The 56,214-nt window shown below is 71.0% G+C and carries 51 protein-coding genes, 3 pseudogenes and 1 riboswitch (1 of these 55 only partly in view); of the genes and pseudogenes, 29 read left to right on the top strand and 25 right to left on the bottom strand.

All coding sequences use genetic code 11. The annotated features are described in order from the left end of the window. The 3 genes in view from AC0NH5_RS31930 to AC0NH5_RS31920 are tightly spaced (at most 30 nt apart) and all read left to right on the top strand, a layout consistent with a single transcriptional unit that may run on beyond the window. Positions 1-672, top strand: partial view of a DUF4097 family beta strand repeat-containing protein gene (locus tag AC0NH5_RS31930; RefSeq protein WP_474410552.1) — the 3' portion only. The gene continues 132 nt to the left of window position 1, outside the view; 672 of the gene's 804 nt are visible here — the last part of the coding sequence; the start codon falls outside the window, past its left edge; it ends in the stop codon at positions 670-672. A gap of 30 nt (positions 673-702) precedes the next feature. Further along, on the top strand, positions 703-1,455 hold the full coding sequence (locus AC0NH5_RS31925; RefSeq protein ID WP_474410551.1) for an ABC transporter ATP-binding protein: 753 nt from the start codon (positions 703-705) through the stop codon (positions 1,453-1,455). After that, entirely contained in the window at positions 1,452-3,950 is a 2,499-nt protein-coding gene (locus tag AC0NH5_RS31920) for an FtsX-like permease family protein (protein WP_474410549.1), read from the top strand. The genes AC0NH5_RS31925 and AC0NH5_RS31920 overlap by 4 nt, the downstream gene beginning before the upstream one ends. A 59-nt stretch (positions 3,951-4,009) precedes the next feature. On the opposite strand, the gene AC0NH5_RS31915 is transcribed toward AC0NH5_RS31920, so the two are convergent. Beyond that, positions 4,010-5,623 carry a S8 family serine peptidase gene (locus AC0NH5_RS31915; protein ID WP_474410548.1) on the bottom strand — a complete coding sequence of 538 codons (1,614 nt, stop codon included), beginning with the start codon at positions 5,621-5,623 and terminating at the stop codon, positions 4,010-4,012. A gap of 227 nt (positions 5,624-5,850) precedes the next feature. Here AC0NH5_RS31915 and AC0NH5_RS31910 point away from each other — a divergent pair, with 227 nt between their 5' ends. Continuing rightward, positions 5,851-8,397, top strand: a complete 2,547-nt coding sequence (locus AC0NH5_RS31910; RefSeq protein ID WP_474410547.1) for a putative bifunctional diguanylate cyclase/phosphodiesterase — start codon at positions 5,851-5,853, stop codon at positions 8,395-8,397. A 65-nt stretch (positions 8,398-8,462) separates the two neighbouring features. Here AC0NH5_RS31910 and AC0NH5_RS31905 read toward each other — a convergent pair whose 3' ends face one another. Both AC0NH5_RS31905 and AC0NH5_RS31900 read right to left on the bottom strand, forming a co-directional pair. Further along, a complete protein-coding gene (locus AC0NH5_RS31905) occupies positions 8,463-10,751 on the bottom strand; it encodes an FtsX-like permease family protein (protein WP_474410546.1) in 2,289 nt (762 codons plus the stop codon). A gap of 244 nt (positions 10,752-10,995) precedes the next feature. Continuing rightward, a complete protein-coding gene (locus AC0NH5_RS31900; protein ID WP_474410545.1) occupies positions 10,996-11,418 on the bottom strand; it encodes a GNAT family N-acetyltransferase in 423 nt (140 codons plus the stop codon). Positions 11,419-11,588: 170 nt separating this feature from the next. On the opposite strand from AC0NH5_RS31900, the gene AC0NH5_RS31895 reads away from it, so the two are divergent. The 4 genes from AC0NH5_RS31895 to larC are packed head-to-tail and all read left to right on the top strand — an operon-like array spanning position 11,589 to position 15,595. Next, positions 11,589-12,836 (top strand): lactate racemase domain-containing protein, encoded by a 1,248-nt coding sequence (locus tag AC0NH5_RS31895; RefSeq protein WP_474410543.1) that lies wholly within the window; start codon positions 11,589-11,591, stop codon positions 12,834-12,836. A 29-nt stretch (positions 12,837-12,865) separates the two neighbouring features. Beyond that, complete coding sequence (larE, locus tag AC0NH5_RS31890) at positions 12,866-13,687, top strand: ATP-dependent sacrificial sulfur transferase LarE (protein ID WP_474410541.1); 822 nt, start codon at positions 12,866-12,868, stop codon at positions 13,685-13,687. Beyond that, entirely contained in the window at positions 13,680-14,354 is a 675-nt protein-coding gene (gene larB, locus AC0NH5_RS31885) for a nickel pincer cofactor biosynthesis protein LarB (protein ID WP_474410539.1), read from the top strand. Before larE ends, larB begins: the two co-directional genes overlap by 8 nt. Continuing rightward, entirely contained in the window at positions 14,351-15,595 is a 1,245-nt protein-coding gene (larC, locus tag AC0NH5_RS31880) for a nickel pincer cofactor biosynthesis protein LarC (protein WP_474410537.1), read from the top strand. The genes larB and larC overlap by 4 nt, the downstream gene beginning before the upstream one ends. A gap of 192 nt (positions 15,596-15,787) precedes the next feature. Here larC and AC0NH5_RS31875 read toward each other — a convergent pair whose 3' ends face one another. After that, positions 15,788-16,741 carry a GlxA family transcriptional regulator gene (locus AC0NH5_RS31875; protein WP_474410535.1) on the bottom strand — a complete coding sequence of 318 codons (954 nt, stop codon included), beginning with the start codon at positions 16,739-16,741 and terminating at the stop codon, positions 15,788-15,790. A gap of 70 nt (positions 16,742-16,811) precedes the next feature. Between AC0NH5_RS31875 and AC0NH5_RS31870 the strand changes: the two genes are divergently transcribed. Continuing rightward, entirely contained in the window at positions 16,812-17,795 is a 984-nt protein-coding gene (locus AC0NH5_RS31870) for an NAD-dependent epimerase/dehydratase family protein (RefSeq protein ID WP_474410533.1), read from the top strand. A gap of 29 nt (positions 17,796-17,824) precedes the next feature. Here AC0NH5_RS31870 and AC0NH5_RS31865 read toward each other — a convergent pair. Further along, positions 17,825-18,073: pseudogene (locus AC0NH5_RS31865) on the bottom strand (transposase); the annotation flags it as partial. Between the two features lie 44 nt (positions 18,074-18,117). Here AC0NH5_RS31865 and AC0NH5_RS31860 point away from each other — a divergent pair. Next, positions 18,118-19,137 carry an NADPH:quinone reductase gene (locus AC0NH5_RS31860; RefSeq protein WP_474410532.1) on the top strand — a complete coding sequence of 340 codons (1,020 nt, stop codon included), beginning with the start codon at positions 18,118-18,120 and terminating at the stop codon, positions 19,135-19,137. 30 nt (positions 19,138-19,167) lie between these two features. Here the strand turns inward: AC0NH5_RS31860 and AC0NH5_RS31855 are convergent, their stop codons facing one another. Continuing rightward, a complete protein-coding gene (locus tag AC0NH5_RS31855) occupies positions 19,168-19,659 on the bottom strand; it encodes a DUF4232 domain-containing protein (protein ID WP_474410686.1) in 492 nt (163 codons plus the stop codon). A gap of 178 nt (positions 19,660-19,837) precedes the next feature. Here AC0NH5_RS31855 and AC0NH5_RS31850 point away from each other — a divergent pair, with 178 nt between their 5' ends. Then, positions 19,838-20,182 (top strand): SMI1/KNR4 family protein, encoded by a 345-nt coding sequence (locus AC0NH5_RS31850; protein WP_474410531.1) that lies wholly within the window; start codon positions 19,838-19,840, stop codon positions 20,180-20,182. A gap of 653 nt (positions 20,183-20,835) precedes the next feature. After that, a complete protein-coding gene (locus AC0NH5_RS31845) occupies positions 20,836-21,354 on the top strand; it encodes a GNAT family N-acetyltransferase (protein WP_474410530.1) in 519 nt (172 codons plus the stop codon). A gap of 74 nt (positions 21,355-21,428) precedes the next feature. Here the strand turns inward: AC0NH5_RS31845 and AC0NH5_RS31840 are convergent, their stop codons facing one another. Genes AC0NH5_RS31840 through AC0NH5_RS31830 form a run of 3 tightly spaced genes read right to left on the bottom strand, consistent with a single transcriptional unit; the run spans position 21,429 to position 23,397 of the window. After that, positions 21,429-21,989 carry a GNAT family N-acetyltransferase gene (locus tag AC0NH5_RS31840; RefSeq protein WP_474410529.1) on the bottom strand — a complete coding sequence of 187 codons (561 nt, stop codon included), beginning with the start codon at positions 21,987-21,989 and terminating at the stop codon, positions 21,429-21,431. Continuing rightward, positions 21,932-22,675 carry a hypothetical protein gene (locus AC0NH5_RS31835; protein ID WP_474410528.1) on the bottom strand — a complete coding sequence of 248 codons (744 nt, stop codon included), beginning with the start codon at positions 22,673-22,675 and terminating at the stop codon, positions 21,932-21,934. The genes AC0NH5_RS31840 and AC0NH5_RS31835 overlap by 58 nt, the downstream gene beginning before the upstream one ends. Continuing rightward, positions 22,675-23,397, bottom strand: a complete 723-nt coding sequence (locus tag AC0NH5_RS31830) for an ABC transporter ATP-binding protein (protein ID WP_474410527.1) — start codon at positions 23,395-23,397, stop codon at positions 22,675-22,677. The genes AC0NH5_RS31835 and AC0NH5_RS31830 overlap by 1 nt, the downstream gene beginning before the upstream one ends. A gap of 124 nt (positions 23,398-23,521) precedes the next feature. On the opposite strand from AC0NH5_RS31830, the gene AC0NH5_RS31825 reads away from it, so the two are divergent. Next, the gene (locus AC0NH5_RS31825; RefSeq protein ID WP_474410526.1) at positions 23,522-24,718 is read left to right on the top strand and encodes a sensor histidine kinase; all 1,197 of its coding nucleotides are present in this window, start codon (positions 23,522-23,524) and stop codon (positions 24,716-24,718) included. Further along, positions 24,715-25,371, top strand: coding sequence for a response regulator (locus tag AC0NH5_RS31820; RefSeq protein WP_474410525.1), 657 nt, complete (start codon positions 24,715-24,717; stop codon positions 25,369-25,371). Before AC0NH5_RS31825 ends, AC0NH5_RS31820 begins: the two co-directional genes overlap by 4 nt. On the opposite strand, the gene AC0NH5_RS31815 is transcribed toward AC0NH5_RS31820, so the two are convergent. Beyond that, positions 25,361-26,215, bottom strand: coding sequence for a helix-turn-helix transcriptional regulator (locus AC0NH5_RS31815; RefSeq protein ID WP_474410524.1), 855 nt, complete (start codon positions 26,213-26,215; stop codon positions 25,361-25,363). The genes AC0NH5_RS31820 and AC0NH5_RS31815 overlap by 11 nt on opposite strands. Positions 26,216-26,409: 194 nt before the next feature. Here AC0NH5_RS31815 and AC0NH5_RS31810 point away from each other — a divergent pair, with 194 nt between their 5' ends. From AC0NH5_RS31810 to AC0NH5_RS31785, 6 genes and pseudogenes are all read left to right on the top strand, one after another. Next, on the top strand, positions 26,410-27,354 hold the full coding sequence (locus tag AC0NH5_RS31810) for an SDR family oxidoreductase (protein ID WP_474410523.1): 945 nt from the start codon (positions 26,410-26,412) through the stop codon (positions 27,352-27,354). Between the two features lie 201 nt (positions 27,355-27,555). After that, entirely contained in the window at positions 27,556-28,227 is a 672-nt protein-coding gene (locus AC0NH5_RS31805; RefSeq protein WP_474410522.1) for an enoyl-CoA hydratase-related protein, read from the top strand. A gap of 247 nt (positions 28,228-28,474) precedes the next feature. Next, positions 28,475-28,627, top strand: coding sequence for a hypothetical protein (locus AC0NH5_RS31800; RefSeq protein WP_474410521.1), 153 nt, complete (start codon positions 28,475-28,477; stop codon positions 28,625-28,627). A gap of 127 nt (positions 28,628-28,754) precedes the next feature. Continuing rightward, positions 28,755-29,582 (top strand): phosphotransferase family protein, encoded by an 828-nt coding sequence (locus tag AC0NH5_RS31795; RefSeq protein WP_474410520.1) that lies wholly within the window; start codon positions 28,755-28,757, stop codon positions 29,580-29,582. Positions 29,583-29,680: 98 nt separating this feature from the next. Further along, positions 29,681-29,914: a hypothetical protein gene (locus AC0NH5_RS31790; RefSeq protein ID WP_474410519.1), complete on the top strand. Its 234-nt coding sequence runs from the start codon at positions 29,681-29,683 to the stop codon at positions 29,912-29,914. A 78-nt stretch (positions 29,915-29,992) separates the two neighbouring features. Then, positions 29,993-31,624, top strand: a pseudogene (locus AC0NH5_RS31785) (glycoside hydrolase family 9 protein); the annotation flags it as partial. A 16-nt stretch (positions 31,625-31,640) separates the two neighbouring features. Here AC0NH5_RS31785 and AC0NH5_RS31780 read toward each other — a convergent pair. The 3 genes from AC0NH5_RS31780 to AC0NH5_RS31770 all read right to left on the bottom strand — a co-directional run bounded on the left by AC0NH5_RS31780 (position 31,641) and on the right by AC0NH5_RS31770 (position 35,448). Next, positions 31,641-32,225: a hypothetical protein gene (locus AC0NH5_RS31780; RefSeq protein WP_474410518.1), complete on the bottom strand. Its 585-nt coding sequence runs from the start codon at positions 32,223-32,225 to the stop codon at positions 31,641-31,643. A 57-nt stretch (positions 32,226-32,282) separates the two neighbouring features. Next, complete coding sequence (locus tag AC0NH5_RS31775) at positions 32,283-33,800, bottom strand: GGDEF domain-containing protein (RefSeq protein WP_474410517.1); 1,518 nt, start codon at positions 33,798-33,800, stop codon at positions 32,283-32,285. Between the two features lie 379 nt (positions 33,801-34,179). Further along, positions 34,180-35,448, bottom strand: coding sequence for a serine hydrolase domain-containing protein (locus AC0NH5_RS31770; RefSeq protein ID WP_474410516.1), 1,269 nt, complete (start codon positions 35,446-35,448; stop codon positions 34,180-34,182). Between the two features lie 116 nt (positions 35,449-35,564). Between AC0NH5_RS31770 and AC0NH5_RS31765 the strand changes: the two genes are divergently transcribed. The 3 genes and pseudogenes from AC0NH5_RS31765 to AC0NH5_RS31755 form a co-directional block, all read left to right on the top strand. Then, positions 35,565-36,179 (top strand): dihydrofolate reductase family protein, encoded by a 615-nt coding sequence (locus tag AC0NH5_RS31765; protein ID WP_474410515.1) that lies wholly within the window; start codon positions 35,565-35,567, stop codon positions 36,177-36,179. Between the two features lie 615 nt (positions 36,180-36,794). Beyond that, positions 36,795-38,420 (top strand): methyl-accepting chemotaxis protein, encoded by a 1,626-nt coding sequence (locus AC0NH5_RS31760; RefSeq protein ID WP_474410514.1) that lies wholly within the window; start codon positions 36,795-36,797, stop codon positions 38,418-38,420. Between the two features lie 128 nt (positions 38,421-38,548). Then, positions 38,549-38,828, top strand: a pseudogene (locus tag AC0NH5_RS31755) (transposase); the annotation flags it as partial. 85 nt (positions 38,829-38,913) lie between these two features. Here AC0NH5_RS31755 and AC0NH5_RS31750 read toward each other — a convergent pair. Together AC0NH5_RS31750 and AC0NH5_RS31745 are read right to left on the bottom strand one after the other, a co-directional pair. Next, the gene (locus tag AC0NH5_RS31750; RefSeq protein ID WP_474410513.1) at positions 38,914-40,779 is read right to left on the bottom strand and encodes an AfsR/SARP family transcriptional regulator; all 1,866 of its coding nucleotides are present in this window, start codon (positions 40,777-40,779) and stop codon (positions 38,914-38,916) included. A 73-nt stretch (positions 40,780-40,852) separates the two neighbouring features. Further along, positions 40,853-41,647, bottom strand: a complete 795-nt coding sequence (locus tag AC0NH5_RS31745) for an ArsR/SmtB family transcription factor (RefSeq protein ID WP_474410512.1) — start codon at positions 41,645-41,647, stop codon at positions 40,853-40,855. Positions 41,648-41,747: 100 nt separating this feature from the next. On the opposite strand from AC0NH5_RS31745, the gene AC0NH5_RS31740 reads away from it, so the two are divergent. Beyond that, positions 41,748-42,431, top strand: a complete 684-nt coding sequence (locus AC0NH5_RS31740) for a helix-turn-helix transcriptional regulator (protein WP_474410511.1) — start codon at positions 41,748-41,750, stop codon at positions 42,429-42,431. A gap of 5 nt (positions 42,432-42,436) precedes the next feature. Here the strand turns inward: AC0NH5_RS31740 and AC0NH5_RS31735 are convergent, their stop codons facing one another. From AC0NH5_RS31735 to AC0NH5_RS31725, 3 genes are read right to left on the bottom strand one after another with little or no spacing between them, the layout of a single operon-like run. After that, positions 42,437-44,005 carry a class I SAM-dependent methyltransferase gene (locus AC0NH5_RS31735; protein ID WP_474410510.1) on the bottom strand — a complete coding sequence of 523 codons (1,569 nt, stop codon included), beginning with the start codon at positions 44,003-44,005 and terminating at the stop codon, positions 42,437-42,439. 56 nt (positions 44,006-44,061) lie between these two features. Further along, complete coding sequence (locus AC0NH5_RS31730; protein WP_474410509.1) at positions 44,062-44,724, bottom strand: DNA alkylation repair protein; 663 nt, start codon at positions 44,722-44,724, stop codon at positions 44,062-44,064. After that, positions 44,715-45,902 (bottom strand): glycosyltransferase, encoded by a 1,188-nt coding sequence (locus AC0NH5_RS31725; protein WP_474410508.1) that lies wholly within the window; start codon positions 45,900-45,902, stop codon positions 44,715-44,717. The genes AC0NH5_RS31730 and AC0NH5_RS31725 overlap by 10 nt, the downstream gene beginning before the upstream one ends. Positions 45,903-46,053: 151 nt before the next feature. Here AC0NH5_RS31725 and AC0NH5_RS31720 point away from each other — a divergent pair, with 151 nt between their 5' ends. Then, the gene (locus AC0NH5_RS31720) at positions 46,054-46,755 is read left to right on the top strand and encodes a DUF998 domain-containing protein (RefSeq protein ID WP_474410507.1); all 702 of its coding nucleotides are present in this window, start codon (positions 46,054-46,056) and stop codon (positions 46,753-46,755) included. Positions 46,756-46,759: 4 nt separating this feature from the next. Here the strand turns inward: AC0NH5_RS31720 and AC0NH5_RS31715 are convergent, their stop codons facing one another. Next, positions 46,760-46,891 carry a hypothetical protein gene (locus AC0NH5_RS31715; protein ID WP_474410506.1) on the bottom strand — a complete coding sequence of 44 codons (132 nt, stop codon included), beginning with the start codon at positions 46,889-46,891 and terminating at the stop codon, positions 46,760-46,762. Between the two features lie 441 nt (positions 46,892-47,332). After that, positions 47,333-47,569, bottom strand: coding sequence for an alpha/beta fold hydrolase (locus tag AC0NH5_RS31710; RefSeq protein ID WP_474410505.1), 237 nt, complete (start codon positions 47,567-47,569; stop codon positions 47,333-47,335). A 73-nt stretch (positions 47,570-47,642) separates the two neighbouring features. On the opposite strand from AC0NH5_RS31710, the gene AC0NH5_RS31705 reads away from it, so the two are divergent. Next, the gene (locus AC0NH5_RS31705) at positions 47,643-48,335 is read left to right on the top strand and encodes a winged helix-turn-helix transcriptional regulator (protein ID WP_474410504.1); all 693 of its coding nucleotides are present in this window, start codon (positions 47,643-47,645) and stop codon (positions 48,333-48,335) included. Between the two features lie 108 nt (positions 48,336-48,443). Here AC0NH5_RS31705 and AC0NH5_RS31700 read toward each other — a convergent pair whose 3' ends face one another. The 5 genes from AC0NH5_RS31700 to AC0NH5_RS31680 form a co-directional block, all read right to left on the bottom strand. Continuing rightward, positions 48,444-48,956: a hypothetical protein gene (locus AC0NH5_RS31700; protein WP_474410503.1), complete on the bottom strand. Its 513-nt coding sequence runs from the start codon at positions 48,954-48,956 to the stop codon at positions 48,444-48,446. Between the two features lie 39 nt (positions 48,957-48,995). Next, a complete protein-coding gene (locus tag AC0NH5_RS31695; RefSeq protein ID WP_474410502.1) occupies positions 48,996-49,574 on the bottom strand; it encodes an N-acetyltransferase family protein in 579 nt (192 codons plus the stop codon). Between the two features lie 16 nt (positions 49,575-49,590). Continuing rightward, positions 49,591-49,704: riboswitch (SAM riboswitch) on the bottom strand. Positions 49,705-49,743: 39 nt separating this feature from the next. Beyond that, positions 49,744-50,418 (bottom strand): maleylpyruvate isomerase family mycothiol-dependent enzyme, encoded by a 675-nt coding sequence (locus AC0NH5_RS31690; RefSeq protein WP_474410500.1) that lies wholly within the window; start codon positions 50,416-50,418, stop codon positions 49,744-49,746. A gap of 73 nt (positions 50,419-50,491) precedes the next feature. Then, a complete protein-coding gene (locus AC0NH5_RS31685) occupies positions 50,492-52,072 on the bottom strand; it encodes a lysyl oxidase family protein (RefSeq protein WP_474410499.1) in 1,581 nt (526 codons plus the stop codon). Positions 52,073-52,219: 147 nt separating this feature from the next. Further along, positions 52,220-52,726 (bottom strand): 8-oxoguanine DNA glycosylase OGG fold protein, encoded by a 507-nt coding sequence (locus AC0NH5_RS31680; protein ID WP_474410498.1) that lies wholly within the window; start codon positions 52,724-52,726, stop codon positions 52,220-52,222. A gap of 223 nt (positions 52,727-52,949) precedes the next feature. On the opposite strand from AC0NH5_RS31680, the gene AC0NH5_RS31675 reads away from it, so the two are divergent. The 3 genes from AC0NH5_RS31675 to AC0NH5_RS31665 form a co-directional block, all read left to right on the top strand. Then, a complete protein-coding gene (locus AC0NH5_RS31675) occupies positions 52,950-54,254 on the top strand; it encodes a choice-of-anchor B family protein (protein WP_474410497.1) in 1,305 nt (434 codons plus the stop codon). Between the two features lie 74 nt (positions 54,255-54,328). Then, positions 54,329-55,150, top strand: coding sequence for a hypothetical protein (locus AC0NH5_RS31670; RefSeq protein WP_474410684.1), 822 nt, complete (start codon positions 54,329-54,331; stop codon positions 55,148-55,150). Positions 55,151-56,042: 892 nt separating this feature from the next. Then, the coding region (locus tag AC0NH5_RS31665) for a transposase (protein WP_474410683.1) at positions 56,043-56,214 on the top strand (172 nt) is incomplete at its 3' end.

The following is a 56,214-nucleotide window of genomic DNA, read 5'->3' as shown; positions in this document are numbered from 1 at the left end:
GACCAGCGCTTCCAACATCACGGCGCACCGGCGCGCGTGACCATCCGGACCGGTGACGGCGACGTTGCCGTGCAGGCCGGCGCCGGCGATCGGGTGACGGTGGACAGCCACCTGTCCTGGTCGTCGCTGGAGAGGCCGAGCGCGTCCGCCGTCATGCGGGGCGACACTCTCGAGGTGGTCGGAGACTGCCCGGGCAACGGCCTTCAGTTCGGTCTCGGTAGCGGCTGCACCGTGGACTTCGTGGTGCGGGTTCCGGCCGGAGTGACCGTGGAGATCAACACCGAGGGCGGCGACGTGCAGGCCTCCGGCCTCACCGGCTCGGTCACGCTGAACAGCGCCGCGGGTGACGTCACTGCGGACGACCTCGCCGGCACACTCGCGTTGCGTTCGGACGCCGGCAGCGTGCACGGCTCCGGGCTGCGCTGCTCCAGCCTGCGGGCCCAGCTGCAATCCGGTGATCTCGCCTTGAGCTTCGCCGCTGTGCCGGCGTCGATCACCGCGGCCTCCGCAGCCGGCGACATCGACCTGGCCCTCGCGCGGGGCGCTTACCAGGTGCAGGCGGAGGCCGAGAGCGGCAGCACCGAGGTGACGGTCACCGATGACCCGGCGGCGGCCTCGATCGTCACCGCGCGCACCGATGCAGGCTCGGTGCACGTCCGCTACGCCAGTTGATCCCTCCACACCCTGACACCGGGAGACTCCATGGACGCCGTACGCCTCGAAGCGTTGAGCAAGACCTACGGCGCGGGCGACAACACGGTCACCGCACTGCGCGAGGTGAGCCTGGCGTTCCCGGCCGGGAGCTTCACCGCCGTCATGGGGCCGTCCGGCTCCGGCAAATCCACGCTGCTGCAGTGTGCCGCCGGACTCGACGTGCCGACGTCGGGCCGCGTCCTGATCGACGGCACCGACCTCGGCGGTCTGAACGAGAACGAGTTGACGTTGCTGCGCCGCGATCGGGTCGGATTCGTGTTCCAGGCGTTCAACTTGCTGCCTTCGCTCACCGCCGAGCAGAACGTCGAACTGCCGCTGCGGCTGGCCGGTCGCCGGCCGCAGCCCGATCTGGTGCGACAGGCACTGGCCCAGGTGGGGCTGTCCGGGCGTGCCGGCCACCGGCCGTCCGAGCTGTCCGGCGGCCAGCAGCAGCGGGTCGCCGTCGCACGGGCCCTGATCACCCGGCCCGCGGTGCTGTTCGCGGACGAGCCGACCGGCGCCCTGGACACCGCCACCAGCCACGACCTGCTGGCGATGCTGCGTGAGCTGATGCACCAGGACGGCGCCGGTGAGGGCCTGTCCACGATCGTGATGGTCACCCACGATCCGGTGGTCGCGGCGTACGCACACCGGGTGATCTTCCTGGCTGACGGCTGCCTCGCCGATGAACTGCCCGAACCGACCGCGGCAGCGGTCGCCACCCGAATGACCGCCCTGACCACGGCGCCGGTGCCGGCATGATCCGGGTGGCGGTCCAAACGCTCCGGATCCGGTGGGTGTCGTTTCTCGGCACGCTGACCGCGCTGGTTCTCGGTGTTGCCCAGGTGGCCGCCATGGGCCTGATGTTCGCCGCCGTGCTGGACCTGCCCGAGCGCCCGGCCGAGCGCTTCGCGTACGCACCGGCTGTGATCTACCCGAACGACCCGGCCTGGGACCCGGCCAAACACGATCTCGGCGTCCGCTCATTGCCGAGCGCTGTGGGAGTCACGCCGCAACTGCTGTCCACAGTGACGGCGACCGGCCCGGTGGTGGCCGACCGGACCTTCTACGCCCAGGTGGCTGACGGCCCCGCCGACCAGGTCGGGCACGCCTGGCCGGTGGCCCGTTTCGGTGGCTACCGGCTGACCACCGGACGGGAGCCGCGCGGTGACAAGGAAATCGTGGTCGCCGCCGGCGAACCGGGCCTGCGGGTGGGCGCCGCCGTCACGGTGCTGACCGCGAACGAGGCCGGCGTCTACACGGTGGCCGGGATGGCGACATCGGCCGGCTACGAGAACGCGATCTTCTTCACCGAGACAGAGGCGGCCCGGCTCTCGCCACGCATCAACGCGCTGGTCGCGCTGGGACCGGTGAATGCCGTCGAGACCGCCGTAGCGGGTTTCGACGCTCACGTGCTGACCGGGCAGGCGAAGCGCCTGGCCGACGCCGGCGACGCGCGGGACCGGCAGGCGCTCGACGACACCGTGACGCTGCTGCCGGTGATGGCCAGCGTCGCCGGCTCGACCGCGATCTTCGTCGTCGCCTCCACGTTCGCCTTCGCGGTGGCCCAGCGGCGACGCGAGGTCGCGCTGCTGCGGGCGGTCGGCACCACCCCGCGGCAGGTCCGGCGCATGGTGCTGGCCGAGGCGGCGTTGGTCGGTTCGCTCGGTTCAGCAGCCGGCGTGGTGCTGGGACTCGGTGGGGCTCGGCTGCTCACCCGCTGGCTGATCAGCCTGGACATCGCCCCACCGTGGCTCGCGGTGCCCACGTCGTTGCAGTTCTCCGTGCTGCTTCCCCTGGTGGCCGCGTTCCTCACCGGGATGATCGTGTCGATCGGCGGCGCCACCGCGGCGGCTTGGCGGGCCGGCCGGATCAGCCCGCTCGAGGCGCTGCGGGAATCTGCCGTCGACGACTCGGGCATGACCCGGAGCCGGTGGCTGGTCGGTGCCGCCGGCCTGATCGCCGGCGTGGGCCTGGTCGCCTGGATCGCGGCCGGTTCGCCGGCAACCGTGCTCGTGCCCAACAGCTACGTGCCGACGCTGCTCGCCCCGGTGTTCGCGGTGGCGGTGCTGGCACCTGTCGCCATCGGTCCGCTGACCCGACTGTTGACCTGGCCGTTCACCCGGTCCCACAGCGCGGTGGCCATGCTTGTACGCGCCGGCGCGCTCGGCGCCCGGCGGCGTACCGCCGCCACCGCGGCGCCGGTGTTGCTCACCGTCGGCCTGTCGTTGTCCGTGCTCGCCGCGACCGACTCGGTGAACAACGCCCGCGACCAGGCGCTGCGCAACGCGACCAGCGCTGAGTACGCGATCACCCCCGCCGGCACGCCGGGCCTGAGCCAGGCCGTGATCAGCAAGGCCGCGGCGGTACCCGGGGTGAGCGTCGTGGCACCCATCATGACAACGGTCTACTCCCGGGACGAGGACCGGATCCAGGAGAACGACGGCATGATCGTCGACCCGGCCACGTTCGCCGGCGTCTACTCCCTCCAGATCACCGACGGTTCGCTGGCCGACCTGAACGAGACCACCGTGGTGGTGCCCGACGTGTGGCGCATGCACCTCGGTGACCAGTGGGACATCATGCTGGCGAACGGCACCACAGCCCAGCTCCGGGTAGCGGCGGTCTATCACGCGCTACGTGGGCAGGACATCGCCTACCTGGCGCCGAAGTTCGCCGGCACCGGGCTGTACGCCCGGGACGGGCTGTCCCGGCGCGCGTACCTGACGTTCGTGCCCGGCACGGATCGGGAGGCGGCGGTCGCGGCCGTCCGCAGCGCAGTGGCCGACGTCGGCGCCACCGTGCAGACCAGCGCGCAGCTGGAGGCGACGGAGAGCGCCTTCGCCCGACATCTGACCGCGGTCCGGCAGAAGTCCGTGGCCGGCATCCTCGTGTTGTTCTGCTTCATCGCGATCGTCAACACGCTGCTGATGGCGACTGCGGAGCGCCGCCGCGACCTGGCGATGCTCCGTCTGGGTGGCGCCACCCGCAGGCAGGTGCTGATCGTGTTCGCGGCCGAATCAGTGCTGGTGGTCGGCATCGGTCTGGTCCTCGCCATGGCCGCCTCCGCGCTCAACCTCGGCGGCCTGTGGGTCGCCCTGATCCGTCTCTTCGGGCCGACTCCGATCGTGATGCCGTACCTGACGGTCCTCGCCATCGCGCTGGTCGCCGCCTTCCTCGCGCTGCTCAGCACCGTCGTGCCGGCCGGTGCTGAGCTGCGCCGGAGTGCAACGCGCTGGGCAGGCTCCCGGGAGTGACGCCCGTGTCGGCGTGGGCACTGCCACCGAGGGAGGTGCAGGCGTCCGCCTGCTTCGGCCTACCGCCAGGAGGTGGCGGACCAGTAGTCACCCGCCCAGCTACGCCCGGTCCAGCTGCGGCCCGTCCAACTGCGCCCGGTCCAGGTGGTCGAGTTCGCGGCGGTCAGTGCTGTGGTGTGGGTGGACCAGGGCACCCCTGACCACGCAGCCCCCGGCCATGCGGCGCTTGACCACGTCCTCGCGGCCCATGACGTCCCGGTCCAGCCGGCTCCCGACCATGTTGCGCCGTTCCAGGTACCGCCGGCCCAGGACGTGGCCCCCGAGGCCGTCTTGCGCCACACCGCGGGCACCCAGGCCCGGCCCATGATGTCCTTCTCCCCGGTCAGTTCCGTCCCGCTGATCGGGTCGGCGATGTGGGCGGTGCCGCGGGACTTCTCCAACGAGCCGGTTCCGAGAGAGGCGAGGTGCGTCTGCTGATAGGCCGGTGTCGCCGCCTCGGCGGCCACCTTGACGTTCAGTTGTCCGGCGCCGCGGGCGATCGGATCGGCCTTCGGCATCGGCTGCGCGGTGCTGACCAGCAGTCTCTTGACCTGGTCCGGGGTCAGGCCGGGGCGCTGCTGCATCAGCAGCGCGACAGCGCCAGAGGTGACTGCCGCAGCCTGTGAGGAACCACTGCCGCGGAAGAACCGCTGCTCCCGGTCGGTGGCCAGAAGCCCGCCGGGGTACAGCGTGTCGATGTACGAGCCCGGCGTGCGCAACGATACGACGGATTTGCCGGGTGCGACCAGGTCAGGCTTGCGTGTGGTACTCCCACGGCTGCTGAACGCGCCGACGATGTCGTCCGCCCGGTCGTCCGTGCCGTTGGGGTCGGCGCCGCCGACGGCGATCACATACGGGTTTGCCGCCGGCATCGCCAGCCGGGTTGCAGCGGCCCCGTCGTTGCCGGCGGCCGCCACCACCACGATGCCCTTGCGCCATGCTGCTTCGACAGCGTGCGAGAGCGGGTCCAGAAGCGGGTCCTGCAGGGAGTCGGTGCCGAACGACAGGTTCAACACCTTGATGTTCAGCCCCGGATCGTTACGGTGCGCGACCACCCAGTCGATCCCGGCGATGACCTGCGACACGTCGACCGCTCCGTCAGTGCCGGCGACCTTCACATTGATCAGGTGCGCGCCGGGAGCGACGCCGACGAAGTACTTGGAGTCGTTCTCGTTCCCGGCCTTCACCTCCGGATCCCGGCCCGCGATGATGCCGGCCATGTGGGTGCCGTGACCGTAGGTGTCGAGGTAGCGCAGGTTCGGGGCCTGGGACTCCAGAGACAGGTCGGGGCCGTTGATGACCTTTCCGGCAGCGGCGAGGCCCTTGACCGGAGTGATACCGCTGTCGACCAGGGCCACGCCGACGCCCTGACCGGTGACCTTACGCCCCTGGGCATCCGAACGGCTCCACGTGTCGTGAACCCCCGCCCACTTGGTGAGGCTGTACATCGAGTGCGCGTCCTTGTCCGCCAGCCACTTGCTGCCCAGCAGCACCGGCCGAGGCGCCCGCGTGGCGGTGGCCGCCGACGCCGGATCGGCTGCCGCGGCCGCCGGTGTTGCCGCGGCAAGAGTCGCAAGCAGCAGGCCGGACAGGGCGGCGCCGGCGCCGGCTCGCGGCGACCGAGTTCTCTGCATGTGTTGCTCCCGAGAAGTAACCGAGTTCCGTGGCCGCACCCATCGGCCGGGCCCAGGCAACCTGAGCAGCTTTGTGGCCAGGACCGACAACCGGGCGTCCCTCTGTGACGCGCTGTTCGGCCGAGGGGCCCGGCCGGCCGGCGAGCGGCCTTCGCCTCATACCCGCCGGTCACCCGCCGATGGGAACAGCAGTCAGAGTCAGGTGCGACGGCCGGGAAGGAGAACGGATGACTTCCGGTCTTCCCGGCTCCCCCTCGCTGCGTCTCGTCGTATCAACGATCGCGCGTACCGCCGAGCGCGGGCGCAGCCCCAACGGCCGGGTGGCCGCCCTCGTCACGGCGCTCGTCGCCTTCGTCGCCGCGGTTCACCTCGCAGCTTTCGCCGGCGACCTCGCCTGGCTGCAACGACACGCGCTCTCCTCGGCGGTGCTGGCAGTGCTGTACGCGGCCGCGGAGAGGTTCGTGGTCACCTTCCCGGTGCGGCGTGGCGCGCACACCATCAGCCTCAGCGAGATCCCGCTGGTGCTCGGACTGATCCTGCTCGACCCGGTGTCACACCTGATCAGCCGGCTCATCGGGTGCCTCGGGCTGATCCTGTTCCGCCGCCAGCACGGCGTCAAACTCGCCTTCAACATGGCGCTGTACGCCACACAGGTCACCGTCGCCACCGCAGTCTTCCGCCTCGTCGCACCCACCGGCGCGCCACTGGCCCCGCTCGGCTGGCTCGCGGCCTATGCCGCGACCATAACCGCCGACATCGTGTCCATCGTGTTGGTGACCGCTGTGATCGCCATCCACGACGACAGCCAGGAGTGGCGCAGGCTGGTGAGCGCGGACCTCCGCGATCTGGTGCAGCTCCCGCTGGTCACCGTGACCACGACACTCGCCCTGGTGACCGCGCTGGTCGTCCGCGACGAGATCCTGGCCTGCGCGCTGCTCGGCATCCTGTCCTTCGCGATCTATCAGGTGTTCCGCCGTTACGCACAACAGACGCAAGGCCACGCCCAGGTCGAGCAGCTCTACGGCTTCACCCGGTCGCTGGCCGGCTCGCGCGAGCTGGATCAGGTCGTTTCGACCGTACTCAGTCAGGTTCGCGATGTGGTCCGCGCCGACAACGCCGATCTGATCATCATCCGGGGTGGGGATACGGCGGCGTTCCACTGCCGCCTGCACGGTCAGGACGGCGTGAGCACCACCGTGGGCTCCGCGGACAGCACCACGTGGTGGCACCCCGCCGTCGGCGGCACAGCGGTGCGACTGTCGCCGGCTGACCGGCGCACCCGCCCCACCGAACCCGCCGACGCCATGGCCGTACCGGTTGCGCTGGACCACGGCATCGGCGTGCTGACAGTCAGCGGCTGCCTCCCCGACATCAGCGGTTTCACCGCCGAGCATCTGCGCCTCATGCAGGCGCTGGCTGCCCACGCCGGTGTCGCTCTGAGCAACATCGACCTCGTCGATCGACTGCGTCACCGCAGCCTCCACGACCCGCTGACCGAGCTTCCCAACCGTCACCACCTGCTTGCCGAACTCCCGCGCGTCATCGCGGCCGCCGCCGACGGTGTCGTGGGAGTCCTCCTGCTAGACCTCGACCGGTTCAAGGAGGTCAACGACGCGCTCGGCCACGGTGTCGGTGACGACCTGCTGCGCGAGATCGGCCGCCGCCTGAACACGTGCATCGGCGCCGGCGGGACCGTCGCGCGGCTGGGCGGTGACGAGTTCGCCGTCGTCATCACCCACGCACCCACCGCCGACGACGTGCTCTCCACGGCGCACGACCTGCGCCGCGTCATCGCACAACCGACAGCCGTGGGCGGCCTCACCCTCACCGTGCAAGCCAGTATCGGTGTCTGTTGTGCTCCCGGACACGGCACGGATCCCGACCAACTGCTGCGACGCGCCGACGTGGCCATGTACGCCGCGAAGCAAGCCCGCTCGGGCGTACGCGTCTACCGCGTGGAGGACGACCACAACACCCCGCGCCGGCTGGCACTGATGACGGACCTCCGGACAGCCGTCCACGCCGGCGCGCTCGACATCGTCTACCAACCCAAGGTGGATCTGGTGACCGGCCGGGTGATCGGAGCTGAAGCGCTGGCGCGCTGGCAGCGCCCCGACGGCATGGTGCCCCCGGACGAATTCATCCCGTTGGCCGAACGCGCCGGCCTCATCGCGGACCTGACCCGCTTCGTCCTCGACGGCGCACTCGCCCGCTGCGCCCGATGGCGGCGAGCCGGGCACGACCTGTCGGTGGCGGTCAACGTCTCGCCGCAACTACTCACCAATACCGACCTGGTCGGCACGATCCGCGATGCCCTGCGCCACCACGACCTGCCACCGGCCGCCCTCACCCTGGAGATCACCGAGAACGGTGTCATGGAGGACCCGGAACACAGCATGGCCACTCTGATGGCGCTGCACGCACTCGGCGTACCACTGTCCATCGATGATTTCGGCACGGGCCATTCGTCACTCGGCAGGCTGACACAGCTACCCGTACGTGAAATGAAGATCGACAAGAGTTTCGTACGCGGTCTCATGGATGCGCCCACACGGCGTGCGGTGACGGACGCGGCGCTGCACCTCGGCCGTGCTCTCGACCTGACCGTCGTCGCTGAGGGGGTCGAGGACGCCGCCGAGTACGAGTACCTGCGCGCTCATGGCTGTGACGTCGTCCAGGGCTATTACATCGCCAAGCCGATGCCGGGGGAAGCCTTCACCCGATGGCTCGTCGACGAGCGCGAATACAACAGCACCTACGTCGCCGCGGACTAGCCGTGTTTCCAGCCGGCCGGGCCGGCAGTCCCCCTCGGCTGCCGGCCCGGAACCTCGGCGCCGCTCTACTCCTTCAGGCCGATGTTCTGCACCGGCGGGGTCCTCAGCAGCCGCCCGACCGGAAGCACCGTCGTGAACAGAGCCAGCAACGTCGTGCCCCCGATCACCGCGACCCACCCCATCGGCGGCACGTACGGCACCGGATCGCCGGTCAGAACGTTGACCACCGACACCAGCGTCACCGTGGCCGCCGCGCCACCGATCAGCAGGGAAGTGCCCAGCAGACCGGCCTGCTCCGCGTGCACCATCCGCTTGACCTGACCGCTCGTGACGCCGACCAGGCGAAGCAGGGCGACCTCACGACCGCGGGCCAGCGCCGCCATCACCATCGTGTTCGCGGCGGCCAGCGCGGCGTACCCGATGAGCACACCGATCAGCAGCTTGTTCAGCCAGGCGCTCACCGCCATGTCCGTCGCGATCCGGCCGGAGAGCGACTCGGTGTCCACAACTTCGCTGCCGGGGAACCGCTCGGCGAGGGCGGCCAGCTCAGCTGCCACGTCGGCGCCGGGCTTCGACCGGACCAGGATCTGGTCGTCGAGGCCGGTCGCGGTGTGCCCGGCCACCATGGCACGGCTCAGCGTCATGTCGGCGAAGCCCAGGCCCCGGTCGTAGATCGCCGCCACGGTGGGCTCGGCCGCTGTGCCGTCGCCGAGCCGCAGCTCGATCCGGTCGCCCACCTTCCAGCCGTGCGTCGACGCCTGCAAGGCGGACACGGCGACACTGGTGGCGCTCAGGCCGGCCAGGGCGCCCTCGGACACCCGCAGGTCCATGGTCTGCGCGACGGCGTCCGGGTCGACGCCCTGGGCGCTGATCGCCTCACCGGCGCCGAGCGTGGTCACCAGCACCGAGGTGTGCCGCACGCCGGTCGCCGCCTGCACCCCGGGAATCCGCCGCACCTCGGTGATCGCCTCGCCGGGCAGCCCGGTCGCCGACATCACCGCGTACTCGGCCAGCATGCCGTCCCTGCTCTGGGTCACGGTCTGGCGCTGCAGGTTGTCCTGCAGGAACCACACCGAACCGCCGAAGCCGACGGCGAGCACCAGTGCGGTCAGCACGGTGACCATGCCTTGGGCGTTGGCGCGCAGGTTCGCTGTGGCGAGGTACCCGCTGGCGCCCCACACCCGGCGCAGCACGGGGCCGAGCAGCCGGGCCGCCGCCAAGTTGATCCACGGGCCGAGCAGGGCGACCGCCAGCACGAACATGAAGAGCATGCCCAGGGCGGCGCTGATGGCGGTCTGGCCGTTGGCCGCGGTGCTGACCATGGTCAGCGAGCCCGCGCCGGCCAGCGTGGCGAGGCCCGCCACGCGGCGGCCCTTGCCACTGCGGCGCCGCTCCACGGCGATCTCGCCGAGCGCCTCGGTGGGCCGGATACGGGCCACCCGCACCGCCGCGATCAGTGCCGACCCCACCGCTACCAGCACGGTTGCGGCCGCCACGCCCGCGGCGGCGAACAGGCCGCCCTGCATCGGGAACGAGCTGGGCAGGAACCCGCGGGTCACCAGCTCGTCGTGGGCCCAGCCGGTGCTCAGCATGCCGGCCGGGATGCCGAGCGCCGCCGCAACGACGCCGAGCAGCGCTGCCTCGCCGATGATGATCCGCCGGACCTGGCCGGGGGTGGCGGCGATCGCCCGCAGCAGGGCGAGGTCGCGGCGACGGTGCCGGACGGACAGCCCGACCGTGCCGGCGACGACGAACAGGACGAGCAGCGCCACGTACGCCCCGAAGACCAGGCCGATCTGAAGCAGCATGTGCTTGGCGGCGACCTCCTCGGACACCTCCAGCTTGCCGCGATCGGTGCCGGTGTAGACCTCGCCGCCGGCGCCGCCGGCCAGCTTCCGCAGTTCCGCGGTGACCGCGGCACGGTCCGCCCCGGGCTCGGTCAGCACGCCGACCGCGGCGACCCGGTCCGGGCGGGAGGAGAGGGTGGCGGCATGTTCGTCGGTGAAGAACACCGAGGCCTGGCCGCCGGTGTGCTCCGTCCGGGCGATCCCGCTCACGGTGTAGGTACCGGCGGAGCCGCCGACCAGCACCTGGGCGGTGGCGCCGGGCTTGAGGGCCCCGGCCAGGCGGGCATCCAGGACGATCTCGCCGGCAGTGGCCGGCGCGGCGCCGGCGATCAGCCGGTACGGGGTCAGCACGGTGCTCGCCCAGCCGTGGCCGGTGGCGGCCACCGAAGGCGCGGCGACCGGCACGACGCCGAACGACACGTCGGCGACCGCGGAGGCGACGCCCGGGATCTGCCGGACCTGTTCGACCATGGCGGCGGGAAGGGTGCCGCCCTCGGGCAGCAGCACGGTGGAGCTCTCGAGCGCGGCGGCGCAGCATCTGCACGGTCACCTTCAGCATCGTTTGGCCGACGTCGTCGACGATACGAGTTTTCGCTGCTCAACAGGCATGCAAGAAATCTATGGCGTGGCGATGCGCCGGGCCATGCAGCCAGCGGGCGACCTCCGGTACAGCAGGCACTACCCATTGCGGGACCGGCGGCCACAGGGAGGAGCGGCGGAGCACCGGGAGAACAGCGTGACCGTCAGGCGATCAGGGAGCGGTGGGCTCCCAGAGCAGGATCTGGCGGTGGTGGCCGAAGCCGTTGCGCAGATAGAAGTCGACCGCGCGGCGGCCGGAGTGGACGGTCACATGTGACAGGTTCCGGGTGCGGGCCTCGGCCAGGATCGCGGCCATCAGAGCTGTGCCGACGCCCTGGTCGCGGTGCTCCGGGCGAACCATGACCGACTGGATGTCACCGAATCGCCGGTCCAGTGAGCCGTTGCGGGGCACCCGTTCCGCCACGAGCAGCCAGGCGGCGCCGACCACGGCACCGTCGATCTCGGCGACGAACGGCAGGTGCGTCCGCGCGTGGGCGGCCACCCATGCGGCGTACGCCGCAAGGTTCTCCGCTTGGATTTCTTGAAGGTCCGCGAGCGCCGCCACATCCGCCACGCCGGCCATCCGCACGATCACCGGCGAAGTGTAGGAGTACGACCCACGCAGTGGCCCGGCCCGGCGCACCTGCCGGATCAGAAGAGCGCCACCGCCGTACATCGGCAGGAGGAAGACGACTGTGGCCGGAAGTCCAGCGCGACGCGACTAAAGTCGACGGAGCCGACGCCGGAGCGAGGAGGCCGCCTTCCATGACCGACACGGTGCACGGTGCGGACCGGGTCGGCGGTCCCGGCGAGATCCTCGACGCCGGGCAGATCCGCGACTTCGTCCTGCGGTCGCTGGCCGGGGCCGACCTCGACGGGCGCAGCGTCTGCGTCATCGTCCCGGACGGCACCCGCACCTGCCCGATGCCGCTGCTGCTCGGCGCGGTGCACGACGCTCTGCACGGCCGGGCCACCAAGGTCACCGTGCTGGTCGCGCTCGGCACCCACGCCGCGATGAGCGAGGCACAACTGCGCGCCCATCTCGGCGGCCCGTACGCCGGTTTCACCGTGCTCAACCACGAGTGGTGGAAACCGGAGACGTTCGTGAGCCTCGGCGACATCGACGCCGGCCGCGTCGCCGCGCTGTCCGAGGGCCGGTTGCGGCAGCCGGTGCGGGTGGCCCTCAACCGGGCCGTGGTCGAGCACGACGTGTGCCTGGTGATCGGCCCGGTCTTCCCGCACGAGGTGGTCGGCTTCTCCGGCGGCAACAAGTACTTCTTCCCCGGCGTCGGCGGCCAGGAGATCATCGACTTCTCGCACTGGCTGGGCGCGTTGATCACCAGCGCCGACATCATCGGCACCCGCGGCATCACTCCGGTCCGGGCGCTGATCGACCAGGCCGCGGCGATGATCCCGAGCCGCCGTCTCGCCCTGTGCCTGGTCGTCCGGTCCGGTGCCGGCGACCTGCACGCCGCCTCGTTCGGATCACCGGAGGCAGCCTGGGCAGCCGGCGCCGACGTCTCCGCGCAGACACACATCCGCTATCTTGACGCACCCGTCCGCCGGATCGTGTCGGTGGTGCCGGCCAAGTACGACGACATGTGGACCGGAGCCAAGGGCTTCTACAAGGTCGAGCCGGTGGTGGCCGACGGCGGCCAGGTGATCGTGTACGCCCCGCACATCACCCGGATCGCGGCGATGCACCCGGAGATCGAGCAGATCGGCTACCACTGCCGCGACTACTTCCTGAAACAGTGGGACCGGTTCTCGCACCACCATTGGGGCGTCCTCGCCCACTCCACGCACCTGCACGGCGCCGGCACGTGGGATCCGGTGCACGGCGAACGCGGCCGGGTGACGGTCACCCTGGCCACCGGCATTCCCGAGAAGGTCGTACGCGCGGCGAACCTTGACCACCTCGACCCGGCCTCGGTCGACCTCGGCCTGCTCGCCGCCGACCCCGGCACGCTGGTGGTCGCCGAAGCCGGCGAAGTCCTGTACCGCCTACGGTGAGCAGCCCCCCCCCGGCAAGGAAGGACATCATGACGGACACGGCAGGGGTGACGAGCCGGCTCACCGGCATCGGCCGGCTCGGGGTCGCCTTCTCCGGCGGCGTCGACTCGTCGGTGCTGCTGGCCCTGGCCGTCCAGGCGCTCGGAGCCGACCGGGTGGTGGCGATCCTCGGTGTCTCGCCCAGCCTGGCCGCCCACGAACGGGCCGCCGCGCACCAGGTCGCGCAGCACATCGGCGTCGCCGTCGTGGAGGTCACCACCCACGAGGACGAGATCGCCGCCTACCGCGCCAACGGCCCGGACCGCTGCTTCCACTGCAAGGACGAGTTGTTCACCCGCATCACCGACGAAGTGGTCACGGCACACCGGCTCGACGCGGTCGCGTACGGCGAGAACGCCGACGACGCGCGGCGGCCGGACCGGCCCGGGGCGCGAGCCGCCGTCGCACACCGGGTGCTGCGGCCGCTTGCGGATGCCGGGCTCGACAAAGCGGCGGTACGCGCCATCGCCCGCGATCTAGGCCTGCCGTGCGCCGAGAAACCGGCCGCGCCGTGCCTCGCCTCCCGCATCCCGCACCACACCGACGTCACCCCGGAGAAGCTGGCGCAGATCGAACTCGCCGAGGCCGGGCTGCACCGGCTCGGATTCGCCGAGCTGCGGGTCCGCCACCACGGCGACGTCGCCCGCCTCGAGTTACCGCCGGACGACCTGCTCCGGGCCGTCACCGATCCACTGCGCGGCGCCGTCCGCGACGCCGTCCGCGCCGCCGGATTCCGCTTCGTCACGGTCGACCTCGCCGGCGTGCAGTCGGGCGCGTTCACCCTCCCCCTGGTCCGGGCCGCCGGTGTCTGACGACCTCGCCGCCTTCGCCGACCTCGACCTCGCCCGCACCGCACGGCGGGGCTACCCCGAAGCCGTGTACTGCGAAGGCAAGACACCCGAGCAGGTCGCCGCGATCGCCGCCGCGGTCCGGGCCCGGCCGGACGTCGTCACACTGTTCACCCGGGCCGGCCCGGAGCACGCCGCGGCCGTGCTGCGCGAACTGCCCGACGCCTGCCACGACACGGGCGCGGCCCTGCTGGCGTGGCCGCCCGAGCCACCCGAACCGGCCGGCGGGCTGGTGGTCGTGGTGGCGGCCGGCACCTCCGACCTGCCCGTGGCCCGGGAAGCCCTGCTGACCGCTCGGTACCTCGGACGTCGTACTGAAATGATCGTCGATGTGGGTGTGGCCGGACTGCACCGCATCCTCGCCCGGCTCGACGACCTGCGCCGGGCCCGGGCCGTCGTGGTCGCCGCCGGCATGGACGGCGCGCTGCCCAGCGTGGTCGCGGGCCTGGTCGCCGCGCCCGTGGTCGCGCTGCCCACCTCGGTCGGGTACGGCGCCGCCTTCGGCGGTGTGGCCGCGCTGCTGGCCATGCTCAACGCCTGCGCGCCCGGCGTCGCCGTGGTCAACATCGACAACGGGTACGGCGCCGGCCACCTCGCCGCACAGATCGCCGCACCGGCGGCCGGCGCATGACCGGGCCCCGGCACGCCTGGATCGACGCGTCCGCCGGAGTCGCCGGCGACATGCTGCTGGGCGCCCTGATCGACGCCGGAGCGGACGTCTCGGTGGTGCAGCGCGCCGTCGACGCGGTCGTCCCGGACACCGCCCGGATCTCTACCGCCGAGGTCACCCGGGCCGGCCTGCGCGCCGTCCACGTCACCGTCGAACTGCTGGCAGCCGACACTCCGCGGCGCACCTGGCCCACCATCCGCAGCCTTCTGGCGGGTGCCGACCTCGCCGAACGCGTCCGTGAGCGGGCCACCGGCGTCTTCGCCCGGCTCGCGGACGCCGAGGCCCGGGTGCACGGCGTCACCCCGGAGGACGTCCACTTCCACGAGGTCGGCGCCTGGGACTCGATCGCCGACGTCGTCGGAGTCTGTGCCGCGCTGGACGACCTCGGCGTTGCGACGCTCAGCGCGGGTGAGGTCGCGGTCGGGTCCGGGCGCGTCCGCACGGCACACGGTGAGCTGCCGGTTCCGGTGCCCGCGGTGGCGCACCTCGCCCACGGCTGGCGGGTGCGCGCCGGCGGCACCGGCGAACTGGCAACACCGACCGGCATGGCACTGATCCGGGCGCTCGCCGACCGCTGCGAAGACCTGCCGCTGATGCAGGTCGCCGCGGTCGGGGCCGGCGCCGGCAGCCGGGACACGCCCGGGCGGGCCAACGTGGTCCGCGTGATCCTCGGGACCGGCACACCGGAAGCGGCCGCTGAGCCGCACACCGAACCGGCCGTCCTGCTCGAGGCCAACATCGACGACCTGGACCCGCGGCTGTGGCCGGGCATCCTCGCCGACCTGCTGCGCTGCGGCGCCTCCGACGCCTGGGCGGTGCCCATCCTGATGAAGAAGGGACGCCCGGCGCACACCCTCAGCGTGTTGTGCCACCCCGACCTCAAAGAGTTCCTTCGGGAACGCATCTTCCGCGACACCAGCACCCTCGGCGTCCGCGAGAGCGCGATGCGCAAGACCGCGCTGCCCCGCGCCTTCGTCGCCCTCCCCGTGGCCGGCGGCACCGTCACCGTCAAGGTCGGGCACCACCGGGGCTTCATCGTCCAGGTCATGCCCGAATTCGACGACGTCGCGGCGCTGGCCCGCGAACTGGACCACCCGGAACTCGAGGTGCTCGCCGAGGCGCTGGTGGCGGCGGCCGACGCCGGCCTGACCGTCGGCGCCCCGTTCACCGGCGCACCCGATCCCCCACCTGATCGCGATTGACACCGCAACGCCTGAGGCGTGTTTCGTAAGTCCGGCCGAGACCTGAACTTACGGCTGGCGGTGCGATAACTGACGAGGTCTCCGGGATCTGGATCTGCGGCCAAGCCTGACGTCTCGACGCCCTCGGCGAGTCGGCGCGGCCCTCGAGCTGACCGATAGGAGTCGGGCTTCCACCTTCGGCGACGGCGATGGCTACCGATGTTCCGGCAGACGGGTGAAGGTTCGCCGGTACGCTATCGGTGTCAGCCCGACTCGCCGCGTCAGGTGCTGGCGCATCGAGTCGGGGCTGCCCAGTCCGCTGCGGGTGGCGACGAGGTCCATCGGCAGGTTGGTGGACTCCAGAAGTTCGCGCGCTCGGTTGATGCGCTGATGCAGCAGCCATTGCAGCGGGCTGAGGCCCGTCTCGGTGCGGAATCGGCGAGTCAGCGTCCGTACGCTGTTGTTGGCGTGCCGGGCCAGGTCGGTCAGCGTGAGCGGCTGATCGAGCCTCTGCAGCGCCCAGGCCCGGGTTGCGGCGAGGGAGACGCCGGTTTCGGCGGGCAGTGGGGTCTCGATGAACTGCGCCTGACCACCTGGGCGTACCGGTGCCACGACGGCCAGCCGGGCCACCGCGTTAGCCGCCGCAGCGCCGTGGTCGGAGCGGACCATGTGCAGACACAGGTCGATGCCGGCCGCCAGCCCGCCCGAGGTGAACACGGGGCCGTCCTCGACGAACAGCACGTCCGGTTCGAGGGTGACGGCGGGGTAGCGCTGACGGAACATGTCCGACTTCACCCAGTAGGTCGTGGCGCGTCGGCCCTCGAGCAGACCGGCGGCCGCCAGCACGAAGGCGCCGGTGCAGATCGACGCGAGACGTTTGCCTGCTGCGGCTGCTGAGCGCAGCGCCTCCAGGACCGGCGGCGGGACGTCGTCGCGGGCCATCCCGCCGGTCACCATCACCGTGTCGGCCTCGTCGACTGCCTCCAGGCCGTGCCGGACGAACAAGTCGAAAGCCCCGTCGGAGGGCAGAATTCCCGGTTCAGCCGTGCAGACCCGGACGTCGTACGCAGGCCGCCCATCGATCTGGACGCCGCGGAAGATCAGCTCAGGGATGGACAGATCGAAGGTATTGACCGGTGGAACAGCTATGACGACGACGCGGTGCATGGCCGGAACCTCCGGATGTATGGCTCTCGGGCCACTACTCTACAGCGCTGCAGCTCGGCAGGCTTGAGACATGTCATTCGTCGTTGTCACCGGAGCCGGCGCAGCCGGCCTACCCACTGCCCGCCAGTTCGCCGAGAGCGGCGAGCGCGTTCGCCAGATCACCCGCAGTGGACGCGGCGCCGACCACCCGCTGGTGGAGACCGTGGCCGCCGACATCACCGATGCCGACCGGCTCACCGAGCTCACAGATGGCGCACGCGTGCTGGTCAACTGCGCCATTCCGGCGTTGGACCGTTGGGCTGTCGACGTGCCACCGATGTCCGCGGCGCTGCTGACCGCGGTCGAGCGGACCGGGGCGGCCTACGTGATGCTGGGCAACACGTACGGCTACGGTCCGGTCGACGGACCGATGACCGAGGACCTGCCGATGGCCGCCACCACGGTCAAAGGCCGTGTCCGAGCGCAGATGTGGCTCGACGCGCTGGCCGCGCACGAAGCAGGCCGGGCTCGGGTCACTGAAGTGCGGGCCACAGGTTTCCTCGGCGCGGGCCCCGTGGGTCCCTACGGCGCATTCGTGCTCGGTTCCCTCCTGGCGGGCGAGGTGGCGTCCTGGCCGGGTGACCTCGACGTAGCGCACAGCTGGAACTACACCGAAGACATCGCCCGGACGCTGGTGGCCGCGAGTCGCAACGACGACGCGTGGGGTCGGCCCTGGCACGTGCCGGTCACGTCGTCTCTTTCCGTGCGGGCGCTGAGCGAGCGCCTCGCCGAACTGGCCGGAGCGCCCACACCCGAGCTGCACCGCATCGACCGCGACGAGCTGGCCGCGCTGGCTCGACAGCAACCGGTGTTCGGTGAACTCATGGAAATGATGTACAGCAACGAGAACCCGCATGTACTCGACTCCGGCCGGACCGAGGCCGTCCTCGGCGTGAAGCCGACGCCACTGGACACAGTCCTCCGCGAGATGGTGGCCGGCGCCGTCGGTGCGACCGGAAACATCGCCGACCGGCTCGCCCGCCGCCTCGCGCCTCAACAGCGCGACAGTATCTGAGTGGGGTAGCCGCGCAGGGCTTGTAAGGCGTGTTCATAACCATCCGCCGATGATGGTGATGCGGGCTTTGATCCCGCGTGAGCGCAGTATCGGCGGTTGCCGCGGCTGGTGTAGGCCTTGTCGGCCGGCACCAGGACCGGGCGTGATCGGGCCCGGCCGACACCGAGCCGGTTCCCGCGGATGCGGCGCAGGGCCGGGATGAACTGCGGGCTGTCCCCACGGTGGCCGGCGGTGACGATCAGGGACAACACTTTCTGGCCTTGCTCGCAGGCCAGATGCAACGAAACACGCCTTAGCCGCCGCAGCGGTTAACGTGCGAAGGATGAAGGCCATCATCTACCGCGACAACGGCGGTACCGACGTCCTCGAACTCGTCGACCGCGAGGTGCCGATGCCCGCCCCCGGCGAGGTACGCGTCCGCATCGCCGTGTCGGGCGTCAACCCGACGGACTGGAAGACCAGATCCGGTGCGACGAACCCGAAGCAGTTCGCCGAGGTCACTCCGCACCTCGACGGCGCGGGCACCATCGACGCAGTCGGTGACGGCGTCGATCCTGGCCGGGTCGGCCAGCGCGTCTGGGTGTTCATGGCAGCGGCCGGCCGGCCTACCGGGACGGCCGCCGAGTTCACCGTCGTGCCGGCCGACCAGGCCGTACCGCTGCCCGACGGGGCAGGCTTCGACCTCGGCGCCTCTCTCGGGGTGCCCGCACTCACCGCGCACCGGGCGCTGACCGTCGCGGAGGACGGTCCCCTGCGGCTGCGGCCCGGCGCCCTGAACGACAAGGTCGTGCTCGTCGCGGGCGGCGCCGGAGCCGTCGGGCACGCAGCGATCCAGCTCGCGCGGTGGGCCGGCGCCACGGTGATCAGCACGATCAGCGGGCCGGAAAAGGCTCGGCTGGCCGTGGCCGCGGGCGCCCACCACGCCATCAACTATCGGGACGGCTCACCTGCCGAGGAGATCCGCGCGATCGCCCCCGACGGCGTCGACGTCGTCGTGGAGGTCGCCCTCGGCGCGAACCTCGCCCTCGACCTTGCCGTTCTCCGTACACGCGGCACGATCTCGACGTACGCGAACGACGGTGGTAAGCCGGTCGAGCTGGACGTGCGGCAGAACATGATGCTGAACACCCGCTTCCAGTTCCTGGTGCTGTACACCGTCGGCCGGCAGGCACTCACCGCGGCAGCCGAGGACGTGTCCGCCGCAGTCGAAGCCGGCGCGCTGCCGGTCGGTGCGGAACACGGCCTGCCACTGGTCCGCTTCCCGATCGAGCGCACCGCCGACGCCCACCAGGCGGTGGAGAACGGCACCGTCGGAAAAGTTCTGATCGACATCGCCACCTGACGACTCGGCACACAGGCTGCCGCGCCGCGGCTACTGGCGGCCCGCCAGCGGGGCGATGTCCAACGACTGCACCGTCACCGGCGGCTCCCGGATGTCGTCGTAGGTGTTGCGCCAGGCCACAGCCGTGCCGGCCCGCTGTCCGGGCTGCAGGGTCACCAGCATCGGCGGGCCGTCCCACGGCATGGCCGAGCCGAGGATCTCCTTGGCACCCTGCAGAACCAGGACTCTCAGCGCCGTCCGGTCGTCGCCGAGGGGCCGCACAGCCGGGTAGCCGTCCAGCCGGTAAGTCCGTGGCCCGCAGTTGACCAGCGTTATGCCGAGCACCCGCAGTCCCATCGCAGCGTCGACCTGCCCTGCCTCGAGCCGGACGCCCTCGGGTGGGCACGTCGTCGTGGCCACCGGCGGGCTCGTGTGCCATGACGGCGGCGAGCCGGCCGGCGACTCGTCGATGCTGACCGGTCGACCGCAGCCGACGAGCAGCGTGATGCCGGCCAGCACGGCAACGAAGCGGTGGACCCGCATTTCGATCACGGACCCATTCTCGTGACTCCTGACAACCCGCACTCCGTTCACTCCCGGCGGCATGGGCGAATGCAGGAACTATCCGTTCAGCGGAGAGCCGCATGGCACTTGGATAGAGTGTGAGCACGGGTTGCTTGCCTATGACGAGCCACTATGGGTGGGCGTCAGGAGATCAGTCGTGTTCTTGGAAGCGGCGCTCGCCGAGATCGATGGTTGGCTCATACGCCAAGCTCCGAAGACGCACGCCTTGCTGAACCCACCGGCTACTTCGGAGCAACTGGGTGCGCTTGAGGATGCCGTGGGATTTGCGTTGCTGCCTGAGGTGACTGTCACGCTGCGGTGGCACAACGGGACTGCCGAGGAGTTCGGAGGGTTCGAGCCGGTGCCGACCTATTGGCTGCTGGGATCCGAGACCGTCGCGGCGGACGTACGCAGCCTCCGCTCGAGCGCCGCGAAGTATTTCCGGGCTCGTGGGGCGCACGATGGCTTCCCATCGGCGCCGACAGATGCGGCGCTTACCTGATAGTCGACCACGTTGAAGGCGAAGGACGCGGGCAAACGTTCCTCTGGGAGCCAGAGAACGGCATGTTTCCCGACAGCTCCTGGCCGGGTTTGGCAGAGTTGTGCTTCGAGCTTCGCGCCGCTTTGATCCACCGAACGCCGTGGCTGTCGAGTAGGTACGAGATTGTCGACGACGGAGTCGAATGGGACGACGCGGACGACTGAGTCCCGGCACAGCTCCGCCTGGATCGCAGAATTCGGCGTGGCCGGCTCAGATATGCAGCGCACCCGGTGTACTCGGCCGACCGGCCCCACAGGCGGTCAGGGCGAGCACACCGCGCCGGTGACGGTGCGGCCCGGGCCGAGCACACCCGGGTCGACCGAGAGGCCGGCCGCGACTTCGGTGGCGTGCGCATGGTCCGGGATGTTGTGCCTGCGCCTTCGAGGCGAGGACGCAACCGCCCTTGGTGGCCGCTACCGGATAACGGATCGCGAGTGGTGCGCAGCCTGCGTTAGGGTGCGCCTCATGACCTTCATCTGCTGCTGCGCCGCTGCCGGGCGAACCCGCCGCTCCTGAGCGGCGAGCAACCCTCAACACCTTGCTGCGCCGCTTCCATCGCCCCTGGCCATACGTGTCACGTATCGGCTTTCGTCGTCATGGAACGGAGCACTCGCATGCCCGAACAGTCCCGCGCCACCGTGCCGTCGCACCGGATCCGGCCGCTGACGCCCGCCGATCTGGACGCTGTCGTCGACCTGTCTCTGCTGGCCTGGGAGCCGGTCTTCGTCTCGTTCGAGAACGTTCTCGGATCCGCGGTATTCAACCTCCTGTACCGCCCGGAGTGGCGGGCTTCGCAAGCCGCCGGCGTCCGGAAGACCTGTCTCGCGGACGGTGCTGAATCCTTCGTCCTGGCCACGGCCGACGATGTCGCGGTGGGTTTCGTCGTTCTCCTGCAGGACCAGGACGCATCGCTGGGGATGATCGAGATGATCGCTGTGCACCCGGAGCACCAGCGTCGTGGTCACGGCCGGGCCCTGACGGAGTTCGCCATCCAGCGGCTCCGCGATCAAGGGTTCGGACTCATCAATGTGGGAACGGGTGGCGATCCGGGGCATGCACCCGCGCGCGCCCTTTATGAAGCAGTCGGGTTCACCGGACTTCCGCTCGTGAACTACTACATGGCAACCACATAGTGCGGTAGCAAGTGCCAACGGCCATGCCCGGGGCGAGTGAAGGAGAATGCCCCGGGCGTGAGCCGCGTGAGCCGCTAGCCTTGCCCGGCTTCGGATGCGGTGGCCAGCCGATACACCTTCGAGTCACGCAACTGGAACCCCAGCCGTTCGTACAGCCGGTTCGCCGCCTCGCGCGACGGCCGCGAGGTCAGGTCGACGGTGCGGGCACCGGCGGCCCGGGCCAGCCGCACGGCTTCCTGGGTCAGCGCGGCGCCCACACCTTGGCCCCGCGCCGACTCGTCGACGACCACGTCCTCGATCCAGGCCCGCAGGCCCGTCGGGATGGGGAACATCACCAGGGTCAACGCGCCGACGATGTGGCCGCCGACCCTGGCGATCAGCTGATGGTTACCCGGCCACGCCAGCAGGGTTTGCAGCGCCTCGGCCGTCAACGGCTCAGCCGATCGCGACAGTTGCGGCAGCAGCCGGGCGAAGGCTTTCACGGTCTCGTCCGTTGTTTCCCGCACGACCTCGACGTCAACGCTCATGGCCGCGACTCTAACCATCTGGCGAAGGTTGCGGACACGAACGCCGCCGGCTACACGTCGCGGCGCCGGTGCACCAGGACGGCGACCGCGACGAGGGTCAGCGGCCACAGGGCGTACGCGAGCCAGGCCTGTGTGGCGGTGGTGTAGATGTCACCGACCACCTCCGGCGGCCCGTACGCCTGGGTCAGCCGTTGCCAGGCCGGGAGCAGCATCGCGTGGTTGATCTCTCGCGGCAGCTGCTCGCGGGTGGTGAACAGCTGCGGTGCCAGGACCAGCAGCAGGATCCCGGAGACGTACACGGCGCCGGCGTGGCGCACGAGCACCGCGAGGCCGAGGCCGGTCAGCGCGCACACCGGTCCGATGAGGATCGCCGCGAGCAGGGCCGCGCCCGTTCCCGGCCGGCTGAGCGTCACGTCGCCGAGGATGAGACCGGCGACGGTGAACGAGCTGGCCGCCATGATCGTTCCGGCGACGGTCCAGAGGGCGGCGACCACGGCCGCCTTGGCCAGGATCAGCTCCGCGCGGGCCGGCACCGCGACCGTCGTGGCCCGGATCAGGCCGCTGCTGTACTCGCCGAGCATCGTCGACGAGCCGAAGCCGGTCGCCACCACGATCAGGGCCAGGAAGCCGGCCAGCGGGAAGGCATCGCTCACCTCCAAACGGCTCCCCGGCTGTTTCGTGTACGCGTCCACCGCCGCCGAACCGACCACCACCAGCGCGGTCCCCGGCACGGTCCACCGGGTCGAACGCAACGAGCGCACCTTGAGCCATTCGGCCGCGATCACGTCACGCATCACGCGCCCCCGGCCCGGTAGTCGACGCCGGCCGCGGTCAGGTGCAGGAACGCGTCCTCCAGCGAGCCGCCGGGACCGGCCAGTTCGCCGACCGGGCCCGCCGCGAGCAGCCGGCCGCGGCCGACCACGACGATGTCGTCGGCGGTCGCGGCCATCTCACCGATCAGGTGGCTGGAGAGGAACACGGTGCGCCCTTCGGCGGCGAGCCGCCGGAACAGTCCGCGCGCCCAGCGGACCCCTTCGGGGTCCATCCCGTTCACCGGTTCGTCGAAGAGGAGCACCGGTGGGTCGCCGAGCAGGGCGGTGGCCACCCCGAGCCGCTGCCGCATGCCCAAGGAATAGGTGCCGACGCGACGGTGCGCCACCGGGGTGAGGCCGACTTCGGCGAGGACCTCGCCGACCCGCCGGTCCGGCAGGTCGTTGCTGCGGGCCAGCGCCGCCAGATGCACGTCGGCGGTCAGACCGGGATGCGCCTGCTGGGCCTCGAGGAGGGCGCCGGCGTGCCGCAGACCGCGCCGGTGCGAACGGAAGGGCACCCCGCTGATCGTGGCGGTTCCGCCGGACGCGGTGTCGAGGCCGAGCAGCACCCGCAGGGTGGTGGTCTTGCCGGCGCCGTTGGGGCCCAGGAAACCGGTGACCCGGCCGGGCCGGGCGGTGAACGAGAGTCCGGCCACCGCGGTGGTGGACCCGTACCGTTTGACCAACTGGTCGACTTCAATCATGCCGGTCACTGTTCCGCCCGCCACCGGGGCGCGTCATCGGACCGCGGACCGCCCCGGGTGCCGACCGTGGTCGTACGCCCGTGGTCGGATGTTCTTGGTCGTGCCGCGCCGTTAGGCTCGCCGCATGTCCGTCCCGCCGCGCCGTCTTCCACTGGGCAGCTGGGTGGCGTTGCTCTGGTCGATCGCCGTGTTCGGCGCGTTGCGCGGCTATTCAGGGCTGCCCGGCATGCCGTCCGGGCTGCCCCCACGCCCGGCCTGGTGCTGGGTCCTCGTCGCCGCCGCGGCCGTGACCGGGCTCGGCGCGAGCACGCAGGCGCGCCGGCGCCCCTTCACCGCGTTGTACCTGCTGGTCGCCTCCGCCATGGTGCTCGTGCTCGCCGTGGGCACCGACGGCCTCGCCGCCAACCCGGACCAGGTGCTGGGCCTGTTCCTGCTCGCCGCCGACGTGGTGCTCGCCCGGATCGTCGTGACCCGGCCGGCCCGGGTGTGGGGTGCCGCGCTTCTTCCGGTGCTCGCCGCCCTGCCGGTCGCCGCGGTGTCGCGGGCGGTCGCCGGCCGGCCCTTCCCGGGTGGTGACACCGGTGTGGCGGTCGACGGGACTGTCTGGCTGGCGTACGCGGTGTTGCCCGCCCTGGTCGCCGGCCTGCTCGGCTACTCGATCCGGCAGGCCGCGGACTATGCCCGGCGGCTCAGCGACCAGGCCGCTGAGCAGGCGGTGGTGGCCGAACGGTTGCGGATCTCCCGGGACCTGCACGACCACGTCGCGCACAGCGTCGGCGTCATCGCGTTGCAGGCCGGGGCCGCGGCCCGGGTCATGGACACCCAGCCGGAACGGGCCCGGGAGGCGATGCGGGCCATCGAGACGACCAGCCGCGACACCCTGTCCGGGTTGCGCCGGATGCTCGGCGGTCTCCGGCAGGCCGAGGGCGCGCCGCTGCGGCCCGCCCCCGGGCTGGCCGACGTGGACCAGCTCGTCGGTGCCGCGGCGGCCGCGGGCGTGGCCGTCGGCCTGACCGTCAGCGGCGAGCGGCGGGTCTTGGCCGCTGACGTCGAACTCTCCGCGTACCGGATCATTCAGGAGTCGCTCACCAATGTGCTGCGGCATGCGCAGGCCCGGACCTGCCGGATCTCGGTCGAGTACGGCCGGGGCGAGCTGGCCATCGAGGTGGTCGACGACGGGCGCGGCGGCGACCCGGCCGGCGGAGGCTTCGGCCTGACCGGCCTTCGCGAGCGGGTCGCGCTGGTCAACGGCACCATCACCGCCGGCGCGCGGCGCGGCGGCGGCTTTCAGGTGGCAGCGCGGCTGCCGGTCGGGACATGACGACCGTCCGGGTGCTGCTCGCCGACGACCACGCGTTGATCCGCAGCGCCCTGCACATGGTCCTCGCTGACGCCGACGACATCGAGGTGGCCGGTGAGGCGGAGAACGGTACCGCGGCCGTCCGGTTGTGCGGTGAGCTGAAGCCCGACGTGGTGCTGATGGACATCCGCATGCCGGACCTGGACGGTATCGAGGCCACCCGCCGCATCACCGCCGAACCAGGCGCACCCCGGGTCGTGGTACTGACCACCTTCGACGATGACGAGTACGTGTACGGGGCGCTGCGTGCCGGGGCGTCCGGTTTTCTGGTGAAGGACATGGCGCTCGAAGAGATCGTCGCCGCGGTCCGGGTGGTCGCCAGCGGGGACGCGCTGATCGCCCCGAGCATCACCCGGCGGCTCATCGAGATGGTGGTCCGGCTTCCCTCGCCGGCACCGGCCACCTCGGTCTCGCTGGACGGCATCACCGAGCGTGAACGTCAGGTGTTGACCCTCATCGGGCAGGGCGCCACCAATGCCGAGATCGCCGAACGGATGTACATCACGACGCCCACGGTGAAGAGCTACGTCGGCCGGCTGATGACCAAACTCGCGGCCCGGGACCGGGTCCAGCTGGTCATCGTCGCGTACCGGGCCGGCCTCGTCACTGCTTGACATGACCGGCCGGGTGAGGCGCGCCGGTCGCGGCCAGCAGCTGCAACTTGTCGTGACTCTCGCTGCCCGGCGCGGCGGTGTAGACGAGGAGCCGATGCGACTGCTCAGGGTCTAGCAGCGTCTGACAGTCAAGGGCAAGGACACCGAGCTGCGGGTGTACGAACCTTTTCCCGTTGCCGAAGATCGCCCCGACCTCGTGCTCCTGCCACAGGTCGGCGAACTCCCGGCTCTGCGTGCGCAGAAGCTCGGCGAGGCGCGCCGCCCTCGACCCCGGCCCGCGCACGGTGGCCAGCTTGCGGGCCCCGGACGCGAAGACGCGTGACGTGTGCTCGTGGTCGTCGGGGTGGTAGCGGTCCCGGGCCGCCGGGTCGGTGAACCAGCGGAACGGGAAGCTGCGGGCGTTGCCGGTGTACCGGGTGGTGTCACCGGTGAGCGCTACGCCCATCGGGGTCTGCCGCAGCGTCTCGCCGAGTTCTGTGACGATCTCGGCGGGACTGTCGGTGAGCCGGTCGAAGATGCGCAGCAGGCCGGGGCCGATGTGCTCACTGGTCGTACCCCGGGAAGGGGGGTTGTGGCCGGCGAGGCGGAAAAGATGGTCCCTTTCGTCGAGGGACAGGTGCAGGCCCTGGGCGATGGCAGCGATCAGGCGGTCCGAGGGGTACGGTCCGCGTTCCTGCTCCAGCCGGCAGTAGTAGTCGGTGGAGACGTGGCAGAGCATGGCCACCTCCTCGCGGCGCAGCCCGGCGGTCCGGCGGCGCTGCCCGCGGGGCAGACCGACGTCCTCGGGCTGCAACGACTCCCGCCGGCGGCGCAGGAACTCGGCGAGCCCGGCACGATCGATCATGTCCGTTTCCTCCAGCGGTGTGGTCCCGCTCCGTTCTACCGTCCGCGCCGTCCGGTAGCCACGGATCGCCGATCCCCCTCTGCGGGGGGCGGCCCGGTCAGCCATGGATCGGTAGGCCCTGGTTGGGTTCTCCGCTGTGCCGGAATCTCGGTGGTGGCCACCTCAGGCCGCACACCGAGGCAAGGAGCACAGCAATGTCGCGCACCCCGATCGACATCACCATCCCCGACCTCTCCGGCAAACGCGCTGTGGTCACCGGAGCGAGCGACGGGATGGGCCTGCGCATGGCCACCCGGCTGGCGGCGGCCGGCGCCGAGGTGATCATGCCGGTGCGCAACCCGGGCAAGGGGCAGGCCGCGATCTCGGCGATCCGGCAGCGGCACCCCAAGGCGAAGGTGTCGCTGCGCAGCCTGGACCTGTCCTCGCTGGCGCCGGTCACGGCCCTCGGCGACACCCTGCGCGCCGAAGGCGACCCGATCCACCTTCTGATCAACAACGCGGGCGTGATGCGGCCGCCGAACCGGCAGACCACGGCCGACGGGTTCGAGCTGCAGTTCGGCACCAACCACCTGGGCCACTTCGCCCTGGTCGGCCGACTCCTCCCGCTGCTGCGCGCCGGCCGCGCCCGGGTTACCTCGCAGCTCAGCGTCGCCGCCCGCCGGGGCACCATCAACTGGGACGATCTGAACTGGGAGCGCTCGTATCACGGCATGCGCGCGTACAGCCAATCGAAGATCGCTTTCGGGTTGTTCGGTCTGGAGCTGGACCGGCGCAGCAAGGCCCTCGGATGGGGCATCACCAGCAACCTGTCGCACCCGGGAGTCGCTCCCACCAGCCTGCTGGCCGCCCGGCCCGAGATGGGCCGCACCCAGGACACCCCCGCGGTCCGGCTGATCCGGGCGCTGTCGGCGCGCGGCATCCTGCTGGGCACCGTCGAGACCGCCAAGCTGCCCGCGCTGATGGCCGCGACCGACCCGCGCGCCAGGTCCGGCGCCTTCTACGGGCCCAGCGGCCCCGGCAACCTCGGCGGGGCGCCGGCCGAGCAGCAGCCGTATCCGCCGCTGCGCAGCACCGAGGACGCCGCGCGCATCTGGGAGGCCTCGGAGCGGCTCACCCGCACCGCGTTCGTCACGGCCTGACTCCCGATCACCTGAGCCACCCGCGGGAATCCCATGAGCACCGTGACCCATCGCCCGCCGAAACCCCGAAGCCCCTGGCGGGTGGTTGTCGGCGGCGGCACCGCCGGGGCCGCCGGCCCGCAGCCGCCGAGATGCTTGCCCCACAAGTTACCGGCAAGTAACGTGTGGGTCCCTGATCACCTCCACGGTGGGGAGCCCGCGGTGCCTACGCTCGATCGCCAGGACGACGTCTTCATCCTCGACCTCGGAGACGGTGAGAACCGTTTCCACCCCGACTGGATCGCCGCGGCCGACGCGGCACTGGACGAGGTGGAGAAGGCACCGGGCCCGTGCGCCCTGGTGACCGCCGCGACCGGCAAGTTCTTCTCCAACGGCCTGGACCTGGAATGGCTCGGCGCCAACGGCGACCAGTACGACGCGTACGTGAACAGCGTCCACGCGCTGTTCGCCCGGATCCTGTCCCTGCCCCTGATCACCGTGGCAGCCCTGCAGGGGCACACCTTCGCGGCCGGTGCGATGCTGTCACTGGCACACGACTTCCGGGTGATGCGCGCCGACCGCGGATTCTGGTGCCTGCCGGAGGCCGACCTGGGCATCCCGTTCACCCGGGGCATGTCAGCGCTGATCCAGGCCCGGCTGGCACCGCAGACCGCGCACGAGGCGATGGTCACCGCCCGCCGCTACCCCGGCCCCGACGCGGCCGCCGCCGCCATCGTCGACCGGGCGGTCGCCGAGGACGCGGTGCGCTCCACCGCCGTCGAGATCGCCGGCGCACACACCGGCAAGGCCGGGGGCGCGCTCGGCACGATCAAGACACGGATGTACGCGCCGGTGCTGGCAACACTGCGGGACAGGCACGACCCGCTCGCCTGAGACAGCGTCACCCGCAGGCCACTATGTCCGCCGGCAGCCGCGGCGGATCGGTGCGGCACCGGCATCCCGTACCGCGGTGCAGTTCGGCGCCCGCACGGCCCTGGCTGCGGCACCGAGCGCGGCGTCCACCCCGGATCCAGGTGCGTCTCAACAGCATGGTGGATGGGGAGCATGGCGGTTGCGGTGCCGGGTATCTATTCGACCACGCGCGGGGAGCGCCCTCGCGATCCGTCGAGAAGGAGCAGCCGTGAGCGAGCAGAACTGGCAGCCGTTGGAGGAGTCGCCGGAAGTGGCGGCCGCAGTCAGCGACGACACCACCGTGCCGGAGCTGGCGAGCGACGACGACGCTGCCGATGAGGGCCCCCTGTTCCTGGAGCCCTCAGATTCCGAGGGGCCGTAGCGCGTTCCGGACGCCGTCAGGGTCCACCCCTGAGCGCTCGCTCGGCGAGGATCCGAACGAGTACCCGAACATGCCTGGGCAGCGAAATGCGGCTGCTGCGCCGCGGATGCCGGGCTACGGTGCTCCGATGCAGGCGAACGAGATCCAGCGGGCAACACAGGCAGCCCTTTCGAGCGCCTCGTCGATCGGCCTGACCGCTCATGACGCCACCGTCCTGCACAACTCGAACAAGTTGACCCTGCGTCTGCGGCCCTGCGACGTGCTGGCCCGGGTGGCGCCGGCGGCACAGCAGGGCGCCGGGTTCGAAGTGGATGTCGCTCAACGGCTGGCGGCGGTCGGGAGCCCGGTCGCCGCGCTGGAATCGCCCGAGGTCTTTCTCCGGGACGACTACGTGGTCACCCTGTGGGCCTACTACGAACCAGTTACCACTCAAGCAATTCCACACGCGGAATACGTTGACGCGCTGGAACGTCTGCACGCCGGAATGCGCATGGTCGACCTACCCACTCCGCACTTCACGGACCGAGTTTTCGAGGCCCGAAGGCTCGTGGCCGACCGAACCCGAACACCGGAACTGGCTGATCCCGACCGGGTGTTCCTCGCCGGCACGTTGGACCGCATGCGACGAGCGGTCAGCGAAAGCGGCCGGCCCGACCAGCTCCTGCACGGCGAACCACATCCGGGCAACCTGATCCTGACGCGAACCGGCCCGCTCTTCATCGACTTCGAGACGTGCTGCCGGGGACCGATCGAGTTCGACCTTGCCCACGCACCCGACGGGGTCGGGGACCACTACCCGGGCGTCGACCACCAGGTGCTCCGGGACTGCCGGACCCTCATGCTGGCGATGATCACAGCGTGGCGCTGGGACCGAGACGATCAGTTCCCCGGCGGCCGCCGGCTCGGCATCGAGTGGCTGACTGAACTCCGCACCGCGGCGGCGCAGTCCGGATAGGTACAGGCTGTCGGCGCGGCCAGACATCCCGCATGCCCGTTTGATGGTAATTTCAGCCGATTGTCAATCGAGCGCGGCCGGATTTCCGGAGTGATGCCATGCCATACCGCCCCCGTCAGTCGATCAGCTGGATCGAGCACTTTCTGCATCTCAATCTGACCCTCATCACCAGTGGGCTGTGGGGCTTCGTCTGGTACCGCCGGTCCAGGAAGGGCCGAGCCGTTGATTTCGACAGCCCGCTCTGCTCTCGCTGCAACGACACCGGGGTCAGGGGAAAGGTCAGCGGCATCAACTGGGTGGTGGTCGACTGCGACCACTCCCGGTGGGGGTGATCCGTTCCACGGCACCTGCGGTCGACGGAGGTTTGACAGCGCGCGATTCGGCTGGGAGCGTTCCCAGCCATGTCCAACGTCGCGGTCAATCAGGTGGGTTACCTTCCGTCCGGCCCCCAGCGGGCCACCCTGGTCACCGAAGCCACGACTCCCCTGCCGTGGCAGCTCACCGACGCCGCGGGCCACATCGTCGCGACCGGGACGACCGACCCGCGCGGCACCGACGTCACCTCCGGGCGCAACGTGCACACCATCGATTTCGGCACGCATCAGCGGACCGGAACCGGCTTCACACTGACCGCGGACGGCGCGACCAGCCGGCCCTTCGCCATCGACCCGGCCCTCTACGTGACGCTGCGCGCCGACGCGCTGAAGTTCTTCTACTGCCAGCGCAGCGGCATCGAGATCCGTGAGGATCTGCGGCCCGGCTACGGCCGCCCGGCCGGGCATCTCAGCGACCGCGACGTCCCCTGCGCCCCGGGGGCCGGTGACTACCGGCTGGACGTGCGCGGCGGCTGGTACGACGCAGGCGACCAGGGGAAATACGTGGTCAACGGCGGAATCACGGTGTGGCAGCTGCTGCACGCCTTCGAGCACCGCCGCGGTCTGGACGAGCTGACACTAGACCTGCCGGAGAGCGGTAACGGGGTGCCCGACCTGCTCAACGAGGTGCGCTGGGAGCTGGACTTCCTGCTCCGCATGCAGGCGCCGAGCGGCCTGGTGCACCACAAGATGCACGATCGGGAGTGGACCGGCCTGCCGACTCTGCCGCATCTCGACCCGCAACCGCGCGAACTGCGCCCGGTTTCGACCGCGGCCACGCTGAACCTGGCCGCGGTGGCGGCACAGGGGTCACGGATCTACCGCAAGTACGACGCGGATTACGCCGACCGCCTGCTGACTGCCGCGCGGACCGCCTATGCGACGGCCGGGGCCCACCCGATCCGGTACGCGCGGGTCGAGGACACCGTCGGCGGCGGCCCGTACAACGACGACGACGTCCGTGACGAGTTCTACTGGGCGGCGGCCGAGCTGTTCCTGACCACCGGCGAGCAGCAGTACGCCGACGCGGTCCTCGCCTCGCCGCTGCACACCGAGGACGTCTTCGGGCCGTACGCGTTCGACTGGGCGGCCACCGCAGCCGCCGCCCGCCTGGACCTGGCCCTGACGCCCGGCGAGCTGCCCGGCCTCGCCGGCGTGCGCGCCTCGGTGGTCGCCGGCGCGGACAGATACCTCGCCGTCCAGCAGGCCCATCCGTACGCGGTGACGTACGCCCCGCCGGGCAACCGGTGGGACTGGGGTTCCAACAGCATGGTGTTGAACAACCTGACCGTGCTGGCAGTGGCGTACGACCTGACCGGCGAGGCCCGCTATCGCGACGGCGTCCTGGAGGGCCTGGACTACATCCTCGGCCGCAACGCGCTGAACCTGTCCTACGTGACCGGCTACGGCACCGACTTCGCGCGGAACCAGCACAGCCGCTGGTACGCCCACCAGCTCGATCCCGCCCTACCGCATCCGCCGAACGGAACCCTGGCCGGCGGACCGAACTCGGGGCTGCAGGACGAGGTGGCGCAGGCGCGGCTGGCCGGTCAGGTCGGCCAGTTCTGCTACGTCGACGACATCCGGTCCTGGTCGACGAACGAGCTGACGATCAACTGGAACGCGCCGCTGGCCTGGGTCGCCGCCTTCGCCGCCGAACCGGGGTGACGGCCCGGGACGAGCCTCAGCGATAGGTGATGCCGGCGAGGTCGAGCAGCCGGCACATGTCGCTGAAACCGTGCACGCAGGCGTCCAGGACAGCGCCGTGGCGGCCGGACGTCTCCGCGTACTCCAGCAGGAAGTACGGGTCGACGGCGTCGGAGGTGTGCATGTTCGCCTCGACGACCTCGCCGTTCGTCCCGTTCTCGAACCGGCAGTGCGCGCCGTGCTCGTGCAGGAACCACGTCGCACCGTCGTAGTGCACCGACTCCAGCTCGTCGCCGCCGGCCAGGTGCATCTCGTGAACGAGCCCGCCCGCCTTGTGACGGAATTCGGCGACCAGAGCATCCAGGGCCGGCCGCAGCGCGGTGGCTTCCGGCTCACCGGCCAGTTGCATCACGGTCAGCACCGCTCCTGCGCTTCGCGGCGTGTAGAAGACGGTGAAGTCGGTCCCGAGAGCCCGCTGCAAGGCCCGCGTCGCGGCCTCAGCCACCGGTATCGTGGCGCCCTCGCCCAGGGAGACGAGCAGGCCGCGACCACGGGAGACCCGCGCCCGGACATCGGCCGGGTCCGGCTCCGCGGCCTCGATCGTCGGGAAGTTGCCGGTCATGGCGCGACCCTATCGACATCAGCTTCGCGGACGACGTCGGCCCGCTGACCGGCCGAGCTAAGCGATCTCCAGCCGCCGCTGCGGGGCAGCCGGGCTGCCCGGTTCGTCGTCGCTCGCCGGCGGCTCGGCGCCGGCCATGACCACCCGGTTGCGGCCGGCGTCCTTGGCGGTGTAGAGCGCCTGGTCAGCGAGGCGGGTGACGTCCTGTCCGGAGAGGGCGCCGCCGGAGACGTGCAGGCCACCGATCGAGACGGTGACGGGCAGCAGCCGGCTGTCACCGATGGCGAACGGCACGCTGGACAGGCCGCGATGAAGCCGCTCGGCGATCTCCCCCAGCGCCTCGGCCCGGATGCCGGGCAGCAGGACGGCGAACTCCTCGCCACCGTACCGGGCCACCACGTCACCGGGGCGTGCCAGGGCCCGCATCCGCCGGCCCACCTCGACCAGCACGCGATCACCGGCCTGATGTCCGTACGTGTCGTTGACGCTCTTGAAATGGTCGACGTCGATCAGCAGGAAGCCGGCGGGTGTCCCGCCGCGCCGGGCCCGATCGGCTTCGCTGTGCAGGGCCGTCTCCAGGAACCGCCGGGTGCGCAGCCCGGTCAGCCCGTCGGTGATCGCCATCATCCGCTGGGTGTGCACCAGCGCCGCCATCCGCGCGAGGACCAGCAGGAACAGCACGATGCAGGCCGAGGCGACGGCGGGAACGTGCAGGTCGTCGCCGCGGAGGTGTTGCACGAGGAGCACGGTCGGCGCAAGCACCGACGTCACTGCCAGCGTGACGAGCCGTGCGACGGTCGCGTCCGGGGCTGTCACCGCGGACGGCGCGTCGACCTTCACGACCGACGGGTGCAGCCCGGCCGCCGCGAGGAAGGCCAGCGCGAGCACCCACACGCCGTCGACGAACGTGCCGTCGTAGATTCCCAGCAGGGCCTGGACCGAGTACGTGGTGTCACCGACGAGCACGATGCCCAGCCAGGCGCCGAGGAACCAGAACGATGCCGGCCGGGATCCGGTCCCGAGCATCAGGCGTGCGCCGAACGCGAGCAGGGCGAGGTCCATCACGGGATAGGCCACGGTGACCGCCTGCGCGGCGCCACCGGCCCCCGCGGACAGCGGCTCGATGAGGTACACCCATCCGACCAGTCCCGCCCCCAAGGCGACGCCGGTCGCGTCGATGACGCTCGGCAGGTCCCAGCCGGGGGTGCGCCGACGGACCAGCATCAGCAGGCCGCCGGCCAGTCCCGCGTACCCGGCCAGATAGAACACGTCCGGCGGGCCGGGGTACGGCACGACGGCGTCCGAGCGGGTGAGCCCGAAATAGGTCAGATCGCCGCACATCATGGCCGTCTGCCCGGCGGCCAGCGCGAGCCAGGGCCCGCGGCCCCCGCGACCGCGCCGCGCCGCCGCGCCGATCAGCGCGGCGACAGCGATCGCCGACGACGACGAGTAGATCAGCTGGGTGACCACCGCGGTCGTGCCCACCGCCCACGCTGCCGTGTAGTAACCGGCGACGAGCACCGGCGCGAACAGCAGCGGCCACGCCCACATCGGGGGCCGCCGCCACACCCGCATGGTCGTCTCCTGTCCCCCGGCGAACCCTGTCACCTCCCCGTTCGGCAGGTGGCGCGCAGAGGTGAGTGCCGGCAAGGGCTACCGCACCGCGGTGTGGGCGAGAACGGCGGCGGCCAGTTCCTTGTGCGTCTCCGGCGGCAGCGTGTGCCCCAGGCCCGGCACGATCACCAGCCGCGGCCCCCGGGATCTGCTCGGCGATGAGCACGCCGTGGCCCGGCTTGACCGGCTCGTGGCTGCCCTCGATGACGAGCGTGGGGGCCTTCACCTGGTGCAGCACGCCCACCGGCTCGAAACCGGGGCCGGCCATCGCGGCCAGCCGGTGGTTGGCCGCCGCCGACAGGTCGCGGGGGCACGCCGGGGAGACGGGCCGGCCGGCGCCTCAGCCGCCGCCGGGCGGGTTCACTGCCGCGCCGGTGACGGCGGCGATCTCCTGCAGGCAGATGGCCGGCAGCGGCGTGCGGTCGTCGTTGCTGAGGACGACCCCGACCCAGCCGGTGTCCGGGTAGACGCTCCAGTTGGCGCCGATCCCCGGGCCGCCGCCACCGCGCCCGAACACCCACTGCCCGCCGGTGATGCTGAGCGGCATCGTGTAGCCGTGGAACGACGTGGGATCCTCGCCGGGGAGCTTGGCCCCGGTGAACAGATCGGCGTACGGCCGGTCCAGCACCGTGCCGCGGCGCAGCGCCTCCGCGAACCGCACCAGGTCCGGCGCGGTGGCGAAGCCGTCGCCCGACGCGTGACCGATGTAGCCGCGGGCGATGTTGCGGCCGGTCGTGTTCTGGTCCACGCTGCCCTGGTCCAGGTTGCGGACCGCGTCCACCAGGCTGCCGTCGGCCCGCAGCATGTACGGATGCGCGATGTGCCGGTCGGTGAGCCACTGGTCCCGGGTGTAGTACGCCGAGCCCGTCATGCCGGAGCGCCGGAAGACATGCTCGTGTACGTAATCCCAGAACGTCATCCCGGACACCGCCTCGACGATCTCCGCGGCCATGGCCAGCCCGACCCCGGCGCCGGGCCGGTGACCGTTGGACGCGGCCCCGGGAATCCCCACCAGGACCGCCTGCCGGACCCACCGCTTCTTGTCCTCGTGCACCTCCTCCCGGCTACGGAAGACGCGATCCCAGTCCGGCATCGGAGCGTCCAGCCCGGTGGTGCTGGTGAGCAGTTGATGGACGGTCACCTGGTCGGCGATCCGCGGGGCCAGGCCGGTCAGGTGCCTGCCGACCGGGTCCGCCAGCGCCAGCCTGCCCTGCTGCACCAGCTGCAGGACGGCCACCGACAGGAACGGCTGACCGGCCGACGACAGGTTGAACGCGATGCCCTCGTGGTTGCGGATCCCGCGCTCCCGGTCCGCCATGCCGTAACTGCGCGACAGCACCGTGCGGCCCCGGTGCGACAGCAGCACCACACCGGCGAACCTGCCCTCGGCTGCCAGCTTCGCCACATATCGGTCGTAGGCCCCGCCGGGACGGGTGGCCGGCGGAATCCGGTCACTGCCGGACGCCCCGGCGGCGTGACTCGTCCCGGCGCCCACCAGCGGCGTGCCGGCCACCACCCCGACGGCACCGAGCCCGCCCCAGGTGACCACCCGCCGCCGGTCGATTCCGCGTACCGCATCGGGTCCTGACCGTGCTGTGTTGTCATCCATGCGTCCACTGAAGACGATCGGATGTCGCGCCGACGTTCGCGATCTCCTTACGCCGGCCGTACAAAAAGCACGGCGCACGGCGATGAGTTCCGGCGGCGAACCGGGTCTACCACGGCATGACCCGAATCATCGCTGACATCTCGGTGTCCCTCGACGGCTTCGTCACCGGGCCCGATCCCGGCCCGGACAACGGGCTGGGCACCGGCGGCGAAGGCCTGCACACCTGGGCGTTCTCCGCCGACCCCGAGGACCGCCGGATCCTGCGCGAGGCGACCGCCGCCTCGGGCGCCGTCGTCCTCGGCCGCCGGCTCTTCGACCTGGTCGACGGCCCGACCGGCTGGACCGACGAGACCGGGTACGGCGCCGGCGAGGTCGGCCGGCCCGCCTTCGTCGTCGTCACCAGCACACCGCCGGAGTCGGTGCGCCTCACCGACCTGGACTGGACGTTCGTCACCACCGGCGTGCCGGACGCTGTCGCCGCCGCACGCGCTCGCGCCGAGGCGGCGTCGGCGGCGAGCGGCAAGAACCTCGACGTGGTTCTGATGGGCGGCGGCGCCACGATCCGCGCGGCGTTCGACGCCGGTCTGGTCGACCAGCTGTCGCTGCACCTCGCGCCGGTGCTGCTGGGCGCCGGGACGCCACTGTTCACCGGCGCGGTGCCGCGCACGCTGATGCAGCGCAGCGTCACCCCGACCTCGACCGCCACCCACCTGATCTACGACGTGGCCTGACCGGCCGGCCCTCCCACGGCTGAGTAGCTGTCTCTCTACCTGTTTCCGCAGGTAGCGGCATTTTGCGGCCGGTGTTGATCGGCTACAGCGTTCGGTGCTGCGTCACGGTGACGTCGCACCGAACGGCTCGGGGGGTGAAATGATGCTGGCGACGTCAGCCTCGCCGAGACAGGACAGCGGTCCAGCTGTGCTCGCTGCCGTAGCAGCTCAGGCAAGAACCCGCCGGTCTGACACAGGGCTGACAGTGATGCGGCACAGGCCTTCGGGCCGATCACTACCGGGTTCAGCCGGGCGGTGCGGCGCGGTACACCTGAGGCGGGGTGGTAAGGCGTACCGCGTCGCACCGGAACCGGTAGTGACGCAGACCCCCTTATCGGCTCTCGAAGCCCGCGGATGAGGTTTCCGCGGGCTCAAGCTGGGCGGTACCGGCCGGCTCGGGGCGACTCGAACAGCGACGATTCGACGCTGTCGGACCACCCGGCGACCGTCGCGGCGCTCACCCGGTAGGTAGAGGTGCCGATGAGAAGGGCGCGGGAGGCGGGGGCCTGACCGTGGGGTGCCGGCGGGCTGCGTTCCGCGGGCGCCTGACACATGTCATGAGAGAGACCGATGATTATGGCAGTGGTTACCAGCGGCGGCACGCCCGTGGCAAAGGGACGGTTCTTCGCCGACCTCAGCGTCAACGTCAAAATCCTTACGGCGATCAGCATCGGTGTGCTGGTGGCGATCACGGTGGGGGTCGTGGGGCTGCTGGCACTGAGCGAAGCGAGCGCGTCGGCACAGATGATCTATTCCAGCAACGTGGCGAGCGTCAAAGCCGTGGGGGACATCAAAGCGGCAATGGCGCAGGCGCGGGTGGATCTGGCCAACCAGGCGATCTCCACCGACGAGGCCTCCCTTGCCAAGTTCGAGAAGGGTTTCGCCGCCGATCTGCAGGCCGCCGACGCGGGATTCGCCGCGTACGCGGCCAGCAGCCCGGCCGGCGATCCCGCCATGGTCGCTGACCTGCAGTCGACCTGGCAGGCCTATGTGCAGATCGCGCAGGGCAAGCAGCTGCCGGCCGGTAGGGCAGGCGACCTGAAGGCCTGGCAGAGCACCCGCAACACCGAGATCGTCCCGCTGTTCGCCAAGATCAACCCGGCCCTGGAGACTCTGGCAGCTACGGAGAACGCCGACGCCGCGAAGAACGCCGGCACGGCGAAGACGGGCTACGAGTCCAGCCGCACGATCTCCATCGTGCTGTTGACCGTCGGGTCTCTGCTCGCCCTGATCCTCGGTGCCTGGGTGGCCCGGCAGATCGTGCGGTCGCTGGGCAAGGTCAAACACGTCTGTGACGGCCTGGCCGCCGGTGACCTCACCCGCACCACCGGCCTGACCGCACGCGACGAACCGGGAATGATGGGCCGCGCCCTGGACGAGGCGATGGTCCGGCTGCGCCAGACCGTTTCCACCATCAGCGGGTCCGCGACGTCACTGGCCGGCGCATCGGAACAGATGTCGAGCACCGCGCAGCAGATCGCCGCCTCCGCGGAAGAGACCACCGCGCAGGCGCAGACCGTGTCCGCCGCCGCAGAGGAGATTTCCCGCAGCGTCAGCACCGTCGCGGCCGGCAGCGAACAAATGGGCGCCTCGATCCGGGAGATCTCGCAGAACGCCAGCGAAGCCGCCCGGGTAGCCTCCGACGCCGTCACCCTCACCGCGGCCACCTCCGTCACCATGAGCAAACTCGGCACCTCGTCCGCCGAGATCGGCAACGTCATCAAAACGATCACCGCGATCGCCGAACAGACCAACCTGCTCGCGCTGAACGCCACCATCGAGGCGGCCCGTGCCGGCGAACTCGGCAAAGGCTTCGCCGTCGTCGCCAGCGAGGTCAAGGATCTCGCTCAGGAGACCGCCCGCGCCACCGAGGACATCGCCCAGCGAATCCAGGCCATCCAGACCGACACCGGCGGCGCAGTCGCCGCGATCACCCAGATCAGCGAAGTGATAGCCCGGATCAGCGACTTCCAGACCACCATCGCCTCCGCCGTGGAAGAACAGACCGCCACCACCGCCGAGATGAACCGCAGCGTCACCGAAGCCTCGACCGGCACCAGCGACATCGCCCAGAACATCACCGGCGTCGCCGAAGCCGCCCGCCTCACCAGCGAAGGCGTCACCCAAACCCAGCAGGCCACCTCCGAACTGGCCCGCATGTCCACCGACCTGAGCGCCCTGGTCAGCAACTTCCGCTACTGATGCCGGCGCGACGCCGGCGACCGTAGTACTGGCACGTGGGGCGTCAGTAGACTGACCAGCGGTGCCGTTGATTTTGGGCTGAAAGCTACGACCGGGCCGGCAACGCGACGTGGTGGTGCGGGGCCGCCCGTGCGGGCTGGCAGGAGCGTGCCGGTCACTACTTGCGCGGGTTGATGCTGGACGGTCGGCGTAAGTCGATCCAGCTGATGGCGGCTCGGTTGGCCGGGCCGCATGAGCAGGCGTTGAACCATTTCGTCACCAACAGTCCGTGGGATCCGGCGCCGGATCGCCGAGCGTGTCGATGCGGTGCTCACGGGTGCGGCGTGGGCGATCGATGACACCGGGCTGGTCAAGTACGGCACCGCGTCGCCGTGCGTGGCGCGGCAGTACACCGGCACCGCGGGAAAAGGTGACCCGCGAGCGCGGAACGGTCCCCCCACCCGATCTTGAAGTAGCGAGACAGGCATGGCGTACGACCGGACGCGTGCCCTGCTCAGCCGCGCGGGAGCTGGTGGCCGTAATCGCGGACCACCTGGGCGGCCATCGTCATCGTGCGTGGTGAGGCGCGCAGCAGGTCGTCGTCGCGGAAGCTGAACGCGAACAGCCCGCCGGCCACCAGCCGCGACAACGCGTCCGGGGTGAAGGTGGCCCGCAGGTCGGTCTCGTAGACGTCGACCGGGTCGTCGTGCGGGCCGAAATAGGAGACCATCACCGGACCGTACGCGCCGAGCACCTCGACCATCTGCCGGATGTCCTCGGCGTTGCCCTTCTTCTCGAAGGCGTTGAAGCTCTGGAAGTCGGAGGCGCTCATCGCCTCCACGAAATACTGGAACATCGACAGCCCGGCGCCGATGTCCGGTTCGTCGTACGAAGCGGTCCAGCCGTCCCAGTTCAGCGCCACCTTGGCGTTCGGCGCCTCGTCATGGAACAGCTCCAGCGTCTCGAAGTACCGGTCCTTGAGGGCCTGGTAATAGAGCGTGGTGGCCACGTCGGCCAGATAGCCGGTGTTCGCGCAGGCGAGTTTCTGCAGGCCGTGGAACATCGAGATGTACAGCGGCGGGCCGTCGGCCCGGCCGCGGAAGGCGCGCGCGAGCCGGCGCATGTCGGTGAGGAACTCCGCGGACAGCGGGTACGGCTGCCCGCAGGCCCGCCCACGACGGGTCTCGATCGACGTGCCGTCCTCCCAGGTGGCGACGACCACGTGCACGGCCCGTCCGGAACCGTAGATCCGCGGGATCACGTCGTTGCGCCAGTCCTCGTACTGGTTGAGGTCGTCGGGGCCGTGGTACCAGGTGGTGACCATGCCGATGCCGGCCTTTGCCAGCGGGGAGCGCTCGGCGTCGATCGCGTTGGGGCCCAGGCCGAACAACACCCGCGGCCGCACCGCCGTGGTCAGCGCGGGCAGGGCCGGCTCCGGCGACGGCACCGACGACCCGCTCAGCGATGCCAGCAGGATCACCAGCAGACCGACGAACACGGCACGGGTACGCCTCCGGCGCGCCGGTGCCGCGACGGCGGCCGGCGTAGGGCGTACCCGATGAGGCGTGTCTGAAGGGGTGGCAGGCGCGGCCGGGAGTGTCGGCGCCGCGGCCGGGAGTGTCGGCGCCGACGCGGTGTCGGAGAGCAGGGTCCGGTAGATCTCCTGGAGCCGGCGGCCGGGCTCGGCGCCGAACTTGTCCAGCAGGGTCTGCCGGGCCTGCTCGTAACTGGCCAGCGCGTCGACCTGCCAGCCGGCCGCGCGTTGCGCGAGCAGCAGCCGTTCCCACACCGGCTCGCGCAGCGGGTCGTCGCAGAGCGCCGCGCGCAGCAGCACGATCGCCTCGGTGGCGTCGCCCTGCTCGAGCAGGGCGTCGGCCAGGCAGTACCGGGCGGTCCACCGCGTCTCGTCCAGCTGCCGCGCGGTGACCACGTCGACGATGTCGTCGTCCGGCAGGCCGCGCCACAACGCCAGCGCGCGCCGCTGCAGGCTGACGGCTTCCCCGGGCCGTCCGCCGGCGAGCGCCTCGACACCCTCGCCCACCAGGCTTTCGAACAGGTCGAGGTCCAGCTCGCCGGGCCGGACGGTCAGCCTGTACGCGCCGCGCCCGCCGGCCAGCCGTTCGCCGTCGACATCGGACGGCAGCACTTTGCGCAGCTGGTGCACATACGTCTTCAGGCTGCCGCTGATCGAGCGGGGATAGCCGGCCCGGTCCCAGAGCGCCCCGGCCAGGTCCTCGACCGGCACCCAGGTGTTGCGGTGGCGGAGCAGGGCGGCCAGCAGGCTCCGGCGCTTGCCGGGCGGCAGCGGATCAGCCGGCCTGCCGGAACCGTGCACGGTCAACGGCCCCAGGGCCGCGAAGACCGGTTCGTCCTGTGCCACATCTCCCCCTCGTATCGGCCCTTATGAATACACCTTAGGGGGGCCGGGAGAGCGGGGGGACCGCGGACCGATATCAGTCCAACTCGTCGCGGTGCAGCAGCAGCGCCCCCTTCGGGCGCAACCGGTGCGCCACCGACGGACCGTGCCGGACCGTCGTGATCAGGCCGGCCTCGCGCAGCACCCCGGTGTGGTAGCTCGCAGTGGCCACCGAGATCCGCAGCCGGCCGGCCAGAGCCGACGTGCTCAGGCCCTCGGCCGCGGCGGCCAGGACGGCGGCGCGGGTCGCGCCCAGCAGGGCTGCCAGGGAACCGGCCGGCTCCCGCGCCGGCGCGGGCGCCCAGAGCGTGGACGCGTCGATCGGGAACACCAGCACCGGCGGCGCCCCGGCGGCCTGCCGCACCGTCGGGGCCTCGGCGAACACCGACGGGAGCAGATGCAGGCCGGACCCGTCCAGGAACACCTCGACGTCCGGCCCCGGCACGGCGATCCGCAGCACCGGACGCCGCCAGGTGACGTCCGGGTGCAGCGAACTCAGCATCCGGTCCGGCCCGGCACCCGCGAGGGCGTCGGCCGTGTCGGCCACCGCCCGGCAGATCCGCGTCCACCACGGGCCGAGCGCCACGCGGTGATAGTCGCGGGCCAGCCGGCCGACCTGGTCCCGGTCGCCCGCCACGCCGCCGTCCCCGAGCGCGAACGGTGCGGTGAACAGCCGGGCCCGCACCTGTTCGCGCCACACCGCCAGGCCGGGCCGGTCACCGGCGCCTTGGAGCACCCGGAGGCTCAGCAGGATCTCGCCGGCCGGGTCAGGCTCCCGGCGGACGTGGACCCGGGGCGGGCCCGGCTCGGTGAAACGCAGCAGCAACGCCATGGCAACCATGCTGGCCACCCCGGTGACTGCCCGGTCATCTCCGCGTGAATTCCCAGGTCAGAGCGGTTTAGAAGCTGCTCGAAAGCCATTGTCGCGGCCCGTGGGCACGCCGATGCTGGACGGGACGCATCCGCAACGGGAGGAACCCGCCATGCCCGCCGAGCCGACCGTCCTCACCACCCCGGCGACCGTCGACGCCGCCCTGACCACCGCGACACGCGAGGTGCTGATCACCGGCGCCGGCTGGCGCGGCTGCGACGCCACGCTCGGCCGCGCCGACCGCGACAACCTGCGCCGCGGGGTGCGGTACCGCGTGCTGGTCCCGGAGAGCGTGCACGACCACACGCCCACCCGCCGGCAGCTCAGCCGTCTCGACGGCGACGCGCAGGTTCGTACGGTGCCGGTGGTGCCCGCCGGAGCAGCCGTCATCGATGCGAAAGTGGCGCTGTTCCCGCTCGCCCGGTCCGCCGACGGGGTCGCGCTGATCGCGCTGACCGGCGTGGTGGACGCCGCGGTGGCTCTCTTCGAACGGCTGTGGGACGGCGCCGTCCCACTGGCCGGCCACGACGCTGTGGACGGGCGCGAGCGTGAACTGCTCGCGCTGATGTCGACCGGCCACACCGACGAGTCGGCGGCGGCCCGGCTCGGTGTCTCGGAGCGGACGGTCCGCCGGATGATGTCGGCGCTGATGGCCCGGCTGGGCGCCCGCAGCCGGTTCCAGGCCGGCCTGCGGGCCGGCGATCGGGGGCTGCTCCCGCCGCCGGGGCCCGCCGGCGGCTTCTGAGCAGCTCAGCCGTTGCGGGGGCGGCGGGCCACGACGAGCAGGTGGGTGGTCGGCCAGTCGAGCGGGTGACCGTCGAGGTCGGCGAGGGAGGCGACCGGGGCGATCCGGTTGTCGATGATCCAGTCGTTGCGGACCGGGGTCGACGCCGGGTCGAGGTCGAAGCCGGCCTCGGCCAGCAACTCCGTCCACTCGGCGTAGGACAGGCCGCAGAACTGCTCCTTCGTCTCGGACAACCAGTTGTCGACGTAGTCCTTGCGGGTCAGGAAATCCATCGCGGCACCCAGCTCGAGGCGGACCGTGCCGTCGCCGAGATCGTCGAACGTGACCGGGAACGCGAAGTCCGCCGCGAACTGGTCCAGCCGGGCCCGGGTGGACAGGCCCGACACGTACCGTTTGACCTCGCCGGAGTCGAGCCCGGCCAGGTCACGCCGCGGTTGGGCCGGGTTGGCGCCGTCCTCGGCGGCAAGGGTCAGCAGCACCGGGCGGCGGCGCTCGTCCGGCCCGCACACGTCACTGTTGATCCAGACGCCGCCGGGCGCGGTGTGGTCGAAGATGCGGCGGGCGAACTGCAGCAGGGACTCCCGCTGCCGGCCGTACGACCAGATCTCGTGCGTCAGCGCGAATGTCAGCGTGGTGTCCACCGACCGGTCCGCGAAGATCGCACCGCCGAGGACGTTGCGCTGATAGAAGTACACGTTGGCGTTGCGGAAAACGCCCTGGGCCTTCTTGTGTACGCACTCGGAGTACAGATGCCGGGCCAGCTCGACCCCGATCAGGTCGCTCTCGTGCAGGCCGGGCTCCCGGTCGGCCAGCTCCAGGACGGATCCGGCGCCGCAGCCGATGTCCACGATCCGGCCGGGCCGCACGTGCTGCCGGACCGCGGCCCACTTGCGCTCGGCCGCGTCGGCGAACGCCTCCACGTAGGTGCGGTAGTCCCGCGTCGCGGTGAGCCCGCCCTCGTCACCGACGAGCGGGTCCTCGACCACGGTCCGGACCGTGTCGGCCAGCCGGTACCGCTCGAAGACGTCCAGGGTCGCCGGGTGGGCCAGCTTGCGCCAGCTCTCGTCGCCGGCGGCCAGGCGCAGCAGCACGTCCCACGGGCGCTCCGGGACCGTCCGCAACCCCGGATCCGCCTCCACCGGCGCGATCGGGAAGCCGAGCCGCTCGTACAGTTTCGCGACCTCCGGCGTGGAGCACGCCACCACGGTGTCCGCCGGCGTGAGCTCGATCCCGGTGGCCACCGCGATGCTCTTCAGGGTGACCTCGGCGAACGCGTCGGTGGGCGCGGTGTCGAAGATCGGCACGACCAGCGAACGCAGCCCGCTGAGCAGGCTGAACCGCTCGATCGCGGCCTCCCGCCGGTGGTACGGGACGGGGTTGCGCCGGGTGTTGTCGTGGTTGGCCGACGTGACCGCCCACACGATCGTCGCTCCGCTGCCGGCGGCCAGCCGGTGCAGATAGTCCGCCTGGAAGCTGGTCAGCAGATGGTGCCGGCCGGGGAACAGCACGAAACGTGGTGACAGGTCGATCGGATCCCCCAGGGCGTACCGGTCCGGACGGCGGTTCTTGATCATAGCGTCGGGGCAGCGGCGCCGCCCTGCTCAGGGCGAGGGTGTGTGGCGACCCGGGTTCACGTGGGCTGGAGATGGGTGCGCGCCACCCGCAGCGTCGGGCGGGTCATCTGGTGGCCGTGCTCGGCCAGGAAGGCGGACAGCCGTTGCGGGTTCACCTTGCCGACGTCACGCAGGGCGGTGCCCACCGATTTGAGGATCAGCGGCTCGGGATCGGACAGCAGCAGCCGGGAGATGGCCAGCGCGTCGTCCACCTCGTTGTTGCGGATCAGGAAGAACGTCGCGGTGACAGCGGTCCGCCGGCGCCAGCGGTCCGGGGAGACCGCCAACTCGTAGAGCGGATCCCGGGGCTTGTCGAGGAGATACCAGCCGACCACCCGCGGCGCGGCCCGGTCCACCAGATCCCAGTTGTCGATCCGATCGTGGTTGTCGATGTAGGTGTCATACAGGGCGCGCCGGTCGGCGTCCAGCCGGCGCGCCTTGAAGTCGAGGATGCTCACCGCGCCGACCCGGGCCTCGTAGAACGGGCTGGCCAGCAGCCGCACCACCTCGGACAGGGGCGCGAGGGTGAAAGCCCGCGCCGCGTCGAAGGTGATCTTCATCCGGATGCCCATCACCTCGGTGCCGGGCCCGGTGTGCAGATATCGCTGGATCTTGGTGCGTTCGGCCTCGTCGCTGTGCGGTCGCAGAGTGTCGAGAAAGGCTTCAGCAGTCAGGGACACCCCGGCAGATTAGTGGCCCGGCCACAGTCGGGACCACCGCACAGCCGGCACGCCCGGTCGTAAACCTCCAGCAGGCGACGCAGGAAAACCTCCGGAGGGTACGCCGACGCAGCCGTCACGCCGTCCCGGATCACCCTGGCCCGCAGAGCCTCGTCGGACAGCATGCGCACCAGGGCTCCGGCGAACGCCTCGGGCTCCGGGGCGCACGTGAACCGCCCGGGCCCGGCGGCGCCCGGCCGGACGGCCAGCTCGGGATCGGCGACCACCACCGGCAGCCCGGCCGCTTCGGCCTCGGCCAGCACCAAGCTCTGGGTGTCCGTGCCGGAGGCGAACGCGAGCACGTCGGCGGCCCGGTAGAAGCGGGCGACCTCGTCGTGCGGCACGGGCGGATGAAGGTCGACGTGCCCGGTCAGGCCGAGCGCGGCGATGCGGCGGCCCAGGCGCCCGCGCTGCCGCCCCACCCCGAGCAGGACCAGCCGGGTGCCCGGGCGGGCCGCGCGCACCCGGCTGAACGCCCGCAGCAGCAGCTCCGGGTTCTTCTCGGCGGTGCCCCGGCCGACCGACAACACGCCGTTCCCGCCGGTGCGCGCCGGACCGCGCGCCACCGAGGTGACCGGTGTGGGCAGCACACAGACCTCGGCGGCGGCCGGGGAGAAAACGGCGAGCCCGGCCGCCGTCTTGGCCGAGGGCGCGATCACCACCGCCGTCCGCGCGAGCATCGCCCGGCCGAGCTCGACCAGCCGCCGGCGGCGGACCGCACCGGGCCTGGTCAGCTCCAGGAACTCCCGCGGCGACCAGCCCAGCCCCAGGCGCCGGGCACACCAGGCGGCGCCGGCCGGGATCTCGGCGAACAGATCCGCGTACGCCAGCAGGTCGGTGTGCCAGGTCACCACCAGCGGCACACCCCAGTCGGCCGCCGCCCGGAACCCGGTCATCCCGACCGGCCCGGTGGTGTGCGCGTGCACCACATCGGCCGGCCGCGGCGTGAACGGCCACGCGACACGGACCTGCCGGAACGGCACCGGCACCGACGGCAGGTCGCGGCTCGGCAGCGGGCCGGGGCGGTAGAGATCCACCTCGTGACCGGCCGACCGCAGCAGCGCCACGGTCAGCTCCGCCGACCGGGTGACGCCGTCCGGCCGCCCGGAATGGCTGTCGCAGAAGTGGGCGATCCGCACGGTCGCGTCACGGACGTCGTACGCCAGAAGGAATGCCCTGAGCCGGCATGCCGACATCCTGCCCCGCGCGGCGCCCGGTCTTCCACCCCGTTCTCCCACCCGCTTCCTCACCGCGCCGGGCATCCGGCCGTAATCTCGGCGGATGAGCCGGGTGCGACGAACACTGCCGGCTTTCGGTGTGCTCGCCGCGGTGCAGATGATCGTCGTGAGCACAGTGGACGGGCTGACCCGGCCCGGGTACGACGCCACGCGCAACTGGGTCAGCCAGCTGTCGCTCGGGGCGGACGGCTGGCACGGCACAGTCAACCTGGCCACCTGCGGCCTGTGGCTGATCCTCTGCGCGGCCGGGCTGCACCGGCGAGTGGCGCTCCTGGTCCTGTGGTGCGGGCTCAGCCTGGTGGCGCTCGCCGCCGTCCGCACCGATGCCGGGCTGGGCTTCCCGCCCGGCGTGCCCGAGGAACACACCGCGCGCGGGCTGATCCATCAGCTGATCGCCGTCACACTGGCCGTCGCCGGCATCGCGGCGGTCGCCCGCATCGGCCCGCCCCGGGCGGCACGGGTGGTCGCGGGTGTCATGACGGTGTCGTTCGTGGCAGCGACCGTGCTGGTCCTGCTCGACGACGGCGGGGTGCTGCCGGGCAACCCCAGCGGGGCGCTCGAACGGCTTGTGCTGTTCATCGGGTTCGGCTGGATCGGCCTGTTCAGCGGCCGGGCAGCCACGGCTGCCCACCTCAGCCGGACCGGCCTGAGCAACGACTGCTGCCCCGCCGACTCGGTCTCACGCCCCGGTGCCTCCTCCCGCGGCGGCGACTGCAGGAGGCCGCCGTGCGGCTGTGTCGAGCCCACCGGCTGACGCGTCAGCCGGCGAAGAACGCGCTGAGAATGGGGCTGAGCACGGCCGGATTGGCCACGTGGCCCTCGACCTCGAGAGTTTCCCGCCGGGCGCCGGGCGTCGGGCAGAGCGGCGGCGGCAGCGTCTGCCGCCGCACCGAAGAAGTCGACGGGAAGCCCGGCCATCTGCGGGTCGACCGCGATGCCAGTGGTCAGGAGCACCGGCTGCCGCACCATCGCAAGGCGGTCTGCGGGCGGCGGGCCGTCACCGAGACATGCCGCGTCGTAGCGCAGCGTCGGTGCCAGCGCACGGAGCGCGGGCCACACCGGAGCGGCCTCGGCGCCCGCGACGTCCTGCTCGGAGCTTCCGGCGAGCCGCATGAACAGCCTGAGCGCCTGATCGCGGTCGCCGGCGTCGAGCGCGGCGTCGAGTTGGAGCCGGTACGCCTGCCAGGCGGAGATCATCGCGGCGTCCACCTGGTACGGCACCTCGTGGACGGCGATCCGGTCGACGGGAAGTCCCGCGGCGGCCGCCTCCAACGCGAGCGCCCCTCCGGTCGACGCCCCGAACAGGTGCGCCCGCCCTCCGGCGGCGTCGATCACCGCTGCCAGATCGTCGAACTCCCGCTCGACGGCGTAGGCCGGCCGTCGCCGCTGTCGCCGCGGCCACGGCGCCGGTAGTCGACGACGGCGAAGCTGTTGGCCAGGTACTCGCCCAGCGGGCGGTTCTCCGTGCCGTCGTCCAGGCCGCCGCCGATGAGCACCAGGGCAGGCCCCTCGTCGCTGAGCCGGTCGTAGCCGATCGACGTGCCGTCGGCTGAGTTCACATGCGGCATCCCGAGCTCCCTTGGTTGGCGTAGCTCCTAAACTAGGAGCAACTGGTGTCAGAAAGCAAGGTACGATGTGCGCATGCGGAGCTATCGGGATCTGTGCGGCATCGCCAGAGCGCTCGACGTGGTCGGCGAACGCTGGGCGCTCCTGGTGGTGCGCGAGCTGCTGTTCGGGCCCAAGCGGTTCGCGGATCTGCATCGTGGACTGCCCGGCATGAGCCAGAACGTGCTGACCCAACGACTGCGCGAGCTCGAGGATTCCGGCGTATTGGTGCGGCGGCGCGCGCTGCCCCCGGCAGCCGGGCTGATCTACGAACTCACCGACCGCGGTCGCGCACTCGAACCGGTCCTGCTGGCGCTGGGAAACTGGGGCAGCCCGCTGTCACCGCGGCCGGACTCGGCCGAGGAGCTCAGCCCGGATGCGCTGATCGTGGCGCTGCGCACCACCTTCGACGCCGCCACGATGGGATCTCTGCGCGGCACCGTCAAGCTCCGGCTGCCCGGCGACGCGTTCCTCCTCACGGTCAGCCGAGGCGGACTGGATGCGATCCGTGGCGATGCACCCGCCGATGCCGCCCTGACCTCCACCGTGCGCACCGTGCAGGACCTCGTGTTCGACCGGCGTGAACTCGACGATGCCGTCCGGAGCGAGGCCGCAAGCGCCGAGGGCGACCTGCGGCTGCTGCGCCGATTACTGGCCGCCTTCGACGACCACCGCGAACCCGTGGCGGACGCGGCGCGGCCTTCCGAGGGAAAGCTGCGCGATGACTAGACCGGCACCGGGAAAATCGCCGACTGCATGTCGGCGCCGGCGAGCGCGAGCGCGATGACGAAATCCGGCACGCCCACGGCACGCGAACGACAGCACGAGGCGGCGCAGTCATCGGGCTGCTGAGGCCGCCCATTCCTCGGTCCACCGGTAACGGCTCAGACCCGCGGCAGCGAACTCGTCGACCTGGTCACCCCGCTGTACACCCAGCCGGCGCAGCATGACGTTGACGGCCGAGTCACCATCGTCTCCCACGACCGAGTAGTGGTCCTCAGCCTCCTCAGCAGAGGTCGCCGTGAACATCGGCCCCCACGCGACCGTCCCGCCTCGCCAGGCCACCGCCGCATGGAATCCGCCACCACCGAAGAACTCGGTATGCAGGTAGGCCACATCGCCGTACAGCGAGTGGCGACTCGCCCATTCCGCGAGCCCTTTCGTCAGCTCGTAGAACCCCTCAACGGGCTCCCCATCTGCCGCCGCCGGCACCACGCTCGCCACGATTTCCGCGGTCAGCGGCAGGAGCGCCAACCCGCTGCCCGCGGCCAACGGCACGGTCGGCAACGCCGTTTCACGCAGACGTTGCGGGGTGAATCTCAGGAGCAGTGCCTGCAGATTTCCGGCCACGCCCCCAGCGTATCGGCCGTCGCCGGGACAGCCGCACGCTCATGCCGCCGTTCGCGCCGCGGCGCCGGCCAGGCGTGTGGCGTCCGGCCAGGCCATCCGGTACTTGCCGGGAGTGCCGTTGAGCAGGGTGGGATCGCCGCAGGGGGCGGCGGCGACGCCCGTCTCCACCCGGGTGCCGCCGCAGGCCGCGTAGAACCTCTGGGCGCGAGTGTTCTGCTGAAGCACCCACAGGTGCAGCGCGGGAGAGCCGGCATTGGCGAGAACCGCGCGGGCGGCGTAGGCCATCAGCTCGGTCCCGATGCCGGTGCGGTGCTCCGAGTGGTCGACGTGGAGGTTGTCGATGAGGCTGCCCCACCGCGGATCCGCGTCGAACACCACGTGGACGAAGCCCGCCAGACGGCCGTCGCGTTCGGCGACGATCGTGGCGGTGCCGGTGGGGGACGCCAGGCGCGCCGACCACACCGCGGTGCGCTCGCCGAGCAGGTCCCCGTCGAGATAGGTGTCGGCGTAGGCGCCCCGGTAGTGCCGCCGCCAGCTGTCGGCGTGCAGCGCGGCGATGCGACCGGCGTCGGCGGCTCCGGCGGGGCTGAAGACGACGGGTGCAGAGGGATGGGGCATGGTGACAGGCTCCTCGACTGGCGGCTTACCGGGCGCGATCGCGCCGGCCAGGTCGTCACCCGGGGCACCCCGCCCGCGAGCGGAGGGTTGCCGGCCAGCAAGCCGGGGCTGTGCGCTGGCACTCATGACCTTCGCCGCAGAATCTAGCACCGCAGCCACGGGTGCGGGGTCACGGCACCAGCGGGCCGCGGAGGACCGCCTGCGCCGCGTCGTGGTCCCCGGACAGGCTGATCGAGGACAGCGGCCGCCGGTTCCAGAGGGCCAGCAGGAGGTTCTCGGCGGTGCCGCTCAGCGTCGCGACCGGCTCGCCCGGACCCAGGTCCCACGATTCGCCGAGGTCGGTGGCGGTGAAGCGGACAGCCGCCGGGAGTTCGGCGGTTCGGCCGAGACGCACCTGCCGGGGCACGAAGACGTCGACGACCTCGGCGATCCCGTCACCGCACAGTATCGGGTCGAGCCGGCTGGAGATGCCCAGGGCGTGCTGCGCGTCCCACCGGTGCACGAGCGTCTCCAGGCAACGGCGCCGCCTCCAGAAGCCGACGGTGTGCGGCGGGGCGAACGTCCAGGCCGGCGTTTCCGGATCGGCCGCCAGTACGTCGGTGAGGGTTCGCGCGGTCTCGGCGAACCACGGGGCGATGTCGGCCGGCGCCGGCCGCGACCGGTATTCGCCGTGTCGATGGGTGACAGCTGTCGCGGCCCACAGATTCTCCTGCCCGAGGTGCTCGGCCAGGTCGCGGAGGGTCCAGTCGCCGCAGTGCTCGACCGGGGCCGACAGGTCCGCGCTCAGCAACCCGTGGAAGACCGCCAGTTCGTCGCGCAGAATCGCCAGGTGATCAAGCGTCATGGCGGGGACTCTATCGGCGCGGCCGTCCGGGCTCGGAGCACCGCGGTGCTCCGAGCCGGGAGGTGAGCCCCCGTCAGCCGGCGATACCGTGGACCTTCGGCACTGTCAGGGTGCGCTTCTTGGCCGTACCCCCGATGATGATCTTTCGGTATGCGATGTTGTTCTTGGTGCTCAGCTCGGCCAGCCGGTTCGACGGGTTGGCCCGCACCTGGATGTAGTAGGTGCCGTTCTTCACCTTGGTGATGTCGAACGACTGACCGGGCCGGTCCTGGCTGTACGTGTCACCGTTGCCGATGTCCAGCACCTCCCGCACCGCCACCACGGTGTTCGCCCCGCACGAGGTGGCCAGGTCGGTGTTGTCCGGCCGCCACTTCGCGCCCTTGATCGTGTAGTCCACCGCGTCGGTGTTGGCCAGGCAGAACGCCTCCTTGCCGCTGCGCACCGACAGCTTCTTGTCCGCGGTGACCAGGTTGTACTGCGCGAAGTCGGTGAAGTGCCAGTGCAGGTGCCCCTCGCGCGCGTCCCACTCCATGGTGCCTGCCTTCTTCGAGCCGACCTGCTTGCCGCTGGCGTCGAAGAAGTACTGGTACGCGTCCATCAGGTCGGTGCCGGTACGCCGGAAACCGTCCACCAGCAGCGGCGAGCTGCCCGCGTTCCACACCGTCGCGCCGAAGTTCACGTACCACTTGCCACCCTCCTCGGAGAGCGAGATGCCCCAGGCGGGCAGCGACTTGAGGTCCGGTTTCGGCCCGGCCGGTACCTTCTTCAGCGACGTCGGGATGCTCGCCGCGGCCCGGAACTCCGGCCGGTACGACGACACCTGCCGGCTCGCGTCGCCCTCACCGGTGTGCCGGTCGTGGCCGCCGGCGGCCAGCGCCGCCACCGCGTGGTCGACCTGGGCGTCCGCGGCCTTCACCCGGGACAGGCCCTCCTTGTCGATCTCGACGTCGACCACGTTGACGGTGACCTTCGCGGTCGCCTTCTTCGCCGGGATCCCGAAGATCTTCCGGTACTTCGCGGTCACCGTTGCGGTGGCCGTGTACTTGCCGGCCTTCAGCTTCGACAGCCCGTTCGCCGACCGCGGCTGGTCCTCCACCGTCGCGTCCCAGCCGGCCTGCACACCCCACACCGCACCGAGCGTGAACGGATTCTCGCCGCCGCACCGCGTCGGGTAGGGGTTGGTGGCCGGCGCATCCCGCCGGGTCCGCCCCGAGGCCCCCGAATTACCGCAGAACGAGGTTTTGTACGACGTGACGACCTTCCCGGCCTTGTCCTTGATGGTGATGGTCGTGAAGTCCTTGAGCCCGGCGAAGTCCTTGACCGTCCCGGCGGGCAGCTTGACCTGCGTCTTCTTGCCCTTCTTCAGGACCGTCCGATAGGCCGTGATCGGCTTGTCGTAACCGGTGCGCTTGGCCCGGATCTCGAACGGGACCTTGCCCGCGATCACGTGCAGGCCCAGGTCGAAGGAGACGTAGACCTCGCCGTCAGAGGCGTAACGCTCCGCCGTCACCGTCTTGGCGGCGGCCACGAAACTGAGTGCGGGCGGCGCCGCGGCGGCCTCGGCGGCGCCCACACCGGCCCCGGTCAGCAGCAACGCGCCGATCGCGGTGCCGACGACGGGCCAGCGACGCCGGCGCTTCTGCGGATTGGTCATGATGGTCCCCCCAGTCGGTCGGCCGGGTGGTGGTCCGGCCGCGTTGAGGACATCCCACGCCACCGGCTGTGAGGACCCTGTGAGGTCGCGAAGCCTTGGCACTAACCGGTGACTCAACCACCGGCCGCGAAGCCGGGCCGGATTTGTTCACTTGTGGGCGAAGAGCCATTGCTCGATCTCGTCGGGCCAGACCTCCGGCCCGAGGTATTTCACCGCGGTCCGCCGATCGTGCGGGAAGAGGATCGCGTAGGCGTCTCTCAGCGAATGATGGGCCTGGCCGCCGGCCGCCTCGAGCGCCTGCCGCGCGGCCGGGAGGTCGGCAGCCACCGATTTCAGCCGTTGGCGGCCCAGCCGCGGCTTCGTGCCGGTGCCCCAGGCGAGTGCGTACCAGAGACGGCGCAGCGCCGCGTCGGGCAGATCCGGGTCCAGCGCGAAGATGTCGCGGCGGCTGATGCTCGCCCGACCGTCCACCACCTCGCGTCCGTCCCTGACGCCGGTCACGGGTCCGCCGGGGAGCCGCAGGTCGGCCAGTTGGGTGTTCCACCAGCCGACGTCGACGCCGAGAGGCGCGCTCAGCATCGCGGCGCGGCCGGGGCACCCCGGGACGCGCCAGACGTCGGGGAGAGGAAGTTCGTCGACGTTCGTGACCGGCATCGCGATCGCCCTTCGCTCGGAGTTGGCGGAACTGTATCGGGCCCGGGCGTGGCTTCGATAACGCGCTTCACATCTGCCCTGCGTTATGGCCGACATATTCAGTCACAAATACATTTCTGGTCAATATTGACGCTGGTCGAATTGCTGCTTAGCGTTCAGGCACGCACCCGGCGCGGGCAACACCCTGCCCGTGCCGACTCCTCCGCGCGAAAGGGCGTCGACCATGCTCCGAGGAGTACGTCGCACCACGCTTGCCGTCACCGCCATGCTGCTGCTCGCCTTCGCGGGCCCGCCGGCCACCGCGCACGACCCGGACACCCCGGAAGGCAAAGCCGAACAGGCGGAGTTGCTCCGCATCTACGAACCCACCTGGCGCAGCGGCGAACGCCTCGCCGGCGCCCCCGTGACCTGCGTCAACGGCATGGCCGACAAATACCCGTGCAAGAACGTCGACCTGCTCAGCTTCCTGCCCCAGTCCGCACTGGGCGGCGGCGGCTCGTCGAGCATGTGGTACTGGACCGACTCGCGCGACAGCAACGAGTACATCCTGTACTGCCGCTCGAACGGCGTGTCGTTCATCAACGTCACCGACCCGGGCAACCCGCGATATCTCGGGAACCTGCCGGCCGCGAATGGTGTCAGCTCCTCCTGGTGCGACATCCGCACGTACCGGAACTACGCCTACATCGGCAAGGACTCGGTCGCGCACGGAATCCAGGTCTTCGATCTCAACAAATTGCGCGGTGTGACCACCACGCAGACGTTCACCGCGGACGCCCGCTTCACCGGCCTGACGAACAGCCACACACTGTGGATCAACCAGAGCACCGGCTTCCTGTACGTCTCCGGCGCGAACACCTGCCGCAAGGGCCTGACCATCTACGACATCAAGGCGCCGTTGAGCCTGAGGCAGGTGGCGTGCTACGACCGTGAGGTCTACTCGCACGAGTCGGTGGTGGTGAACTACGCCGGGCCGGACACCCGGTTCACCGGGCGCGAGATCGCGTTCAACTACACCGGCCAGGGCAAGCGGTTCCAGATCCTCGACGTCACCGACAAGGCGAACATCCGGGTGCTGTCCAGCGTCACCCACCCCGGCGCCAGCTTCATCCACCAGGGTTTCGCCACCAGCGACTACAAGCACATGATCGTCAACGACGAGACGATCAGCACCCGTGGCGGCAGCCCCGACTTCGTCTACAACATCGAACGGCTCGACGCCGCGCGGTACGTGGGCAAGGACGTCGCGGTGCGCGGCGAGTTCGTCAACCACAACGGTTACACGGTCGGCAACCGGCACTTCCAGGCGTCGTACCGCGGTGGTCTGCGGATCCTGGACACCACCTCCGTCGCCTCGGCCCGGCTGCCCGAGGTCGGTTACTTCGACGTCGACCCGGCGTCCAACGCCAGCGGTTACAGCGGCAGCTGGATGGCCCTGCCGTACCTGAAGAACGGGGTGGTCGCCGTGCAGAGCATCGGCGTCGGCCTGTTCCTCGTGCGGCCCACCGGCACGGCGGCCGTACGCTGACCGGTCAGCCCGCCGGCGCGGACCCCACGGTCCGCGCCGGCACCGGCCTCCGCCGCCGCCACCTCACGGCGGTGATGACTCTCGTCGGGTTCCTCGGCGCCGCGTATCTGTTCGCCGACAGCCGCGGCCCGGCCGCCGCCCCACCACCGGCGCCGGCCTCGTCGCCGGTCACCTACAACAGCGACGGGCTGTCCGACTCCTACGACGGCTTCCGGGCCGAGCCGCTGGTCCTGCCCACCGAACGCGGGCCGGGTACGGTCTCACTGCGCGTCACCGGCCCCACCGGCACGGCCACCGACTTCCAGAAGATCCACACCAAACCCATGCACATGTACGTCCTGCGCGACGACCTGTCCGGCTATCAGCACCTGCACCCCGAGGTCGTCGACGGCGCGTGGACGGCACCGGTCACCATCACCGACGGCGGCGCGTACCGCGCCTACATCGAGTTCGTCCCGCACGGCCGTCCCGCCGGCGCCGAACCCACCGTCCTCGGCGTGCCGTTCGTCATCGCCGGCGACACCACGATGGTCCCGGTCCCGGCACCGCAGGCGCAGGCCCGCTCCGGCCCGTACGTCGTGCGCCGCCTCGACGGCACCGCCGACCTGACCTCCGGCACACAGACGGCGCTGCAGTTCCAGGTGCTGCGAGACGGCCGGCCCGCAGTGCTGGAACCGTACCTCGGCGCGTACGCCCACCTGTCCAACTTCGAGGTGCGCACCCAGGGCCTCAAACACCTGCACCCGATCCCGACCGGCGCGGCCGGCGCCGCACCGGCCGACGGAATCCTGGCCTTCCACGCCGCCTTCGCCGAACGCGGCGACAAACGGATGTTCCTCCAGTTCCGCGCCGGCGGTGTGGTCCATCAGGTCGCCTTCACCCTCTTCACCACCTGACCGTTCCGCCCAAGCGCCCTTCACTACCTGACCGTCCCCACCCAGCGCCGTGGAACATCCGGCTGACTCGAGGTCTTCCGAGCCGCCCAGCGGAGTCCGCCGCACTTGGCTGGGGTCCTATGGTTGTCGGGCTCCAGTTGATGCGTTACGCATTCCGGGTCAGATGATCCGTGACAGCTCCGGCTAGAGCGACGTTCGTCGCGAGCCCACAGAGCTGTGTCTTGGGTGGCACTCGACGGTCGGCGACTCGCTCGTGAGGAGACCGGCCCCGTCTTAGGCGTTCCGGAGGCGTGTCGGCACGGCGGGTTGTCGTTAGCAAGCCTCTTCGATCACGAGCATGACGTTGCGGTGTTCGTCGCGGAACTCGGCTAACCGGAACTGGCTGTGCGGTGGAGCGAAAGCCACCGAAGTAGCGATCCACGCGTTCTATCAGCGCTATCTGTTCCCGGCCGGTGACCTCTGTCGGATCCGGGCCGTAGGCGTACAAGACGCGCACGTCGGTGCGCTTGAGCAGTCGGCGTAGCACCCGATCGGGGAGTTGTGCCCGTCCTCCTCGGATGTGCCACTCGGTGCCGTTGTCATCGGTCCAGTGGCCGTCCTGGATCGGTTGTGGCCAGGGTTGCCCGTCGGGCCGGTTGGGTTCGCCGCCGGACTGTGATTCCTGAAGGCGGTCGGCGAACGAGTCGGCTCCCCGGCGTTCATGGGGCATGGTCGCCATGCTGACAGAGATGTGGCGGGCGGCCTCCAGGCTCTAGGGCACGACAGCGAATATCGGGAGTGGATGCCTTCCGCCGGGCGATTCGGGTTTGGGGACCTTAAGAGCTCCTAACACGATCTGCTGAATCGATGTTGATCAGCGTCACGACGCGAAGATCGGTCTCGTTCGCTGGTCGTGGCCAGGCCGTGGGATGTTAATGACGACTTGTGGGCGCTGATCGAGCCTCTTCTGCCGCCGTGGCCGGAGAAAGCGCCCGGGCTGAAGCCGACCCCGGACCGGGCCTGCCTGCAAGGCATCCTGTTCGTGCTGCACACCGGGATCGGCTGGGAAGACCTGCCGCAGGAAC

The sequence above is a fragment of the Actinoplanes sp. 13 genome (assembly GCF_056134165.1).
The sequence above is the reverse complement of the archived record's forward strand: the minus strand, read 5'-3'. Positions and strand labels throughout refer to the sequence as shown.

What these genes read in the sequence shown, in the direction of transcription:
- AC0NH5_RS31765 (WP_474410515.1), top strand. Translation starts at nt 35,565, where the DNA reads ATGACCCGAATCATCGCTGACATCTCGGTGTCCCTCGACGGCTTCGTC.
- AC0NH5_RS31675 (WP_474410497.1), top strand. Translation starts at nt 52,950, where the DNA reads ATGCTCCGAGGAGTACGTCGCACCACGCTTGCCGTCACCGCCATGCTG.
- AC0NH5_RS31760 (WP_474410514.1), top strand. Translation starts at nt 36,795, where the DNA reads ATGGCAGTGGTTACCAGCGGCGGCACGCCCGTGGCAAAGGGACGGTTC.
- AC0NH5_RS31815 (WP_474410524.1), bottom strand. Translation starts at nt 26,215, where the DNA reads ATGATCGATCGTGCCGGGCTCGCCGAGTTCCTGCGCCGCCGGCGGGAG.
- AC0NH5_RS31845 (WP_474410530.1), top strand. Translation starts at nt 20,836, where the DNA reads ATGCCCGAACAGTCCCGCGCCACCGTGCCGTCGCACCGGATCCGGCCG.
- AC0NH5_RS31860 (WP_474410532.1), top strand. Translation starts at nt 18,118, where the DNA reads ATGAAGGCCATCATCTACCGCGACAACGGCGGTACCGACGTCCTCGAA.
- AC0NH5_RS31910 (WP_474410547.1), top strand. Translation starts at nt 5,851, where the DNA reads ATGACTTCCGGTCTTCCCGGCTCCCCCTCGCTGCGTCTCGTCGTATCA.
- AC0NH5_RS31795 (WP_474410520.1), top strand. Translation starts at nt 28,755, where the DNA reads ATGCAGGCGAACGAGATCCAGCGGGCAACACAGGCAGCCCTTTCGAGC.
- AC0NH5_RS31690 (WP_474410500.1), bottom strand. Translation starts at nt 50,418, where the DNA reads ATGACGCTTGATCACCTGGCGATTCTGCGCGACGAACTGGCGGTCTTC.
- AC0NH5_RS31830 (WP_474410527.1), bottom strand. Translation starts at nt 23,397, where the DNA reads ATGATTGAAGTCGACCAGTTGGTCAAACGGTACGGGTCCACCACCGCG.
- AC0NH5_RS31835 (WP_474410528.1), bottom strand. Translation starts at nt 22,675, where the DNA reads ATGCGTGACGTGATCGCGGCCGAATGGCTCAAGGTGCGCTCGTTGCGT.
- AC0NH5_RS31680 (WP_474410498.1), bottom strand. Translation starts at nt 52,726, where the DNA reads ATGCCGGTCACGAACGTCGACGAACTTCCTCTCCCCGACGTCTGGCGC.
- AC0NH5_RS31875 (WP_474410535.1), bottom strand. Translation starts at nt 16,741, where the DNA reads ATGCACCGCGTCGTCGTCATAGCTGTTCCACCGGTCAATACCTTCGAT.
- AC0NH5_RS31820 (WP_474410525.1), top strand. Translation starts at nt 24,715, where the DNA reads ATGACGACCGTCCGGGTGCTGCTCGCCGACGACCACGCGTTGATCCGC.
- larE (WP_474410541.1), top strand. Translation starts at nt 12,866, where the DNA reads ATGACGGACACGGCAGGGGTGACGAGCCGGCTCACCGGCATCGGCCGG.
- AC0NH5_RS31810 (WP_474410523.1), top strand. Translation starts at nt 26,410, where the DNA reads ATGTCGCGCACCCCGATCGACATCACCATCCCCGACCTCTCCGGCAAA.
- AC0NH5_RS31920 (WP_474410549.1), top strand. Translation starts at nt 1,452, where the DNA reads ATGATCCGGGTGGCGGTCCAAACGCTCCGGATCCGGTGGGTGTCGTTT.
- larC (WP_474410537.1), top strand. Translation starts at nt 14,351, where the DNA reads ATGACCGGGCCCCGGCACGCCTGGATCGACGCGTCCGCCGGAGTCGCC.
- AC0NH5_RS31870 (WP_474410533.1), top strand. Translation starts at nt 16,812, where the DNA reads ATGTCATTCGTCGTTGTCACCGGAGCCGGCGCAGCCGGCCTACCCACT.
- AC0NH5_RS31915 (WP_474410548.1), bottom strand. Translation starts at nt 5,623, where the DNA reads ATGCAGAGAACTCGGTCGCCGCGAGCCGGCGCCGGCGCCGCCCTGTCC.
- AC0NH5_RS31925 (WP_474410551.1), top strand. Translation starts at nt 703, where the DNA reads ATGGACGCCGTACGCCTCGAAGCGTTGAGCAAGACCTACGGCGCGGGC.
- AC0NH5_RS31855 (WP_474410686.1), bottom strand. Translation starts at nt 19,659, where the DNA reads ATGCGGGTCCACCGCTTCGTTGCCGTGCTGGCCGGCATCACGCTGCTC.
- AC0NH5_RS31710 (WP_474410505.1), bottom strand. Translation starts at nt 47,569, where the DNA reads ATGCCGCATGTGAACTCAGCCGACGGCACGTCGATCGGCTACGACCGG.
- AC0NH5_RS31745 (WP_474410512.1), bottom strand. Translation starts at nt 41,647, where the DNA reads ATGGCGTTGCTGCTGCGTTTCACCGAGCCGGGCCCGCCCCGGGTCCAC.
- AC0NH5_RS31895 (WP_474410543.1), top strand. Translation starts at nt 11,589, where the DNA reads ATGACCGACACGGTGCACGGTGCGGACCGGGTCGGCGGTCCCGGCGAG.
- AC0NH5_RS31685 (WP_474410499.1), bottom strand. Translation starts at nt 52,072, where the DNA reads ATGACCAATCCGCAGAAGCGCCGGCGTCGCTGGCCCGTCGTCGGCACC.
- AC0NH5_RS31790 (WP_474410519.1), top strand. Translation starts at nt 29,681, where the DNA reads ATGCCATACCGCCCCCGTCAGTCGATCAGCTGGATCGAGCACTTTCTG.
- AC0NH5_RS31695 (WP_474410502.1), bottom strand. Translation starts at nt 49,574, where the DNA reads ATGCCCCATCCCTCTGCACCCGTCGTCTTCAGCCCCGCCGGAGCCGCC.
- AC0NH5_RS31770 (WP_474410516.1), bottom strand. Translation starts at nt 35,448, where the DNA reads ATGGATGACAACACAGCACGGTCAGGACCCGATGCGGTACGCGGAATC.
- AC0NH5_RS31705 (WP_474410504.1), top strand. Translation starts at nt 47,643, where the DNA reads ATGCGGAGCTATCGGGATCTGTGCGGCATCGCCAGAGCGCTCGACGTG.
- AC0NH5_RS31670 (WP_474410684.1), top strand. Translation starts at nt 54,329, where the DNA reads ATGACTCTCGTCGGGTTCCTCGGCGCCGCGTATCTGTTCGCCGACAGC.
- AC0NH5_RS31735 (WP_474410510.1), bottom strand. Translation starts at nt 44,005, where the DNA reads ATGATCAAGAACCGCCGTCCGGACCGGTACGCCCTGGGGGATCCGATC.
- AC0NH5_RS31825 (WP_474410526.1), top strand. Translation starts at nt 23,522, where the DNA reads ATGTCCGTCCCGCCGCGCCGTCTTCCACTGGGCAGCTGGGTGGCGTTG.
- AC0NH5_RS31775 (WP_474410517.1), bottom strand. Translation starts at nt 33,800, where the DNA reads ATGCGGGTGTGGCGGCGGCCCCCGATGTGGGCGTGGCCGCTGCTGTTC.
- AC0NH5_RS31780 (WP_474410518.1), bottom strand. Translation starts at nt 32,225, where the DNA reads ATGACCGGCAACTTCCCGACGATCGAGGCCGCGGAGCCGGACCCGGCC.